Here is a 55,827-nt window from a genome sequence, read left to right as displayed (position 1 = left end):
GAAAAACAGGGCGTTGGGGCATGGGGCACCTTTTGGTACAGGCACGGAATGCATCAACGCGGTACATATTCTTCAAGATAACCGAAAATCGTTAGCAGGCTGTTAACCATGGATAGTGTTTAATAAGAACAATCTGATGAAATAAACTATCATTGGATGCAATCCCGACGCAGCAAACCTTTGGCTGCAATGGAAGCAACCGTGAGAAAGACGCAAATGCCCGCCGGCCACGCAACAAACCCCGGCGGATCGCGTTAGCCCCCACAAGGGGTAGGGTGAAATCCTTTGCTTCATCCGTCTCGGACACATTCTGGAGAGGCGCATGGCTGACATTGTAAGGATCATGGACCGTCTGGGGCAACGCTCCGGCAAAACCAGCAGTTTCGAAGGCCAAAAGAAAAGCGACGAGGCCCGCATCCTGCTTTTCACCGGCGTTCGCTATATTCGCGAAGAGCCGCGGCTGATCGGCGCGCCGGCACTGACGGGAAAATATACCCCGGAATATCATCCGTCCTGAGAAAATCCGGCGAACCCTTGCATTCGCCAGGCAAACCGTGCCGTTTTGACAGGCCTGCCGGAAAGCTGCCGTCAGAAACAAGAAAGCCGGGCATTCGCCCGGCCTTTCTGAAAACGCGCCTTGCGGCTTATTGTATCACTTGCCACCGCGACGGCGGCGCTGGCCAAGACCCATTTCCTTTGCCAGCCGCGAACGGGCTTCGGCATAGGCCGGGGCAACCATGGGATAATCGGCGGGCAGGTCCCACTTTTCGCGATATTCTTCCGGGCCGAGATTGTGATGGGTCATCAGGTGGCGCTTCAGCGACTTGAAGGATCCGCCGCATTCCAGGCAGATGATCTGTTCGCCCTGAATGGATTTGCGCACGGCCACGGCCGGCTTCTGCTTTTCCGCGACCGGGGCGGAAACAATCGGCGCGGACGTATTGGCAAGCGCTGAATGGACGTCGGAAATGAGATGGGGAATGTCCCCGATCGGCACAACATGATTGCTGACATAGGCGGCGACAATATCCGCCGTGAGTTCCACGAGAAGATCCTGCTCAACCGCTGCGAATGTCGTTTCGTTCATTTCATTCTCCTGTTTGTCTGCCTGCTGCCGGTCAATCGCCATCCACCGTCAACATTGGAGGCCGGATAAAGGCCTCTTGGAAATCCCCCGCGCCATATGACCGAATGCATGTCCAGGCAGGTGTTTTACTTGCCGCGCCGGAACAAAACTGCCAGAGGCCACGCCAAGCGCACTTTTGCGAGCGCTAAATCGCAACCGCCGAGCCATTTTCAAGGTGCTGCACAGGCCTGGATCAGCCTCATGGATACTGCTTCGATGCGTTCGGAACAACTTTTTACATGAATTACTCAGGCAGCAACAAATGTCCAGCAACAATTTATTTGCAATGCGCACGAGGAAAAATGCCATGGCGGGCAAAATATGAATATGATTCTGCTCCCGGATACTTCATCGTGACATTCATTCACGGTTTATTAACTGTATCCTTCTTTTGCCCCTCGGCGGATGCCTGCATTTCATCGAGAACCGAGGCTGCCGCCAGAGGATAGCCAACGGCATGGGCAGCGCGTGCAAGCAGATGCGCAGACAGTGGAGCGGTGAGGAAAAAGAAGAAAATCCCGGCCAATGCCTTGGCAAAAACCGGTAATTCACCCGAATTTATGCCCAGAGCCAGCAGTAAAAGCCCTGATCCTACTGTTCCAGCCTTGGACGCGGCGTGCATTCGCGTAAACAGATCCGGCAATCTGTTGATGCCGATGGCGGCGACCAGCGCGAAGAAAGACCCGGCCAAAATCAGCACAGACGTTAAGATTGCGATGGCCAATTGCATCACTCCGTCTCCTTTCGGGACAAGTCGCGCCATTTGCCGGGCCGCTTCTGCCGCTTTTCCTGCCTGATCTTTTCCACAGCTAATTGTGCCCGTGAAGCGGCCAGCGCGGGTTCTGTTTCGGGACTTTCGCCAATCACCCCGCGTATCAGAATGAAACGGGCAAAAGCCACGGTCGTCAGAAATCCCACCAGCCCAAGCGATATGGCAATGTCGATATAGAGCGTATAGCCGGAGCGGATGACGAACACCGCGATAAAGCCCAGCACGATGCCCACCAGCATGTCCAGCGCCAGCACCCGGTCCGGCAGGGTCGGCCCGCGCATGACGCGGTAGACGGTGGCCAGAAAGGCCAGCGCCAGAAGCACAAGGCCGATATTGGCCGCGCCCTGCACAAGGCTTTGTTCCAGGCTCATGCAAAGGTCTCCCTGATCTTGCGCTCGAAACCTTCGGCAATCTCGCGCCGTGTGGCATCCGGGTCGGAGCAATCCAGTGCGTGAATATAGAGGGTCTTGCGGTCGTCCGAGACATCGACCGACAGCGTGCCGGGGGTGAGCGTGATGAGATTGGCCAGAAGCGCGATCTCGAAATCGCGCGTCACCGTCAGCCGATAGGCCAGGATTCCGGGCCGGATGGCAAGCCTTGGCGACAGGACCAGCGCCGTGACCCGGAAGGCGGATTTCATCAATTCCCATAAAAACAGGCCAAGCAGCGAAAACAACCGTCTGGCCCGCGTCAGATAGGTGACGCCGCCGACCTGTTCGCGCAGCACCCCCACCACCAGCAGCGATAGCAGGAAGCCGAACAGAAGGTTATGCACCGTGGCGCTGCCGCTGAGGGCAACCCAGACAAAGGCCAGCAGCAGATTGACCAGCAACAGCCCCATCAGCGCTCCCCCTGCGGAAAAACCGAGCCGATATAGGCGGCAGGATCGATCAGCCCCGCCGCCGCCGTCTGGGTGAGGCCGATCAGGCTTTCCGGGAACAGCCCGAACCACACAACCGGCAGCGTCAGCATCAGCACCGGCACCATGGCCCCGCGCGAGGGGCGGAAAATGCGCTCGCCCTGCGGACCGTGGCCGGCATCTGCATCTGCCCCCGCGTCTGCGGATGAAATTTCACCCTCGCCGCGCCAATAGGCCAGCAGAAACACCCGCGCAAGCGCGATGGTGGTGACAAAGCCGGATGCGAGAATGGCCGCCGCCAGCCACCATGCGCCAATATCGAGCGCCGCCTTCAGCAGCATGACCTTGGGCCAGAAGCCGGAAAAGGGCGGCAGGCCGCTGGCGGCCAGAAAAAGAATGAGCGAGACCAGCGCGAAAGCAGGCGCTTTCTTGTAAAGCCCGGCAAGGCTGGTGAGCTGGAAGCTGCCGCCAAGCCGCCCCGCCTGACCGATGACGAGATAGAGCGCTGCCATTAACAGGATGGAGTGGAGGGCATAAAACAGTGCAGCGCCCAGCCCCTGTTCCGCCCCGATGGCAATGCCCGCCAGCACAGAACCAATGCCGGAAATGACGATGAAGCCCAGAAGGCGGCGAAGATCGGTTTGCGCAAGCGCCCCCAGCGCGCCCAGAACCATGGTGGCTGCGGCCATGGCGGCCAGAAGCAGGCTCAGCTCCTCCCGCTCCAGCGGCATGAGCATGACGACGACGCGAATGAGGCTATAGGCCCCGACCTTGGTCAAGAGCGCGGCAAACAGGGCCGATACCACGATGCGCGGCGTGTGATAGGAGGCAGGCAACCAGAAATTCACCGGAAAGGCCGCCGCCTTCATGCAGAAGGCCAGCGTGAACAGCGTGGCCAGCGTCAGCACCGGCGCGGTTTCGGCCGCGCCGTTCAGCTTGATGGCAAGGTCTGCCATGTTGAGCGTGCCGAACACGCCATAGAGAAAGCCCACCGTGATGAGAAACAGCGTGGTGGCGATGAGGTTCAGCACCGCATATTTCAGCGCGCCATCGATCTGCTCGCGCTCCGACCCCAGAATGAGCATTCCGAAAGAGGAGATGAGCAGCACCTCGAACCAGACATAAAGGTTGAACACATCGCCGGTGAGGAAGGCGCCCGATGCTGCCCCCATCATCACCAGCAGAAAGGGATAGAAGCCATAGCGCCGCCCGGATGTGTTGATGTCGTCCAGCCCGTAAATACCGCAGGCAAGCCCCACCAGCGAGGCGGCCAGCGCGAAACTTGCCCCGGTGAGATCGGCGGTGAAGGCAATGCCGAAGGGCGGCTTCCAGCTGCCCATCATCACCGTGATCGGGCCGCCCGCCTGAACATGCACGAGAAGCGCCAGATGCAGGAAGGCCATCAGCCCCAGGAGCGGCAGGGCAATGGCGGGGTGGCGGGCCGGGTGGCGGCGCTGCATCATCAGCACCGCGCCGCCGCCAAGGCCAAGCGCCACCGGCAGCACGGGAAGCCAGGCGGCAAGCCCCGCCCCGCCCGCCACATGGGCCTGCGCGAGGAGTTGGGAAAAAGCGGCATCGGAAACGGGTGCGGCCATGCTGTCCTCAATAACCGAGCGGCGGATGCGGCGGGCGCTTCGGCTCGGCCAGTCGCATTTCGTCGGTGTCGTCGGTTTCCAGATCCTGATAGGCGCGGTAGGCCAGCACCAGCAGGAAGGCGAAGAAGGAGAAGGAGATGACGATGGCCGTGAGGATCAGCGCCTGCGGCAGCGGATTGGCCGCCGTGGCGGGCAAGGTGTCGGCTCCGGCCATGATGATCGGCGGGGCTTCGCGCGTCAGACGTCCGGCGGTGAACAGCGCAAGGTTCACCGCATTGCCCAGAATGACCATGCCAAGCAGGATGCGCACCACGTGGCGCGACATGATGAGGTAGAAGGCGGTGGCGGCAAAGAGCCCCACGAGACCGGCAAAAATGCTTTCCATCAGTCCTCGCTCTCCCCCAGCGACAGGGCAATGGAGGTGATGGCCCCGACCACCACCAGATAGACCCCCACATCGAAGCTGATGACGGTGGCGACCGGCACCTCGACACCCAGAATATGCGGCGTGGCCCAAAGCCCGGTCATGAAGGGCACGCCCGCGGCAAGCGACACCATGCCCGACAGCACCGACAGGAGAAGCCCGGCCCCTGCAATGGACAGCGGATGGAAGCGCAAGGCCCGGCTGACGGCCTGCACCCCGAAGGCCATGCCGTAAATGGCGAAGGCGGAAGCGGCGATCAGCCCGCCGATAAAGCCGCCGCCCGGCTCGTTATGGCCGCGCAGCAGCACGAACAGCGAGAAAAACAGCATGAGCGCGGTGATGAACGGCGCAAGCGTGCGGAAAATCAGCGTGTTCATGCGCGGCCCTCCCCGCTCGTCGCCCCTGTTTTTCGGCTGGGCGCCAGCGTATCGGCGGCACCTGCCCGCAGGCGCGGCGCACGGATGCGAATGAGCGCCAGCACGGCAAGACCTGTAATCATCACCACGGCAATCTCGCCCATGGTATCCACGCCCCGGAAATCGACAATGATGACATTCACCACATTGGCCCCGTGCGCTATGACCTTGGAATAGGCGGAGAAGAATTCGGTGAGCTGCGGATCGAAGGCGCCCTGCGTCACCTTCATCAGCATCAGCGCCAGCCCCAGCCCGCAGGCCGCCGCCACCGATGCATCCAGCAGGATTTGCGGCAATGGCCGGTGATCGGCGGGGTGCAGTTTGAGCCGCGTCATCACCAGCGCCAGAATGACGACCGAGAGGGTTTCGATCATGAACTGCGTGAACGACAGATCCGGCGCGCCGAACAGCAGGAAGATCACCGAAACCGCAAAGCCCTGAATGCCGAGCGAGACGATGGCCGCCAGCCGGTTTTCGGCCTTCAGCACGGCAATCAGCCCGGCAACGGCAATCAGCAGGAAGGCGGCTTCGTGCAACGGCATGGCGGTTGGCAGCGATGGCAGCGCGGGCAATTCGTCATAGGCGACCATCGGCACCAGCAGGGCAGCCGCCAGCACGATCAGCGTCAGCGTGACATAGACATCGAGCCGCCCGTTCTGCACCACCCGCGTGATGCGCCATGCCAAAAGCACCAGCCCGTCGATCAGGCCGTCGAAGGCGCGGTCCGGTCCGGGGCCAAGCGCTGCAAGAAGCCGCTGGAGCGCGGCCCGGCAGGCGGCGTGCAGGGCAAACAGCACCAGGCCAAGCGCAATCGTTGCAAGCGAAAGCATGAGCGGGCCGCCGATATGCGGGGCAAGGCCGATGGAAACCGTGACCGGTTTCCCGGCAATCGCGCTGGCCATGGGGGATGAAAAAAGCCCATGAAAGCCGGGGGCGGCAAGTGCAGCCAAAAGGCCGCACAGCGCCAGCAGAAGCGGCCCGAACCACAGGCCGAAGCCGCCCTCATGCGCGGCAGTGGCGGCAGGCGTCTGCGGACCTGTGAAGATCCTGAGGCCCGCCGCAAGCCCGATGACCAGCATCAGCGCATTGCCGATAACCGCCACGGCGCTGAAGGCAACCGAGCGGGCATCCGCGCCGATCAGCGCCGCATAGATTTCCTCCTTGGCGAGAAAACCGAAAAAGGGCGGCAGGCCCGCCATGGAAAGGCCCGCCAGCAAGGCCGCCGCAAAGGTCAGCGGCATGGCGCGGCCAAGGCCGGAAAGGCGGCTCACGTCCCGCGTGCCGGTGGCGTGGTCCACCCCGCCCGCCACCATGAACAGCGCGCCTTTGAACAGGCTGTGGGCAATGAGATAGGTGACGGCGGCGGCAATGGCATGGGGCGTATCGAAACCGGTAAGCAGCACCAGCAGCCCAAGCGATGCCACGGTCGTATAGGCCAGCATCTGCTTGAGATCGGTCTGGCGGGCCGCCATCACCGCCCCCACCAAGAGCGTGAGGCCGCCGAAAAACGGCAGCAGGATTTCCCAGGCGGGCGTTTGTCCCAGAACCGGATTGAGCCGCATCAGCAGATAGACACCCGCCTTGACCATGGTGGCCGAGTGCAGATAGGCCGAAACGGGCGTGGGCGCCTCCATGGCATTGGGCAGCCAGACATGAAAGGGAAACTGCGCCGATTTGGTGAAGGCCCCGCCCAGAACGAGAAACAGCGCCGGCAGGTAAAAGGCGTGGCCGCCAAGGTTCTGGCCGCCCAGCACCAGCAGCGAAAGCTGCGTGACACCGCTCATGTTCCACAGGAAGATCAGCCCCGCCAGCAGCAAAAGCCCGCCGCCGCCGGTGATGACCAGCGCCTGAAAGGCGGCGCGCCGTGCCGCGCGGCGCTCGTGATCGAAACCGATCAGCAGGAAGGAGGCGATGGACGTCAGCTCCCAGTAGATGAACAGCATGAGGAAGCTGTCGGCCGCGACCAGCCCCAGCATGGCCCCCATGAACAGCAGGAGAAAGGCCATGAACCGGCCAATCTTGGCGTGGCCCTGCATGTAGCTTGCCGCATAAAGCAGGATGAGCGTGCCAATGCCGGTGACAAGCAGCGCGAAGGTCAGCGACAGCCCGTCGAAAAACCAGGAAAAGCTGAGATTATAGCTCGGCACCCAGGCATAGCCGCCGGTCACGACCTCCCCCTTTGCCACATCCGGCAGGAAGCGCAGAAAATGCAGGAAGGACAGCAAGGGCAGCAGCGCCAGCATGAACACAAAGCGCCCGCCGCCTCGCCGCGCAACAGAAGGGGCCAGCGCCGCCCCGATGAAGGGCAGGAACAAGGCCAGCATGGTCGTGACGGTGACGTCTTCGGTCATCTCGGCTCCTGTCATCTGCCGGTTACGCCTGGCCTTATCCTCACCGGCCCGGTTGACGGCATTTTCTTCTGCGCAACGGCGCCAACATGCAATGTTCCGGTCTTACGGCAAAGACGGCATGGCCTCAAGTGGCGCGATCTGACAAGGTCTTGAACGGTCATGCCCTTTGAGCCGGCGCCATCTTGAGATGTGTGCGCCATGGCCTATCTTTGGAGGCAAGGATCGGAAGGAACACAGCCATGCGCGAAGATGACACGAAAACCAAAACCATGACGGACGCCGAATGGCGCGAACGGCTGACGCCGGAGCAATATGCCATCCTGCGCCAGCACGCCACCGAGCGCGCCTTTACCGGCCCCTACTGGAACAGTTTCGAGACCGGCCTTTACCGCTGCGCGGGCTGCGATTCGCCGCTTTTTTATTCCGATACCAAGTTTGACGCAGGCTGCGGCTGGCCAAGCTATTTCGAGCCCGTTTCGCCGGATGCCGTGAAGGAATATCGCGACGCTTCGCATGGAATGGTCCGCACCGAAATCCGCTGCGCCCATTGCGACGGGCATCTGGGCCATGTCTTCCCGGATGGACCGCGCCCCACCGGCCTTCGCTACTGCATCAACGGTCATTCCATGGTGTTCGAGCCGCAGGCCGCGAAAGAGGCGTAATAGCCCGGCTTTTTCGTAAGGGTCACGCTTCGGGGAACCCGTCTTCCGGCAGGGCGGCCAGCACCTGCCGCGCCAGCACATGCAGCGGCTGGGCAGAATCGAGCCTGAGAACGGGGCAGACGCAGCGTGACAGCCATGCCTCATGCAGGGCGCGGCTTTTCTGTTCCATTCCGGCGTGGTCGTAAGCCTCCGCCCAGCGCATGAAGGCTTGCGAAATCGTGAACATATCGCCGCCCGGCGCAATGCGCGGGCCAAAGCGCTCCGCCTCCCGGCGGCGCAGGCGCGCCATGCGGGCGGCCGGATCGACCCAGAGAAACACGATGAGATCGAAAAACGGCTCCACCACCTGCCCCCAGCCAATGGCCGAGCCGGAAAACACCCAGCGCCCTTCCGGCGGCAGGTGCTGTTCCAGCAGCACCCGACGCTCGCATACGGGACGCTGATACTGGTAGGGCGGATCGGTGGGCTGCCAGAAAACCTCATCCGAATCCAGATGCGCAACATCCAGCATCCGGGCAAGATGCCGCCCGAGCGTGGTTGTTCCCGATCCGGATGCTCCGGTGATGTGAATGCGCGGCATGGACGATCCGGTCCGGCTTGAAACTCACCCGGAAGGGCGTTCTTCAAGGCGTATCCCTTGTCCGGGCAGAAGGAAAGATGCAAACCCGCGCAAATGCCGGGGCGGACATGCCACCCTATCCGGCATCGCCGTCATGCGGATCGAGGAAATGCAGAAGGTCTGCAACATCCCCCTCCTCGCCGCCTTCCCCGGCAGCGGCATCCGCATTGGCATCGGCAGGCTTTTCCTCTGCCGCAGCCTGCCCCTCATCCTCCTGATGGCCAGCGGCAAGCTCGAAAATGGCCGAAGCCATCAGCCAGGCGGCATCCGCGCTTTCCGGCTCGTCCGGCAAAGGTCCGCCCATCTCCGGTCCTGCGGTTTGCAAGGCCGCCTCACGCGCACGCTTGCGCGGCTGGCGCTGATTGCCCCGCCCCCCATCGCCCGCCAGCGGGGCAGATACCGTTTCTGTTGGCCTGATCGACGCATGGATACGCGCACTCGCATTATCGGAAATGAGCATGAAGCACCTCCGTTTGCGACCCTGTCACCGGAACCACCGCAGCCGCCATGGCTGAAGCCCGTTGATGCGTCAGCCTGCCACCACCAGCTTGCCCCAGGCTGCACTCACCGGCAAATCGCAGCTTTCAATTGGTGAACCCATCGGGCCATTGCTGCAAACTTTCCTATCTATCATTAAAAATAAATCTTGGTATTCACCGTTTTAATACTATTGAATTCCCGCAATTATGACGGGTGGATATTTGCAATATCGTGGCGTCATTGCGCGTTTGCGCTGCAATGTTATTTTGCAACGCGCAAATTTGCTAACAACCTTACAAAACTTAGGAAAATTTAAGTAATTTCACACAAAGTTGTATTTGGAAGAGGGTGATTTTTTTGATTCCGGAAGAGCAGTCCGCTCGTTCAACCTTGTGAAGACGCTCCTTCATGAGGGATGGCGAGCTGCATCCGGGTTTGGAATTCGTCGCCTTCGGGCATGACATCAGCATGGGATCGTTGCATTGCGCCGGACATTGGAGGCGGTGAGCTTCCGGGGCACTGGCGCAGGCGCTACGGCATGACGTCTTGAACCGGAACCGGATCAAGAAACAGTGCAGTAGATTCAATCTATTACAGCGCTCTTGCACGTTTGGGAAAACGCAAGGGCGCCGTAATACGCATCTGCCGCGTTGAAAGGCGTCCATGGACGGATGCGCAAGCGGCGCGACGATCTTGAGGGACGCCATATTTCAGGGACTATCGATGACCATCAAGATCAAACTCGTTTCCGCCCTTTGCGCCATTACGCTGGCCATTGCGGCATTGGTCGCCTTTTCTTTCACGGCCATGAGCAGGATGTCGGAAAGCACCCGCACCATCGTGGACGATCGCGTCGTGCCGCTCAGCCAGCTCAAGCTGGTGGGTGATCTTTACGCGGTGAACATCGTGGACACCACCCACAAGATGCGCGCGGCCACGGTAAGCTACGAGGACGGCGCCCGCCATATCGCCGAAGCGCTGGCAAGGATCGACAAGGAATGGAAAGCCTATACGGCGACCTATCTGACACCGGAGGAAAAATCGCTGTCCGAGGCCTTTGCCCGTGACCGGTTGCGTGCCGATGCCTCCGTACAGGAGCTTCAATCCATCGTTGCCGCCAAAGACAAGGACCGGCTGGTGCAATTCGCCGAGCAGAAGCTCTATCCCGCCATCGACCCGCTGGGCGAGACCATTGCCAAGCTTATCGAGCTGCAATTGCGCGTGGCGGGCGAGGAATATGCCAAGGCCGGGCAGGAAAAGACATTTCTTTCGGCGCTGATGGCAATCATCGGCACCGCGGCGCTTGCCATTCTGGCGGCATCGATCTTCGTGGTGCTGTTCGGCGTCGTCAAGCCGCTCAGGCTGATGAGCGGCGCCATGCGCGACCTTGCCGCAGGCAGGCTGGATATTGCCATTTTCGGCGAGGGCCGCAGGGATGAGATGGGCGAGATGGCCGCTTCCGTTGCGGTGTTTCGCGACAATGGCCGCGAAAAGCTGCGGCTGGAAGCCGAAGCTGCGGCCCGCCGCGCCGAGGCCGAGCGTGAGCGCCAGGCCCGCGAACGCGAGGCGCAAAAGCAGGCCGACGAAATCCGCCAGGCGGTAGATACGCTGGCGGACGGCCTGGACAATCTGGCGCTGGGCAATCTGACCTGTCGCATCGAAACGCACTTTGCTCCGCATCTGGACAAATTGCGGCTGGATTTCAACGCCGCCGTCGGGCGGCTGGAGGAAACGCTGAGCGAGGTGAACCGCAACGCCGCAGCCATCGCCGCCGGTTCCTCGCAGATGAAATCCGGCGCCGACGATCTGGCCCGCCGCAGCGAACGGCAGGCGGCCTCGCTGGAGGAAAGCGCCTCCGCCCTGCACGAGATTACCACGGCGGTGCGCAGTTCCACGGAAAATGCCCGCGCCGCAAGCCAGCTTGCCGCCGCCGTCACCGACAGCGCCGGGCGCTCGGCCAATGTGGTGGAACGCGCCATTGCCTCCGTGCAGGACATTGAACGCTCCTCCGGCCAGATTTCCAGCATTATCGGCGTGATCGACGAGATTGCCTTCCAGACCAACTTGCTGGCCCTCAACGCCGGCGTGGAGGCAGCCCGTGCCGGTGAAGCAGGCAAGGGCTTTGCGGTGGTGGCGCAGGAAGTGCGTGAACTTGCGCAGCGCTCGGCCAATGCCGCCAAGGAAATCAAGACGCTGATCCAGGCCTCCGGCCAGCAGGTGCGCACCGGCGTGGAACTGGTAAGCGCAGCCGGTCAGGCGCTGGAGGAAATCGCCCGCCAGGTCATGGCCGTCAACGAAAAGGTCCAGACCATTGTCACCACCGCCGACGAGCAGGCAAACGGCCTGAAGGAAATCAGCGACGCGGTGCATGTGATGGATCAGGACACCCAGCAGAACGCCTCCATGGTGGAGGAAACCAATGCCGCCAGCCACAGCCTGGCCAGCGAGGCAGACAAGCTGTTTGCCCTCATAGCCCGCTTCCGGCTTGGCCGGGAAAAGCCCGCCCTGCACCGGGCCGCCTGACAGGACTGACCATCGCAACCGCGCCGGTTTTCTCCTACGAAGACCACACATGCATAAGCGGCTTGAAACAGCCATGCACCAAATGCCCGGAGCCGTTTAAAACGGTTCCGGGCATTGTCGTTTCAGGATCCGTCAACGCAAGGCATGATCGCAAAACCCCGGCTGGGCCGCCGCCCCTGTATTCGAGTGCATGAAAAACCAATCACATTTCATTTCAAAGCTCACCAACATCTTCTTATTTGCATTTTTTCACGCTAAAAGCCAATTCATGACACAGGTTGGGAGGCCCGTCATGTTTTTCGCCCGTCATTTCAAACATCTTTATGTGCAGGTTATCATCGGTGCCGTGCTGGGCATTCTGGTCGGCCACTTCTTTCCCGCGCTTGGCGTGGACCTCAAGCCGCTCGCCGATGGCTTCATCAAACTGCTGAAAATGGTGGTTGCTCCGGTGATCTTCACGATCATCGTGATTGGCATTGCCAGAATGTCCGACATGAAGGCGCTGGGGCGGGTCGGTCTCACCACCGTGGTCTATTTCGAAGTGCTGACCACGGCTGCACTGTTCATCGGCCTGATTGTCGCCCACATCGTTCAACCCGGCCAGGGCATGAATATCGATCCCGCGACGCTTCATGCCGATGCGGTGGCGGGCTTTGCCAAAACCGCGCAATCCCAGAGTCTCGTGGATTTTTTCCTGAAGATCATCCCTGACACTTTCATATCCGCCTTCGTAAACGGCGAAATTCTGCCGGTCGTCTTCATTGCCGTGTTGACCGGCTGCGCGCTGGCGCGTGCTGGCCGCAACAGCGAGGAACTTACCCGCGTGATCGAGGAAGTGTCCGATCTGTTTTTCAAGATCGTCGGCTTTCTGATGTATCTGGCCCCCCTCGGGGCGTTCGGCGCCATGGCCTTCACCATTGGAAAATTCGGCGCCGCCAGCCTGCTGCCCTACCTGAAGCTGATGATCGCCTTCTACATAACCTGCGGACTGTTCATCTTCCTGGTTCTGGGGGCTGTGTCTCGCTATGCCGGTGTCAGCATCTGGCGGCTGATCGTCTTTCTCAAGGACGAGATCGTGATCGTGCTGGGAGCAGGCAGTGCAGAACCGGCGCTGCCACGTCTTTTGCTGAAGCTCGAACAGATGGGCTGCGACAAGACCATCGTGGGACTGGTTGCCCCCACCGGCTATGCCTTCAATATCGACGGGGTCTGCATCTACCTGACCATGGCGATCCTCTTCCTGTCGCAGGCGCTCAATATCGAGCTGACGCTCACCCAGCAAATCGTGATCCTTCTGATTGGCTCCTTCACCTCCAAGGGAATGAGCGGCGTTCCGGGAGGCGGCTTCGTTGCCCTGGCGGCAACGCTTGCCAGCGTCGGCACCATTCCCCTTCCCGCAATCGGGCTTTTGATCGGCGTAGACCGCTTCATGGGCGAGGCGCGCGCCGTCACCTCTTTCATCGGCAATGCCGTGGCAACTGTTTTTGTCGCGCACCGGGAAGGCAAACTGGATCGCGAGCAGGCCCGTGCCGTGCTTTCGGGCGAGATACAGGTAAGCATCGCGCCCCGTCCGATCACCGCACCATGCGCTTTGGAAAATGTGCAAAGGACGCTGTAAAGCTTCAATTTTACCCGTTCATTCATGCCCTTAACCTTTTCCGGTTCAAGACATCGTTCAAAGCCGAAACATCCACGACGAGAACAGCATGACCCAATTTGCCTATGTCGGATGCAGAACCACCCGCGCGCGAAACGCGCGCGGGGAAGGCATCAGCGTTTACAAAATCGATCCCCGAACAGCAGGCTGGTCCCTCATCCAGGTGTTGCGGACGGAAGAAAATCCGTCCTTTCTTGCCCTGCATCCCACCCTGGACATTCTCTATTCCGTGCATGGCGACCTTGATCTCGTAACCTCCTATTCCATCTTGCCCGATGGCCGGATCGCACCAGCCGGAAGACAATCGACCCGCGGCAGAAACCCGGTCCATCTTGCGCTGGACCCGACCGGCCGTTGGCTCGTCGTCGCCAATTACCGGACTGACAGCGTGGTAAGCCTGCCTGCCGACGATGGCGGAGCGCTTGGCGCGGTTGCCGATCTGTGTGAAATGAAGGGCACTCTTGGCCCGCACAAAGTGGAGCAGAATTACGGCCGCCCGCATCACGCGCCGTTCTCGCCCTCAGGCAAATGGGTGGTCGTGCCGGAAAAGGGCAATGACCGGATTACGGTCTTGCGGCTTGATGCGGCTTCGGGCCGCCTCGGCATCGTCCATCACGTAAGCTGCCGGGAAAATGCCGGGCCGCGGCATATCGCGTTTCACCCGACGCTGCCGAAAGCCTACGTGATAAACGAACTCGACTCCACCGTGACCACTTATGACTTCGACGATCAGGCCGGAACACTGACAGGCATAGACGTGGTATCAGCGCTTCCCAGGTGTTTTTGCGGCAACAGCCGAGCCTCGGAAATCGAAATCAGTGCGGACGGCAGGCACCTCTATACCTCGAACCGTGGCCATAACTCGATCACGACCTTCTCAATCGATGGCGATGGACAATTGACCCCAGGCCATTTTACCCCTTCCCAAGGCGAAACACCGCGCTTTTTCGCCATCGCACCTGACCAGCGCCACCTATATGTGGCAAATGAAGACAGCGACACGATCGTGCCGTTCCAGCGGCATGGCGACGGATCCCTGACGCCGGCAGCAGACGTCATCAGGGTCGGTAGCCCGACATCGATGGTTTTCCGGGACGCAACGCGAACGGCGTCGGCCTGAGCGGCCCCTTCGCGGGCCGCTTGCCACTTTTACCTGCATGACTTCAGCACACACACCTCCCCTTGTGTAAAGGTGAGTTAACCGCGCTTCTTCACGGCAAAATAAATATTCACGTTTATTAGTGTAGTCGAACTTATCTAGCCCGGCGATGGCCGTGCAGGGTCCGGCAGAGGTGGCACGCCTTTTCTGCAACCGGCACATCGTCTGGCGGCAACCACGGGGACTGGGGCATGGGTGTTACGACGGTTACGTCATCGAAGCAGGTTTGGGATTCACTCGTCAGCGGTTACAAATGGACCGACTCGACGCTGACCTTTGCCTTCACATCGTCAGCAAGCGATTACGGCTCGAGCTATAGCAGCCTGAACGAGCAGAATAACGGCTATGGAAGCCTGAACGCCACGCAAAAGGCCGTGGTGCAGACGGTGCTGAACGAGGTTTCCTCTTTCACCAATCTGAGTTTTTCGGAAAGCACCGGCTCGGACGTATCTTCCGCGACGATGAAATTCGGCAAGACGATGGCCACCTCCACCGCGCACGCCTATTACCCCGGCTCCTACGAGGCGGCGGGCGATGCCTGGTTCCGCAATGACGGCACCTATGACAATCCGGTTCTGGGCAATTATGCCTATAATGAGGGTTTCTATCACGAAATCGGCCATGCGCTGGGGCTGGCGCACGGCCACGAGGTGCGCAGCGGCTTTACCAAGCTTGCATCCAAATATGACAGCAACGAATATTCGGTGATGACCTATCGCGACTATGTGGGCGATTCCACCACCGATGGCAGCGAGAACGAAACCTGGGGCAATGCCCAGTCCTACATGATGTTCGATATTGCCGCGCTGCAATATCTCTATGGCGCCAACTATTCCTCCAGCGGCGAGGTTTTCAGCGGCGATACGGTCTACACTTTCTCCTCCACCACGGGCGAGATGTTCATCAATGACGAGGGCACGGGCACACCGGGCGGCAACCGGATTTTCCGCACCATCTGGGACGGCAACGGCACCGACACTTACGATCTTTCCAATTACACCACGGATATGAAGATCGATCTTCGCCCCGGCGAATGGTCTACCTTCAGCCAGGACCAGCTGGCCGATCTGGATGGCGGCAGCCGCAGCACCAATCTGGCGCGTGGCAACCTTGCCAATGCCATGCTTTACAACAACGATACCCGCTCGCTGATCGAAAACGCCGTGGGCGGCTCCGGCCATGACACGATCACCGGCAACCAGGGCGCCAATGAATTGTGGGGGGGCGCGGGCAATGACAAGCTCTATGGCGGCCTCGACAACGACATTCTGCATGGTGGCGACGGCAACGACCTGCTCTATGGCGAGGCCGGAAACGACACGCTTTACGGCGATGCGGGCAATGACACGCTTTCCGGCGGGCTTGGCAACGACGCCCTTTATGGTGGCGCGGGCGATGACAGCTTTGCCGTGGAAGCAGGCACCGACACCTATGATGGCGGCGATGGCAACGACACCATGTCCTTTGCGCTGTCCACCAAGGCGCTGACGCTCAACCTTGCCGATGCCACGGCCAACAAGAACGATGCGGCGGGCGAAACCTACACCAATATCGAAACCTTCATCGGCACCAAGCTGGCCGACACCATGACCGGCGACGACAACGCCAATATTTTCAACGGTGCGGCGGGCAACGACATCCTCACCGGCGCAGGCGGCAGCGATACGATGTACGGCGGCATTGGCAATGACACGCTCTCGGGCGGCGCCGGCACCGACACGCTCTATGGCGGCCTGGGAACAGACAAGCTTTACGGCGGCACGGATGCCGATACCTTCGTCTTCACCCTTGTCAGCGAAAGCACCAGTGCAGCGCGCGATTACATCTATGATTTCTCGGTCAGCGAAGGCGACCTGATCGACCTTTCGGCCATTGACGCCAATACCAAGATCACGTCGGACCAGGCCTTCAGCTGGGTTTCCACCACTGCCTTTTCCGGCACGGCGGGCGAGCTGCGCGTGGATTATGGTTCAAGCTTCACCTCCGTCAGCGCCGACCTGAACGGCGACAAGAAAATCGATTTCGCCTTCAACCTCAACAAGGGCTTCACGCTGACGGCAGACAGCTTCATTCTGTGACGAAATTGCAACTCATACGGGCCGCGGCGATTAAATAATCGTTTGCGGCCCGCTATCATGTAAAGCCCGTTTACAGAGCGGTCGTTCGGCGCTTTGTGAAGGGATAAGGCATTTCCGGCGAAAGCCTATGCGGTTTAGGGCAATTGATCGATTAATTGTGGCCGCACGGGGCTGACCCTCACAGCGGCCAAAGGGGTATTTCATGGGTGTTACGACAGTTTCCTCATCCGGGCAGGTTTGGGATGCGCTGGTGAGCGGTTACAAATGGACCGATGCCACCATTTCCTTCGCTTTTACCACCTCGGCCAGCCAGTATGGATCGAATTACAGCGACAGCTATGAGCCGACCACCGGCTATGGCAGCCTGAACGCCACGCAAAAAGCCGTGGTGCAGACGGTGCTGAACGAGATCTCCTCCTTCACCACCCTGAATTTTTCGCAAAGCACCGGCACCTCGGTCTCTTCTGCCAGCATCAAGTTCGGCAAGACGCTGGCCACCTCCACGGCGCACGCCTATTATCCCGGCACCTATGAGGCCGGAGGCGATGTGTGGTTCCGCAATGACGGCACCTATGATACGCCGGTTCTGGGCAATTATGCCTATAATGAGGGCTTCTACCACGAAATCGGCCATGCGCTGGGGCTGGCCCACGGGCATGAGGTGCGTTCGGGCTTCGTTTCGCTGGCCAGCCAGTATGACAGCAACGAATATACGGTGATGACCTATCGCGATTATGTGGGCGATTCCACCACCGACGGCAGCGAGAACGAGGAATGGGGCAATGCCCAGTCCTACATGATGTATGATATTGCCGCCTTCCAATATCTCTATGGCGCCAATTACGCCAGCAGCGGCGAGGTTTTCAGCGGCAATACCGTCTATACATTTTCCACCACCACGGGGGAAATGTTCATCAATGGCGTGGGAACCGGCACGCCGGGCGGCAACCGCATTTTCCGCACTGTCTGGGATGGCAACGGCATCGATACCTATAATGTCTCCAATTACACCACCGACATGGTGCTGGACCTGCGGCCGGGGCAATGGTCCACCTTCAGCAAGGATCAGCTTGCCGATCTGGACGACGGCAGCCGCAGCAGCAATCTGGCGCGTGGCAACCTTGCCAATGCCATGCTTTACAACAACGATACCCGCTCGCTGATTGAAAACGGCATCGCCGGATCCGGCAATGACCGGGTGATCGGCAATCAGGGCGGCAACGAGCTTTGGGGCGGCGCGGGCAATGACCGGATTTCCGGCCTGACCGGCAATGACAAGCTACATGGCGGGCTGGGCAATGACACGGTGTCCGGCGACGAGGGCAATGATACGATTTATGGCGACGAAGGCAATGACACGCTGAACGGCGGGGCCGGTAACGACACGGTGGTTGGCGGTGCAGGCAATGACAAGCTTTACGGCAATGCCGGCAATGACAGCTTTGTCGTCGAAGGCGGGGTGGACAGCTATGACGGCGGCGACGGAAGCGACACCATGTCTTTTGCGGCAGCCAAGCGCGGTGTCATCCTGAACCTCACCACACCCTCGGCCAACGCCAATGATGCGGTTGGGGAAACCTTTGTGAACATCGAAACCTTTACCGGCACCGGCTATGCAGACAGCATGACCGGCGATGCCAATGCCAATATTTTCAACGGCGGGGCGGGCAATGACACGCTGAAAGGCATGGCTGGAAACGACACGCTGAATGGCGGCGCGGGCAACGATCTTATCACCGGCGGTGCCGGTGCCGACAAGCTATACGGCTATACCGGCGCGGATCGCTTCATCTTTACCGCCGTGAGCGACAGCACCAATTCCGCCCGCGACTATATCTATGATTTCTCCGTCAGCGAAAGCGACCGGATCGACCTCTCGGCCATCGATGCCAATACACTCGTCTCCAGCAATCAGGCCTTCAGCTGGATTTCCACCTCGGCCTTTACCGGCACTGCCTCGCAGCTTCGCGTCGATTACGGCTCTTCCTATACAACGGTGAGCGCCGACGTGAACGGCGACAAGCAGATCGACATAGCCTTCAACCTCAACAAGGGCTTCACGCTCACGGCAGACAGCTTCATTCTCTAGAGCATTTTCAGGAAAAGTGGAAGCCGGTTTTCTGTCTGAAAATGCGTAAAAACAAATAGTTAGAGCGGCTCAATGTTTCCGTGAAACAATGAACCGCTCTAGGTCGTGTGTTGCAGGCGCCAGCGGCTGGGGCTCATGGCGGTAACGCGCAGAAATTCGCGGTTGAAATTGGACTTGGTCATGAAGCCTGCTTCGAAGGCAATGTGGGTTATGGGCAGTTGCGTGGTTTGCAACAGGCGGCAGGCCTCTTGCACGCGGTGATTGTTGACATATTGCGACACGCTCATGCCATGGGCACGGTTGACGGCATTGGAAACGGCGCGCGCAGGCAGGCCAAGCCGCCGGGAAAGTCGCGCAAGGTTGAGGTCGGGATCGCGAAAGAGCTGTTTTTCCACCATCAGCTCTTCCAGCCGGGCCGCGATGGCGGCATCTTCCCCGGTTGCGGCCCTTGCCGTACTATCCTCCACCTCCGTCTGGCCCTGTGGCACGGAGGCTTCCGGCTGCGGAATGGCATCCATCCGCGAGGCCGCATAGCCGAGCGCAAACAGCACCAGCGTCGAGAAACCGGATACGATTGCCGGCGCCATGCGGCCAGTGCCGAAGGCAAGATCAAGGCTGATGGCAATATCGCTGAGAGCCGAGCCGATCAGCGTCAGCGCGCTGATCTGCATGGAGCGCCAGGAGCGCAGCGCGCCATCCAGCCGTGAGGCTGTCAGCCCGTCCGGCCCGAGGCGAGACTTCCACAACAGCGCCAGACCGTAACCGGCAAAGCCCAGGATCAGGGCCGCATCCACCGGCCCGCCTGCAACCATCATCACGACAACACAGACCGGCAGCGCCAGATGTGGCAGGCCAGCGCGCCACGGCGCCGCGGCAGCCTGCCCTCCCGGCTGCGCCTCTTTTTGTGAAAGCGTGGAAAAGGCAAGCCAGGATAAGGGCGGCACAAAAGATGCAAGGCTTGCCATGAGCGGCATGACGGCGCTGATGCCATAGCCCCAGCGCAGGCCCACCAAAAGCACCTGCACGACCATAAGGCCAAGCAAAACAAGAAATGGCAAGGCGGGACGGCGCTCATCCTCCAGCCGCACCATGCGCAGCAGGAAGGTCATGAGCAGGAAGGACACGAAAAAAGGAACGGGGAGAAAAATCATGGTGAAATCGGGCTTTTCCAACCTCTGTCTTCAAAAAGGCCACGCGGCAAGCTTGTGCAATGACGGCCCATTGTGACCTGAAACCCGTTCCAAGGCGACCTGAAACAGGTTCAAGGTCGCCGCAAAGGCAGGTTTTGCAGATCGTCTTCAAGTCTTTTCCAGCCCATGACGGAGATTTTCATGAAAAAGCGCACCCTGTTTCTGGCGGCCCTTACCGGTTTCATCGTCCTTGCCACATTGGACCGGGCGGTTGCCTTTCGCTCCAGCGCAACAGCGCTTGCCGAGGTAAACGACCTTGCCGGCATTACGAGCATCAGCATTGCCGGCGAGGCAAGCCATATCAGCCTTGCCACCGCGCCGGGTCAGCCTTTCACGGCCAGTCTCTCCGAAAGGCGGGATGGCTGGGGTGCCGTCTGGCGCTCGGCCTGGTCGCAAGGAAGCTGCGCCAGCGGGGCCAGCCTGCGGCGTGACGGCAATGAACTGATCGTGGACACGGGCCATCGCCCGGCGATGGACTGGTCGGATTGCACGCTGGAGCTTACGGCCAACCTGCCGCCGGAGGTCTCTGTGCTGGTGCGCCAGAAGGCAGCCAGGATCGACATGGCGGGTGATTTTGACCAGGCCGACATCGATGCGGCGGCGGGCGACGTATCCTTCACCGGCCATGCGAGGGAGCTTGCGCTTTCGGGAGCAGCCATGCGGGCAAAGGCTGTCTATTCCAGCGTGCGCAACGACGAGACCATTCGGTTGAGCGGCAGAATGATGGATGCGACGCTGCGCTTCCTCACCCCCACGCCTGTCAGCTACGCCGTGGAAGCTACCGCCTCCTTCATCGACAGCCGCCTTCCCAATGTGCCGGGCGCAAAGCCCGCCATCTCCATCAAGGGCGACATGGTGCGGGCAAGGATCGAATAGGCCGCACCTCCTGCCCGGTCAATCCGGCAGCTTCGGCTTGGGCGCGGCCTGCGGCGTAAGTTCCTGAAAAATCGCCATGCCGATCAGCGACAGTGGCACGGCCAGCATGGCGCCTGCCGCGCCCCAGACCCAGGTCCAGAAAATGATGGCGAAGAACACGGCGAAGGCGTTGATTTCCAGCCTTCGCCCCATCACCGCAGGCGTCACCAGATTTTCCACCAGCGTATGCACCGTGAAAAAGGCGGCGGCTGGAAGCAGGCCCACCACGCTGCCATGGGTCATCAAACCGCCAATGGCCAGCGCGATCGTCATGGCGGTCACGCCAAGAAAAGGAACGAAACTGGACAGGAAGGCGAAAAACGCCCAGAGAATCGGCAATTGCAGCCCGCCCAGCCAGGCAATCAGCAGCATGGCAAGCCCCACACCGGCATAGATCAGCGAGGCGGTGGCGAAATAGAAGCCCAGTGCCGTTTCAATGGCATGGATGGTGCGAATGGCGGAAAGGCGTCTGGCGCGATCGCGAAAGGCAATGATCAGCGTTTTGCGAATGGTCTGGCGGCTGGCCAGAAACAGCGCAAGTGCCGCAAAGAAAATCAGCGTCTGGATGATGGCTGGCGTGACGCGCAGCGCAACGGCGGAAAGTATGCTGCCGCCATTGTCGATGATCTTGTCCATGCCGCCATTGGATGAAAAGCGGAACAGATGAAAACGCTGCAAAAGCGGCGTGGCGCGGTCGAGAAGCCCTTCGGCAATGCCGGGAAGATCGCCGGCCAGTTGCGAAAGCGGCGTGGCCAATGCACTGGCCGTGGCAAACATAACCACGCCAAAAGCCGTGGTGAGAAAAAGCGCGCTGACCATCGGCGGAATGCCGATGGCATTCAGCCGGTCTGCGGCAAGGCCCAGAATAAGGCCCACCACCACAGCCAGCGTCACCGGCATGAGAATATCGCCCGCCTCATGCAGGCCCGCAATGGCAAGGATAGTGAAAATGCCGATGACGGACCAGGCCTGCGCCAGTTCCAGCGCCGTTTTGCGCCGTCGCCTGCCCTGCCCCGGTTCGCGGTTTCGCTCATTGTGCAAAATGCGGCGCGCGACCGTGTCGTCCATGATGAATTCGCCCCCTGATGTCACCCGTTGCCCGGCCAGGCCAAGGGCATCGCTGCCCTCAAAACGTGCAGGCAGGAAGCATGTTCCATAAGCAGAGGCTTGAATGCTCATTTGCCTTTCCGATGGAGACGGGTCTTGACGGCGCGCGGATTTCAGCGTTTCACCGGGGCAGAAATTCCTGGATATTGCCCATGCCCTGGTCCCGCCTGTTCCGCCGCTTTTTGCGCTGCCATTTGCTGGCACTCGCCGCCCTCGTGCCGCCTTGTGCAAACCCGGCAATGGCGCGCCCCGCCGGATTGCTGGAGCCTTCCCTGCATGTGGCACCCGGGGCCAAGGCGGCCCCGCAGGTTGCAGTGACGCTGGATGCCTGCATGGGCCAGACCGATCAGCGCATTCTCGACACGCTGCTTGCCGAAAATATCAAGGCGACGATTTTCGTCACCGCCCGCTGGATCCGCAGCAATCCGCAGGCGGTTTCGGTTTTGAAAAGCCGGCCGGACCTGTTCGAGGTGGAAAATCATGGCGAAAACCATGTTCCTCCAATCGATCGGCCGCTTTCGGTCTATGGCATTGCTGCGGCCGGGTCGCCCGAGGCCGTGGCGCGGGAGGTGAGCGGCGGGGCAGAGGCCATCATCGCGGCAGGCTTTCCCGCGCCGCGCTGGTTTCGCGGCGCAACCGCCCTTTACACCCCCTCCTCCATGGCCCAGATCCGGGCCATGGGTTTCGAGATCGCCGGATTTTCCATCAATGGCGATTCCGGCTCGCTGCTGGGGGCGAATGCCGCCGAAAAGCAGTTCGAGCACGCCCGCGACGGCGATGTGCTGATTGCCCATATCAACCAGCCCACCCACGCAGCAGGCGAAGGCGTGGCTGCCGGATTGAAGGCGCTGAAGGCGCGCGGGCTTCGCTTCGTGCTGCTGAAGGAGGCGCCTTTGCCCCGTTCGCCAGCGCCTGAGGCCCCCGGCTCCGTTTCCGCCCTGCATCCCAAGGCCGTCTCCTATTGATCGGGATCAACGCATCCGCGTGATGGCGCGGCGACAATGGCGCAAAGGCAAAAGCCAGGAGAAGCGTCATGTTTAAAAAGATCATCGTGCCTGTGGATTGCGGCCAAATGGGCAAGGGCGAAAAAAGCCTGCGGCAGGCGGCAAGCCTCAAGAACCCGGATGGCGAAATCATCTTGCTGACGGTGGTGGAGAAAATTCCCGCCTACCTCACCATCGATGTGCCCTATGAACTGAACGCGACGGCCGGTGACGAGGCACGCCGGATCGTTTCACATCTTGCCAGCCGCACCGGCATCGAGGCGAAAGTAGAACTGCGCTTTGGTGCCGCCGCCCATGAAATTCTGGAATGCGCCCGCGATCACGCCGCCGATCTCATCATCATCGCCTCGCATGTGCCGGATTTTTCCAACTATCTGATTGGCGCAACCGCTGACCGCGTCGTGCGCCATGCGCGCTGCTCTGTTCTGGTCAGCCGGGAAGAGGCGTAGGGCATTCTCAGGAAAAGTGCGCAAAACCGGAGGCCACTTTTGCTGGAAATGCTTCTGCTTTGCTTGCGCATTTCCGGACGCAAAACCGGAGGCCACTTTTGCTGGAAATGCTTTATTTCAACAGCGCCGCGATGGTGCCGCCCATCAGCAGAATGAAGGCGATGATCCACGAGAGCATGGCGCCTGCGCCACGCTTTTTGGCATCGGCATAATATTCGGCGGCGTGAAACACCCGCGCGCCCGTCCAGCACAGGCCCAGCAGGCCCGCCAGTTGATCGGACAGATAGAAGCCGAACAACCACAAGGACGGTAAAAAGAAGATCAACTGCTCGGCCGTGTTCTGCTGCACGCGGAAAATGCGCTCGAAATTTTCGTCGCCGGTGGTTTTCGGAGCCTTTACGCCAAATTGCTGGCGCGCCCGCGCCACCTTCACGAAAAACCAGTTATAGGCGATCAGTGCCATGAAAGTGGCAAGCACGGTAAAGCGCATCACGAAACTCCGCAGGGTCTTGCAGGCACAAAAGTTTCACGCGCGCCGTGCCGCAGGAAGCTTGCCGCAACGGGGTAAACTTTATCTGAAGACTCGAGATCCTCCCCGGTGAAATCGCCGGGAGCAATTTCCGTTCATGTCATGCTAATCTTGGATGCCTATGGTGGAGCGAAAGACAGCAGGGCGGAGCGCGGCATGAGCGAAGATTTCCGTTTCGGGCGGCATTACGATGTGCATGAACTGGTGGCCGATGGCATCGTGCACGGGGTGGGCGTGGTGCTGGCACTGATTGGCGTGACGGCGCTGATTTTCTACGCCACGGTTTTTACCAGCTACGGTGAAATTGCCGCCGCCTGGATTTACGGTCTCGGGCTCGTCACTGCCCTTGCCGCATCCTTTACCTATAATATGTGGCCGCGCTCGCGCACCAAGGCCTATTTGCGCCGTCTGGACCATTCGGCGATTTTCCTGCTGATTGCCGCCACCTACACACCCTTTCTGCAACGCGGTGCCGATGAATGGGGCCTGTTGGCGCTTCTCCTCGGCATCTGGGCGATTGCCGCAGGCGGCATCTTCATCAAATGGCGCTTTCCGGGCCGCTATGACCGCCTGTGCATTCTGCTTTACCTGGCCATGGGCTGGAGCGGCATGATTGCCGCCGGGCCGATTTCAGAGCGGTTGCCGCCAATGGCCATGGCGCTCATCGTCATTGGCGGTGTGCTTTATTCCACCGGCGTCATTTTTCATGTGTGGCAAAGGCTGCGGTTTCAAAATGCCATCTGGCACGGTTTCGTGGTGGTGGCCGCCGCCGTGCATTATTCCGCCGTGCTGATTTCGCTGGGGGCGTGACGGCAGGGCGTTTCCTGCGCCCGGCAAGATGGTGTAAGACTACAGCGCCGTGCGTTTTATCAAACGCCACAGTACACGACGCTGCGGTTTTGCGTGTGGTTTACCCCCCTCTGTCCTGCCGGACATTTCCCCCTCAAGGGGGGAGATCGGCAAGATCAAGGCCCTGCCTACGTTCTTGAGAAAGGTCGTAATCACACCTATTCTTTGAAGAATGGCGCTTTGTCCGTATTGCAATCTCCCCCCTTGAGGGGGAGATGCCTGGCAAGGCAGAGGGGGGTAGGCCATGCCTCAGCGTCGTGTACTGTGATCAAACGCACGAAGGACACTGTAACACTTTAAATCTGCTGCATAATTTTCACCTTAAACCGATTCCGGTTTAAGGAATTATGCAGTAGTCTCGACCCAGACAGGACCCTTACGCCCCATGACCCCGGAAGAACCAGCGCCACTTGTCATTCGCGATGCGACCGAAGCCGATCTTGCCGCCATTCGCGACATTTACAACCATGCGGTGGAACACACGACCGCCATCTGGAACGAGGTGCTGATCGATCTCGACAATCGCCGCGCCTGGATGGAGCTTCGCCACGCCCGCGGCTTTCCCGTGCTGGTGGCCGAGCGCGAGGGGCGCGTGGCGGGCTATGCCTCCTATGGCGACTGGCGGGCCTTTGACGGCTATCGCCACACGGTGGAACATTCCGTCTATGTGGAAAAGAACCAGCGCGGCGCAGGCATTGGCAAGGCGCTGATGCGCGCGCTGATCGAAAGAGCCCGCGGCGCCAACATGCATGTGATGATCGCCGCCATCGAGGCAGGCAATGCCGCCTCGATCCGGCTGCATGAAAGCCTGGGCTTTCGCCTCGTGGGCATTCACGAACAGGTTGGCATGAAATTCGGCCGCTGGCTGGACCTCGCGGCCATGGAACTGCGGCTTTAGAGCGTCGTGCGGTAAATATGATGCTCCAGGGTGTGTGGGGATTCGACGTTGGGTGAGGCGAAAACGGTGATTTGCGAGAACCGGAGCGGAGTGTACTTAATGTACATGAGCACCGGGAGCGCAGCAAATTGCCGTTTGCAGCCCGCCCAACGTTGAATAACCACACACCCTAAGCTGTTCACGCTGGCGGATGTACGCACAGCGCCGTCAGCCGCGTGACGATGGGCCGCACGATCAGCACCGCCAGAAACGCCATGGGCATGGCCGTTTGCCATGAATTCCAGGTGCGGTGCATGAGATCATAGGTCAGCCCGCCGGAAACGGCGGCAATGCCCGCACACATGATGAGCGCCATGATATTGGCGGTGAAAAAGGCCGAAACCAGCGGGCCGGTGCGGTGATGCAGCTTGTAGCGGCGGCGGGCCGCATCGCGCTCTTGAATGTTCATGTCGAATACCTCTTTGCCTGGGGTCTCGAAAACTGACGAAAACAAGGGGACGGCTGCATCGGAACCGTCCTTCCGATCCGGCCGCTTTTGATATGCTGCCTGCCGGGGCGCAATTTGGGTAGAAGAGCACCACCAATTTCAGTATAAAGGAAAAGTTACGAATAACAGGGTGTTTCGTTAGCCATGAGCAATTTGCGCGGCATAGACAGTTTCATCCGCGCCGTGGAAGGCGGCAGCATTGCCGCCGCCGCCCGCCAGCTTGGCGTGACGCCCGCCGCCGCCAGCCAGAATATCGCGCGGCTGGAGGAAGAGCTGGGCGCCAGGCTTTTGCTGCGCACCACGCGGCGGCTGGCCCTGACGGAAGCGGGCAAGATCTATTTCGAGCGGGTCAGGCAGGTCATGGCCGATCTGGACATGGCGCAGGCAGCACTCAACGCGCTCAATGAACGGCCACAGGGGCGGCTTCGCGTCGCGGTGTCGGCTGCCGTGGGAAGGCATGTGATTGCGCCGCTCATTCCCGGCTTTTCGGCGGCCTATCCGGATGTGTCGGTTGAACTCATTCTCAGCGACGAAAAGCCCGACCATATCCGCGACGAGATCGACGTGAGCATCCGCCTTTTCCGGCCAAGTGGCGGCGGACTGATAACCCGGCGGCTGGGGGCCGTGCCCATCCTGATCTGTGCTGCGCCCGACTATCTGGAAAAGCGCGGCATTCCGCAGGAGCCGGAAGACCTGAAACACCATGATTGCCTGCTGTTTCGCAGCCCCTTCGACGGGCGGCTTCTGCCCTGGGGCTTTTTGCGAAACGGATTGCGTTTCGAGCCGGACCTGCATGTCAGCGTGATCTGCAACGACATCGATGCGCTGGCGCGCATGACGGTGGGCGGTGCGGGCATTTCCCGGCTGGGCGCTTTTGCCGCGCGCGATCTGGTGACGAGCGGCAGGCTGGTGGCGCTTTTTACCGGCCAGGGCGGCACCGAGGCCGATCCCGAACCGCTGGATTTCCACATCTGCGTGCAGGACCGGCAGACCATTCTGCCCAAGACCCGCCTGTTCATCGATCACATCGTGGCGGGTTGGCGGGCGCTGCCGCAGTGGACCCCGGCCGCACCCTGACGGGCGGGACTATTCGTAAAGGTAATATTTCTTCCAGCTCTCCTTCGGCACGACATCGCCCAGCTGATAGTTGAAGCTTTTTACATCGAGACTGCCATTGCTGGTCACGCAATCATATTTCAGCCGGTACCATTGCCCTTTCGAGCGCACCACCGCGCCGGGGGCGCGCAGATGCGCGCCATCGCCCATGGTCTTGCCAAAGGTATAGGCAATGACCTTATCCGGCTCGATGCCGTGGCGATCCTTGTTGATGCGGTTCATCGCTTCCATGTCGCAGCGTTGCTCCAGCCGTTCGGAGGGCGAAAGCGCCTTGAGCTGGCGGGTTGTGGCCGCATCCAGCGCAAAGGCGGAAGACGCAAAAACAAGCCCCGAACCAACGGCTAAAATCAACAAACGCATTGAGAATTTTCCCTTCGAACTTCGATTCGCGGAACCATATTCTCTCAGCAACTGTGAATCCACCCACCACGGCCAGCTTCCCGCTTTTGTGATAGGCAGGGGTTTTTGCTTGAATGGCGGGCGGCCTGTGGCTATCTCTTGGCCATCCGATGTCCGTTTTCATGAGCGCTCCCTTGTCTTCAAAATCTCCCTTCACCGGCCTGCCCACCCCCGCCACGGCCCGGAAGAGCCCCGTGAGCGATACCCGCCACGGCGTGACCCGCACCGACGATTACGCCTGGCTGCGGGCCGCAAACTGGCAGCAGATGTTCAAGGATACCTCCATTCTCGACCCGGAAATCCGGGCGCTGCTGGAGGCGGAAAACGCCTATATGGAAGCAGCCATGGCCGATACCGGCGATGTGCAGAAGCAGCTTTTTGCCGAAATGAAAGGCCGCATCAAGGAAGACGACAGTTCCGTACCGGTCAAGGACGGCCCCTTTGCCTATGGCAGCGCCTTTGTGACGGGGGGCGAACAGCCGCGCTATTTCCGCATTCCGCGCGACGGCGACGTGAAGGACGAAGGTCTGCGCGACATTTTGCTGGATGGCGACAAGGAAGCGGCGGGCAAGGACTATTTCCGCCTGTCCGGCATCGACAATTGCGGCGATCACAGCCTGGGCATCTGGGGCTATGACGACAAGGGCTCGGAATATTTCACGCTGCGCATCCGCGATCTCGCCAGCAAGCAGGACCTGCCGGACGTGCTGGAAAACACCGCTGGCGGCGGCGTCTGGGCGCCGGATGGCAAGAGCTTTTTCTATACGCTTCAGGATGAGAACCATCGCCCCTCCAAGGTCTTCCATCACATCATCGGCCAGCCGCAATCCGCCGACCGGCTGGTTTACGAGGAAAAGGATCCCGGATTTTTCATGGGCGTCGGCGGCTCGCTGCTGGACGACGTGATCTATATCGACATTCACGACCACGAGACCTCGGAATACCGGCTGATTTCCACGAAGGATGTCACGGCAGAGCCCGTGGTGGTGGCCGCCCGCGAGGAGGGCGTGGAATATTCCATGACGGAGGGCGGCGACGTCTTCTATATCCTCACCAATGACGGCGACGCCAAGGATTTCAAGATCATGCAGGCGCCCTTCGCCGCGCCGGGCAAGGAAAACTGGACGGAAGTGGTGCCGCATGAGCCGGGCCGCCTCATTCTCTCCCACATGGCCTATGCCCGCCATCTGGTGTGGCTGGAGCGGCGCGAGGGCCTGCCGGTCATCATGATCCGCGACCGGCAAAGCGGTGAGGAACACGCCATTTCCTTCAAGGAAGAGGCCTATTCGCTGGGGCTTCAGGGCGCAGGCGAATATGACACGGATGTCATTCGCTTCTCCTATTCGTCGATGACCACGCCCAGCCAGCTCTTCGATTACAACATGGCAACGCGCGAGCGCGTGCTTTTGAAGACGCAGGAAGTGCCCTCTGGCCATAACCCGGAGGATTACGTCACCCGCCGCGTTTTCGCCAAAGCCCATGACGGCGAGGATGTGCCGGTGACATTGCTTTACCGCAAGAATGTGGCGCTGGACGGTTCCGCCCCCTGCCTGCTTTACGGCTATGGCGCATATGGCATCACCATTCCGGCGGGCTTCAACACCGCCTGCCTGTCGCTGGTCGATCGCGGCTTTGTCTATGCCATTGCCCATATCCGTGGCGGCAAGGACAAGGGCTTCCACTGGTATGAAGACGGCAAGATGGAAAAGAAGGTCAATACCTTCAAGGATTTCATCGCCGCAGCCGACCATCTGGTGCGCGAAGGTTTCACCTCTCACCGCAATATCATTGCCGAGGGAGGCTCGGCGGGCGGCATGTTGATGGGGGCCGTGGCCAATATGGCGCCGGAAAAATTCGGCGGCATCATCGCCGCCGTGCCCTTCGTGGACGTGCTGAACACCATGCTGGACGATACCCTGCCGCTGACCCCGCCGGAATGGCCCGAATGGGGCAATCCCATCGAGTCGGAAGAGGAATATCGCTGGATTGCCGCCTATAGCCCCTATGACAATGTCGGCGACAAGCCCTACCCGCCCATGCTGGTTCTCTCCGGCCTCACCGATCCGCGCGTGACCTATTGGGAGCCGACGAAATGGGTGGCCAAGCTGCGCGAAAAGGCACCGGATGCCGGCCCCTATCTGCTGAAAACCAACATGGCCGCCGGCCATGGCGGCAAATCCGGCCGCTTCCAGCGGCTGGAGGAAGTGGCCTTCGAATATGCCTTCGCCATCAAGGTGGCGGGCATTATGTAAAGGTTTGGACACTGCGGCCTGCCATGGCAGGCCGCAGGGCGGGATCATTTCCGGCGATCCCCTTTTCAGCCCCGCGGCTCAGGCGGCCGCGTCGATGATGTGGAATTTCTCCCAGGGGCCGACATTGATCTGTGCATTCACATGGCCAGAGCCGCCATCGGTGGACTTGGTGACGTCACGCCCGTCCATGCGGAGATAAAGGCCCGGAAAGGCGCGCGATTCAAAGGCCACCGTGCCATCGGCCTGCGGACGCAGGATGAAATGTTCGTAGCTGCCCGCTGGCTTGTACTGGCCGTTGACGACGCCGCCGCCATTATCCTGTCCATAGGCGACACCTTTGCCGTCGAGACGCAGATAGACATCGGGAAACGCATTGGAGCGGATGGTAACGCTGCCGTCTTCGCGGGCATCGATATGGAAAGCCTCCCATGGACCTGCGCCGAACTGGCAATTGACAGTGCCTAAGCCCTTGCCATCGGGATGGCTGGCGCCCTGCGCCTCCAGGCGAAGAAAGACATTCTTGAAAGCTGCGGACTGAATATTCTTGAGGGCCATGAAAAAATCTCCCGAAATATGAAGCTGCGCCCAATGCGCTGGCGCAACCTATGGGAGATGAAGGGGATTGTGCAATTTTAAATTAAGGTTGCATGAAATTGCAACCAAATCTGGCCGATCCGGCACCGGCCACGGATAACACGGCGACCTGAAATACTCTAAAGCGTGCCGCGATCTTTCGGATTCACTCCTGACGCTTTGCGTCATTGTTTTGTCGCATGTCGTTATCGCAAATCGGCTACACACTTTTGCGCGACAGCGCTTTAGGATCAATAGCTTTGATCGATCCATTTATCTCTTTGAAATTTCGTAATTATTTTTGGATCGTCCATGCTTTTTGCTTGACCATGCCGAACCTTGGGTGTTTCGTGCCGACGCACCACCTGAAGGAGAAACACATGGCAGTCGATACGCGCGCGCCCACCCCCACCTGGACATGGGTTGATGGAGAATGGCTGGAGGGCAATCCGCCTTTGATCGGGCCGGTATCCCATGCCATGTGGCTGGGCTCGACGGTGTTCGACGGCGCGCGCTGGTTCGATGGGCTGACGCCCGATCTCGACCTTCACTGCCAGCGCATCAACCGCTCGGCCATGGCCATCGGGCTCAAGCCCACCATGACGCCGGAGGAAATCGAGAGGCTGGCGCTTGAGGGGGTCTCCCGCTTCGATGGCAAGACGGCGCTTTACATCAAGCCGATGTATTGGGCCGAACATGGCGCGCCGGGTTCGGTGGTCGCCGCCGGTGCGGACAGCACCCGCTTTGCGCTGTGCCTGTTCGAATCTCCCATGCACACCGCAAAGCCGCATAGCCTGACGCTTTCGCCCTTCCGCCGCCCCTCGCCGGAATGCGCCATGACGGAGGCCAAGACCGGCAGCCTCTACCCCAATTCCGGCCGGATGATTCTGGAGGCGCGGGCGCGGGGTTTCGACAATGCCCTGGTGCGCGACCTCACCGGCAACGTGGTGGAAACCGCCTCCTCCAACGTTTTCATGGTCAGGGATGGCGTGGTTTTCACCCCGATTGCCAACCGCACCTTTCTGGCGGGCATTACGCGGGCGCGGGTGATCGGCCTGTTGCGGCAGGCAGGCTTCGACGTGCGCGAGGTGACACTTTCTCCGGAGGATTTTCTGAGCGCCGACGAGGTGTTCACCACCGGCAATTATTCCAAGATCGCGCCCGTCAGCCGCCTCGATGGCCGTGAATACGCCCAAACCACGGTTGCGGCACGCGCGCTTGAGCTTTACATGGAGTTTGCCCGCCGCCCGCGCGCCACGACCTGACGGAGCCTCATGCCGGAAACATCGCCGCCTGAAATTTTCGATTGTCAGAGTTGCGGGGCCTGTTGCGCCTATAGCGAAGACTGGCCGCGCTTTTCGCTGGAAACGGACGAGCAGATCGCGGCCATTCCGGCAAAATTCGTCGCGGCGAACGAATGCGGCATGAAGTTTGAAAACGGCCGCTGCACCGCGCTGACGGGAGAGATCGGCAAGCATGTGGGCTGCGGTGTCTATGCCGTGCGCCCGCAGGTGTGCCGCGACTGTATGCCTGGCGACCCGGAATGCCGGATTGCCCGCGAGGCTCTGGGCTTTCCGGTCAACGATCTTCCCGATGAGGAGATCTGGTGGAATTGAAAAAGCTTATCCCCGCCACCGCATTTGACGAAACAAAACTTTTCGACAGGGAACAAAATTACCCGTCCAAGGCGTTGCCTCCATGGCGCGGGCCTCCTATGTTCCAGCCAACCCGGACCCCGCCGACCCGGACCTTCAGTTTCAACGCATTTCCGCAGGGAAAGCGGCTTACCCTTCCCCGGAGATGTTTCACGCCAAGAGGAGATACCTGATATGGCTTTCGAACTTCCCGAACTCCCCTATGCCTATGATTCGCTGGCGCCCTTCATGTCGGCTGAAACGCTGGAGTTTCACCACGACAAGCATCACATGGCCTATGTTACCAACGGCAACAACCTGCTGAAGGATAGCGGCCTGGAAGGCCTGTCGCTGGAAGAGATCGTCAAGCAGTCCTATGGCAAGAATGCCGGTCTGTTCAACAATGCCGGCCAGCATTACAACCACATCCACTTCTGGAAGTGGATGAAGAAGGACGGCGGCGGCAACAAGCTGCCCGGCAAGTTGCAGGCGGCCATCGACAGCGATCTGGGCGGCTATGACAAGTTCAAGGCCGATTTCGTCGCCGCTGGCACCACGCAGTTCGGCTCCGGATGGGCCTGGCTTTCCGTCAAGAACGGCAAGCTGGAAATCTCCAAGACCCCGAACGGCGAAAACCCGCTGGTTCACGGCGCAAGCCCGATCCTCGGCGTCGATGTCTGGGAACATTCCTACTATATCGACTACCGCAACGCCCGCCCGAAATATCTGGAAGCCTTCGTGGACAGCCTGATCAACTGGGATTACGTGCTGGAAATGTACGAAGCCGCCGCAAAGTAAGCCGGTGCATTTTCAGGAAAAGTGTAGCCACGCTTTTCCGTTCGGAAATGCGCAAAACAAAGACTGGAAAATCCGGCTTCGCGCCGGATTTTTCATATCTCCCCGGCAGAGCGATCATAGGCGGCGCGCGCCTTGGCAATGCGGTCGTGATGCTCGAAGGCCCAGTTGCCCAGCGCCTCCACCGGCTGGCGCAGCGAGTGGCCAAGATCGGTCAATTCGTAATCCACCCGCGGCGGAATGGTCGGATAGACGGTGCGTTTCACCAGCCCGTCACGCTCAAGCCCGCGCAGCGTCAGGGTCAACATACGCTGCGAGACATCGCCGATGCGCCGCTTCAGCTCGTTGAACCGGCACGGGCCTTCCGCAAGAAGCATGACGGTCAAAACGCTCCACTTGTCGCCAATGCGCGTCAACACGCTGTTGACGGTGTGGCAACGGCCGTGAAAATGGCCGGAAACCTCGGCTTTTTCAACGGGTTCAGTCACATTGCTGTAACCGGGTTCCATTCATGTGCCTCCTTGCGCGGTTCAAACGGTTCTCATAAGTGTCCCGGTATCTATTTTATACCATTCAAGGAAGGTCAAGCACCATGAAACTTCTGCATCTCGATTCCAGCGTTCTCGGCCCCTATTCCGTCAGCCGCGATCTCAGCGCCTCCATCGTCAAGAAGCTTTCGGGCGCTGACGTGAGCTATCGCGATCTGGCCGCCAACACCATTCCGCACCTGTCCGGCCTGACGCTGGCCGCCGCCATGGGCAATTACGATGCCTCCAACGATGAAGCCACCAAGGCCGATCTGGCGCTGAGCGGCGAACTCATCGAAGAGTTCCTGGCCTCCGACGTCGTTGTCATCGGCGCGGGCTTCTACAATTTCGGCATTCCGAGCCAGCTCAAGGCCTGGATCGACCGCATCTGCGTGGCTGGCAAGACCTTCAAATACGGCGCCAACGGCCCGGAAGGCCTGTGCGGCGGCAAGCGTGTCATCGTGGCGCTGGCCCGTGGCGGCGTCTACTCCCAAGGTCCGGCAGCGGCCATGGAACATGCCGAAACCTACCTGAAGGGCGTTTTCACCTTCCTCGGCATCACGGATCTGGAATTCGTCATCGCCGAAGGTGTCAGCATGGGCGATGAAGCCAAGGCTTCCGCCGTCAACGGCGCCAAGGCCACTATTGACGGCCTGAAGGCCGCCTGATCGGCTTCACCTTGCAAAGGCTTGAAAATGCGGCGCTTTCGCCGCATTTTCTTATTCCGCGACAAAGCGGCATATTCGCTTACCGCGCAAGCTTCGTCCAGCGCTCGTGGTCCTGCCATGCGCCATTGATGCGCAGGTAAAGCCTTGAATAGCCTTCCTTTTCAAAACCCGCCCGCCGCACCATGGCAAGCGAGCGGTGATTGTCCGGCTGGATATTGGCCTCGATGCGCAGCAGGCGGATGTCCTCGAAGCCGTAGCGGGTGACAAGCTCCAGCGCCTCGCTCATCAATCCCCGCCCCTGAAAGGCGGCCATGCCGTAATAGCCGAGATAGGCGCTGCGGAAATTCAGACCCATGGAAATCTGCGAGAAGGTGAAAACCCCCACCACGCCATCGCTTTCCACCTCGCGCGCCACAAGGGCGGCCTGCGGGCCGGTGAAGATCTGGTCCAGCCACAGATGAAAACCATCCAGCGTGGTGAAGGGCTCGGCATAGGGCGCGTGCCAGTCGCGGCTTGCGATATTGGCCGCCACCAGTTCCGGCCCATCCCGGCGGCAGGCCGGAGAAATCCTTACCCGTGTCATGGTCTTCCTTCATCCTTACGTCATGACAGCGCCGTGCATTTCAGCCACCGCACCAATGGCTCTGTAACGCATTGACTCTGCTGTATATTCTTTACATAAAATCGATTCCGGCCTAAGCTGTTATGCGGTAAATCCGCGTAACGACATGCCCTGCCCCACCGAACTCAGGGAGAGCTATGGAAAATCCGCTGCCTCATCAAGCCTCTCCGGGAAAATCACCGGGGCTCAGGCTCGGTATCATTGCCGATCCGCAATATGCCGACCTGCCGCCGGATGCTGGCATGAACCGCTATTACCACAAGAGCCTGGACAAGATGCGTCAGGCGATTGAGCTGTTCAACAGCCGCAACCTCGATCTCGTCATCCTGCTGGGCGACCTGATCGACCGGGGCGAGCAGCATTTTCAGCCGGCGCTGGACGTGCTGGCCACTTGCCGCCATGAATGCCTGCTTTTGCCGGGAAACCACGATTTTGCCATTGCTCCGCAGTTGCGGCAGGGGGTTTATGCCCGCTTTGCCATGCCCGCCCGCTATTATAGCCGCAGCCTTCAGGGTATTCGACTGCTGGTGACGGATGGCTGCGAGGTTTCCACCTTCGCCACGCAACCGGGCTCTGCGCAGCAGGAAGAGGCTCGCCGCCAGCTGGTCCGGCTTCGGGCCGAGCGCGCCCTCAACGCCCATGACTGGAACGCCGCCATGAGCGAAAGCCAGATTGAATGGCTGAAGCGCCAGCTGGACGAGGCCGGACGAGCCGGTGAAAAGGCGCTGGTTCTCGGTCACTATCCGTTGCACCCCTTCACCGATCATTGCCTGTGGAACGGAAAAGAGGTGGCCTCCATGCTGGCGGCCCATCCCGCGGCGCTCGCGCATTTTTCCGGCCATGACCATCGCGGCGGATATGGACAACTCGGCACCATGCCGTTCATCACCTTTTGCGGCATGGTCGATGGCGAAGCCGAAACAGCCTTTGCCATTGCCACGGTAACGGCGCAGGCCCTCACCATTGAAGGGTTTGGCCGCCAGCCCAGTCTCCAGTTGCCGCAAAATGGCGCGCCTGCCAATTTCATGACTGAATAACTCTTCTTTATCAGGCACTTGCCGCCTTTACATCACCATAATGTGACCGGCATAAGGGAGGAAATGCGCAAAGCGGCACTGAGCTTTTCAATCAGGCTGCTATCATGCGGCAAAGGTAAGCGGGCCGGTGGCGGGACAAACCCTGTGGCTTGCGGTGTTGCCACGACAGGATTTCGCCGGAAAGGTCCGGCGAGGAAAAGGGAGAGCGGATATGAAGATGAAACTGGGCGCCATCGCGCTTGTGGGCCTCTGTCTTGGCGTCGGCATGGCTGGCATGGCTGGCGCTGCCGACGAGCCGCAGGTGGTGCGGGCCGGGCTGATGAAGAAGGCAGGCGGCGCGCTGGGCGCAATGGCGGCCATCGCCAAGGGCGAAAAGCCCTATGACGCGGCAACGGTGAAAACCTCGCTCACCACCTTGCAGGATGTTGCCAAGGCTTTCCCGGAACAATTCCCCAAAGGTTCGGAAACCGGCTTCAACACCGAAGCCAGCCCGAAGATCTGGGAAAACATGGATGACTTCAAGGCCCATGCCAAGAAGCTGGAAACCGCAGCCGCCACGCAGCTTGCCACCCTGCCCGCCGATCAGGCTGGCGTTGGCGCGGCGGTAAAGGCCATTGGCGGCACCTGTGGCGAATGCCACCAGATCTATCGCCTGAAGCGCTGAGCGGAGAGGTGCCAGAGGCATGACCGCTTCGGCCAGTCCGAAGCGGTCAGACGCCATGAGTGATGGTTTCGGGACAGGCACTACTACATAATTCCTTAAATCGGAATCGATCCAAGGTAAAAATTATGCAGCAGATTGAGGGTCTTGCCCCGAAACATTCGTGACCGCTGCGCAAGGGGCGTGAGCGGTTAAAGTATTGTCCGGAAAAAATGCCAGGAAAGCTTCATGGGCAAGACGGCAGGATTTGCAGCATTGGCCATTATCGCGGCGGGACTGGCGGCAACGGCTGGCGCCTTCTGGCTTGCGCCGCAACGCCAGCCCGCTTCGGTCTGGGACAATACCGGCCCGGCCGATCTTGCCAATGGCAAGCGGATTTTCTTTGCGGGCGGCTGTTCAAGCTGCCATGCCGCTCCCGGTGCAACGGGCAACGACCGCCTGCTGTTGGGCGGCGGCGTGACGCTGAAAACCGGCTTCGGCACCTTCCACGCGCCCAATATCTCACCCGGCCCGCAAGGAATTGGCGGCTGGTCGCTGGCGGAGTTCGGCGATGCGCTGACCCGCGGCATTGGCCGTCAGGGCGAAAACCTATACCCCTCCCTGCCCTACACCTCCTATGCACGGATGAAGCCGCAAGACGTGGCTGATCTGTTCGCCTTCATCAAGACGCTGCCGGAAAGCGCGCAGGATACGCTCCCGCATGAGCTCGGCTTTCCTTTCAACCAGCGCCTGCTTTTGACCGGCTGGAAAATCCTGTTTTTCTCCGAAAAACCCCGCGTGCAGCTTGCCGCCGCCAGCCCCGAGCTGCTCCAGGGGCAATATCTGGTGGAAGGCCCCGGCCATTGCGGCGAATGCCACACGCCCCGCAACCTGCTGGGCGGCTTCAAGTCCTCCGCATGGCTGGCAGGCGGCCCCGCGCCCGAAGGCGATGGCAAGATCCCCAACATCACCCCCGCCTCGCCGGAGATCGGCAAATGGTCGGCGGAAGAGATCGCCTCCTATCTGGAAACCGGCTTCACGCCCGAATTCGACAGCGTTGGCGGTTCCATGGTCGAAGTGCAGAAAAATATGGCCGAACTGCCCGCCAGCGACCGCGCCGCCATTGCCGCCTATCTCAAGGCCATCCCCGGACATTAAAGCATGTCGCGCAAAACTGTGCAGCGGTTTTGCGATAACGACATGCCACAAAACAATGACTTAAAGCGGCAGGAGCGAATCTGAAAGATCGCGACACGCTTTAATGCTGCACCGGCGGATTGCGCGACCACTCTTGCAAGGTGGTCTTGATCAGCACCAGCGCCGCATCGCGGGCCTGCTGGCGTTCGCGCGGGTCGATAATGCCGCTCAGGCGGTTTTCGAAGCTGCGGATGGTTTCCCGCAGCCAGCCATGCAAGGCCGGGTCGGGGTGGTTTTCAAGCAGGGCGCGAATGGTGCTTTCCATGCGCCTTTGTTCTGTCATCGTCATGACGGTCCTCCTGACCGTGGAATTTCGGGATTGCCAAACCGGGCAATATCATTTTGTCGAAAACAGGGGCTTTCAACAGGCTATGAACGGTGGCTTGCGCCAGCCATTTCAGATACAAGCCCCTGATTGTGGGGATAATTTCAGGCAAGAGCCTGCAAGAAGCGCATTCCCGTGACCGGGCGGGGAATGAATTCCAGCTGCTCGTAGAAGCGGTGTGCGGCGAAATTGCCCGTGGCGGCGCTGACGGACAGGTAATCACAACCGGCCTGACGGGCCACGTCGCGGGCCCGTGAAATCAGGTGCTGGCCAATGCCATTGCCCCGTTGGCCGTCGCGCACGAAAAGCTGATGCAATTCCATGCCGCGACGCCCCTCATCGGCCCGGTAGAGCGGCATGAGAATGGCATAGCCCAAAAGCCCCTCGCCGCCATCGGCCACCAGCGCGCTGATCCACGGCGTTGGACCGAAGAGATCGCGGCGCAGCTTTTCCACCGTCATCGTTGCGGCGTCGCCGTGATGGGCGGCCAGAAGGCCGATCATGTCGTTCAATTCCGCCAGATCTTCACGGCGCGCATGGCGGATGGAAACCACCATCGGGCGCGGAAGGGTCAAATCGCTGTCTTCGGTCATTGTCGAGGTCCCTTGGGCTTTCATTCGGGGCTGTTCGCCATCCGGTTATTGTTTTGCCGCTGTCAGGGAGAACTCGGTTTTTTCAACAACAAGGCCGCCTGACGGCGGCCTGTTGACATGGTGATCTGTCGGGCCGCCTGTTAAAGGAAGGCCCAAAAATACGAGCAGGAAATCATGGTGCGCGTGTCGATCATGCTGGAGGTATGAGCCCCATGACCTGCAATGTCAAGCACCGAATTGACAGCGGGCAGGATGCAAATCCCAAAAAAAATCCATTGCGCCGCAAGGCGTGAACCTGCCGAGACCGCTGTTCCTCATAACCATCATGGCCCATCAGCAAAATCGCAAGACCGCGCAAAACGGCATATCGCCGCAAAGACCCCGCGCAAATCCGGCGCATTTGCAGGAAAACAACACGAACGCGAAAAGCCGGCCAGAGACGCTCTGTCCGGCTTTTCATTTTTGCGAAAAAACGAAGATAAGATATTAAAATTGATGGAAAAATTTCCAAAATCGTGAACTTGACATAACAACTCATGTAAACCTATGGCGTGTGCATTCAATTGTCGGGGACTTTCGAATGCAGCTTTATCACCTTTCAAAAACCCTTCGTATCGCCGCTGGTGCGGCCGTTTTCGCACTGGCCTTTTCCTCGTCCGCCATGGCCGAGCAAAAGACCTTCAAGGATGTTATCGGTCGCGAGGTCAAGGCCGACCTGCCGTCCAAGCGCGTGCTGCTGGGCTTTTATTTCGAAGACTACATGGCCGTTGGCGGCGAGGCATCCTTCGACAAGGTGGTTGGTCTTTCGCGCGAGGCCTGGGAGGGCTGGCGTCCGACCAGCTGGACGAAATATGTCGCCCATCGCCCGTCGCTGAACAGCCTGCCGGATGTGGGCGAGGTTGAAGCCCAGACCTTCTCCGTGGAAAAAGTGCTGGAACTCAAGCCCGACATGGTGGTGCTGGCCGACTGGCAATACAAGGGCCTTGGTCTTGATGCAGAGCGCATCGAAGAGGCCGGAATTGCCATTGCCGTGGTGGATTTCAACGCCCAGACGCTGGAGCGCCACCTCGATAGCGCCCGCGTTCTCGGCCTGATCACCGGGCAGGAAGGCCGCGCGGCCACGATTTCGGCCGAATACAAGGCCGCAGCCGACCAGATCGCAAAGCGCATCGCGGATGCAAAAAAGCCGCAGCCGAAGATCTATGTCGAATTCGGCAACAAGGGACCGGCCGAATACAGCTTCACCTATGGCAAGAACATGTGGGGCGCCATGGCCACCGCATCGGGTGGCGACAACATCGCCGCGCCCTTCGTGGAATGGTGGGGACCGATCAACCCGGAACAGGTGCTGGCCTCCAGGCCCGATGTCGTGGTCATCGCCGGCACCGAATCCCGCAAGAACCCCACCAGCATGTTGATGGGCGAAGGCATCGCCCGCAAGGAAGCCGTGGAGCGACTGAAGGGCTTCACCACCCGCGCGGGCTGGAGCCAGCTTCCCGCCGTTCAGAATGGCCGCGTCTACGGCGTCTATCAGGGCGCTTCGCGGTCGCTGGCCGACTATCCGATGATGCAATTCTTCGCCAAGGTGCTTTACCCGGAACTGTTTGCCGACCTGAACCCGGAACAGGCCTATAAGGACTTCTACAAGAAGTATCTGCCGGTGACGCCGGAAGGCACCTTCACCGTTTCCCTGTCGGACAAGACCGACGGCTGAACCGATGACCGGCGCCTCCATCGTCGCGTCCGCAATTGCAAGCCAGCGCCGCCGTGAAAGGCGGCGCTGGCGTCTGCTGTTTGCCACCGCGCTCTTCTGTTGTGTCACGCTGATCTTCGACATCGGCACCGGCCCCTCCATGCTTTCGCCGGATCGGGTGCTGTCTGCCCTGTTGCGGCTTGACGGCGCCGATCCGATGACGCTTGCCATCGTCAACGATCTGCGCCTGCCCATGGCGCTGATGGCGCTGGTGGTGGGGGCGGCGCTGGGGGCTGGCGGCGCCGAAATCCAGACCCTGCTGAACAATCCCATGGCCAGCCCCTACACGCTGGGCCTTGCCGCTGCCGCGGGCCTTGGCGCGGCCTTCAGCATTTTCACCGGCGGTTTTGGCCTGCATCCGGCCATAGCCGTACCGCTGGGGGCGTTTTTCTTCTCCATGCTGGCCTCGGCCTTTCTGTTCATTCTGGCCGCCTATGCCAATATCACCTCCACCATGCTGGTGCTGGCAGGCATTGCGCTGCTGTTTCTTTTCCAGTCGCTGCTGTCGCTGCTGCAATTCATCGCCTCGCCGGAAGTGGGCCAGCAAATCCTGTTCTGGCTGTTCGGCAGCCTCACCAAAACCACGTGGACCAGCCTTTGGGTGACGCTCGGCGTCACGGTTTTCTGCATCGTGCTGTTGTTTCGCGATGCCTGGAAGCTCACCGCGCTGCGGCTTGGCGAGGCCCGCGCCCAGAGCCTTGGGGTCAACCTCACGCGGCTTCGGCTCACCACGCTGATCCTGACCGGGCTCATGACCTCCACCGCCATCAGCTTTGTCGGCATCATCGGCTTTGTCGGGCTTGTCGCGCCGCATGTGGCGCGCCTGCTGGTGGGCGAGGACCAGCGCTTCTTCCTGCCCATGTCCATGGTGGCGGGGGCGGCCTTCCTGTCCATGGCCTCGGTGATGTCCAAGGTCGTCATTCCCGGCGCGCTCTTTCCCGTCGGCATCGTCACCGCCATGGTGGGCGTGCCGTTTTTCTTCTGGATCATGCTGTCACGACGCCGATGAACGCCCTTACGCTCGACAAGATCACGCTCTTTCGCGGCAGCCATTGCGTTGTCCGCGACCTGTCGCTTTCGCTGGAACCCGGCAAGGTGCATGTCATTCTCGGCCCGAACGGGGCGGGAAAATCCTCGCTGCTCCGGGCGGTTTTCGGCGAATTCCGTGTGCAGTCCGGCACCATCTCGCGTGGGGGGCAAAGCCTTTCGCCAGCCCATCTCAGGCAATGGCGCAGCCAGATCGGCTATATGCCGCAGGATACCGCGCTCGATGCCTCGCTGACGGCGCTGGAAGTGGTGCTGCTGGGGCGCATGGACGAGTTGTCTTTCCATATCGATGACGAAACGCTGCGCCTGGCGGCGCAAACCATGCAGGCAGTGGGCGTCGGCCATCTGGCCAGCCACGACATTCTGTCGCTCAGCGGCGGCCAGCGCCAGCTCACGCTGTTTGCCCAGGTGCTGTTGCGCGATCCCGACATCCTGCTTCTGGACGAGCCGGTGAGCGCACTGGACATGCATCACCAGCAGACCCTGCTGGATATGGTGCATCGGGAAACCCGCGCCCGCAACCGTATCAGCATTCTGGTTCTGCACGATCTGAGCCTTGCCGCGCAATATGCCGACCAATTGATCCTGATCGGCGACGGTGCGCTGAAGGCCGCAGGCAGCCCGGCCGAGGTTCTGGATGCGCAACTGATCAGCCGCACCTATGGCGTCGAGGTGGAAATTCTTTACGACAGCGCGGGCGCGCCCGTGGTGCGGCCAAAACGCGCCGCCCGCCCGGAAAACCCCGCTCCACAGGACGCCAGACCGAATACCGTTTTGCAGGAAACGCCCTGGAGGAAAGAGACAGAATGAAAGCGCTGAAATCCACCCTTGCCGCCCTTGCCCTCATTGCCTTGCCCGCACTTGCCATAGGGGCCGATCACGAAATCCGCATGATGAATTTTGGCAAGGATGGCGGCATGGTCTTCGAACCGCCCTTCGTGAAGGCCGAAGTCGGCGATACCGTCACCTTCATTCCCGCCAATAGCAGCCATAATGTGCGCTCCTATGCGCTGCCCGCCGAGGTGGCCGCATGGAACACGCCGATGGACCAGAAAACCACGATCACGCTGGAAAAGCCGGGTGTCTACCTCTACTACTGCCCGCCGCATCTGATGATGGGCATGGTCGGCGTCATTCAGGCAGGCGCCCCGGTCAATCTTGACGAGGTGCGCCAGAAGGCCGAAAAATTGCGGCCGAAACTGGTGATGAAGGCAGACCGCCTCGAACGTTACCTGGGACAGGTCAGCCCGTGATGGCAAGTCCCCGGAAATGCCCGGTTGCTCCGGGCTTTCCACAGTATACGACGCTACGGTTTTGCGTGTGGCTTACCCCCCCTCTGTCCTGCCGGACATCTCCCCCTCAAGGGGGGAGATCGGCAAGATCAAGGCCCTGCCTACATTCCTGAAAAAGGCCGTCATCGCAAATACTCGTTGAAGGATGGCGCTTTGTCGACATGGCAATCTCCCCCCTTGAGGGGGAGATGCCTGGCAAGGCAGAGGGGGGTAGGCCAACCCGACATACCTCAGCGTCGTGTACTGTGCGGGCTTTCCATGCGCATTCTAGAAGCTTTTGTTTTTACGCATTTTCGGACGGAAAACCGGTTTCCACTTTTCCTGAAAATGCTTTAACGCTCGGCAGAAATGGCGTAGCGGTGCTGCGTGGCGCGTTCAAGCCCTTTCAGAAAGCTGAAATTGCGGCGCTGGCTCCGGTGGATGGCGGCAAGGTCGGTATCGATGCGCACAGCCTTGAAGCCAGCCTCGATCAGCAGGGCAGCGACGGCCTCTGCCCTTGCGCCATCGCAGAAATGCACGCGGGAGAGAATGCTTTCATGCGTTTGCGCCAGCGAGGCCGAGGGGCCGTTTTGCGGGCGCGTGTCGGACATGCCAAGCTTCTGCAACAGCGCCGAAACACGCCTGGAGAGCCGGGCCACCAGCCCCGGATTGACAAAATCGCCATCGACGATCAGCACCTTGCCGCCGGGCTTGAGAACCCGGTGCCATTCGCGGAAGGCGGCCAGCGGATCGACCAGGGTCCACACGAGGTGGCGATTGGTAATCACGTCATAACTGGCATCGGCTTCCAGCGTGTTTTCCGCATCGCCCATGAAAAAGCGGATCGTCCTTCCGCGCGCGTCCGCCTTGGCGCGGGCGCGCTCCAGCATGGGCTCGGCCCAGTCCATGCCGGTCACGGCAAAGCCCAGATCATCGAGAAGATGCGAAACCACGGCCGTACCACAGGCAAGATCGAGCGCACGGCGTCCACGCCCCTCGCCAAGATGACGGCGAAGTAATGCCTGCCAGGCGGCACGCTCCTCTTCGGAGAATATTTCATGGCCGGGCTGACTGTCGAAGGTTTCGGCCCGCAACGACCAGTATGCCTTGATCTCTTCTCGCAGATCATAGTTGCAACCCGTTGCAATATTCGACATTTCTAAGAAGCCTCCGGCGAAATACTGGAATCCTTCTAAAAGAAAAATCTTGACGATCCAAGTCATAAAATCATAAGCCTCAACAAAACTTAACATTTGGAGGCAAGTTTGCTGAACATTCGTGGGGTGGCCACCGCCGCCATGGCGTCGCTCGTTCTTTTTTCCGGCGTGGCGCTGGCAGGCGAGAAGGTAAAGGTCAAGGACATCACCGGCCGCGAGGTCGAGGTCAGCGTGCCGGTGGAACGGGTGATTCTGGGCGAAGGCCGCCAGATCTACTTCACCGCCGCCCTCGATACGGATGCGCCCTTCAAGCGCGTCGTCGGCTGGCGCGACGATTTCCAGAAGGCCGATCTCGACGGCTATAACATCTACCTGAAAAAATATCCGGAAATGGCCAGAATTCCGACCTTCGGCGGTATGAAGGACGGGACTTTCGACATCGAACAGGCGGTGACGCTGAAGCCCGATGTCATCATCATGAACATCGACGCCAAGTCCGCCACGGAAGAAAGCGGCTATATCGAGAAGCTTTCCAAGGTTGGCATTCCGCTGGTCTATGTGGATTTCCGCGAGAAATCGCTGGCCAATACCGATCCGTCCATGCGCCTGATCGGCAAGCTGTTCGGCAAGGAAGAAAAGGCCGAGGAATTCGTGAAATTCCATGACGAGCAGATCAAGCTGGTCACGGACCGTCTGGCCGCTGCTAAGGATCTCAAGAAGCCGGTGGTGTTCATCGAACGCGCCGGGGGCTATAGCGACGATTGCTGCATGTCCTTCGGCGACGAGAATTTCGGCAAGATGGTCGAGGTCGCGGGCGGCATCAACATGGCCAAGGGCATTATTCCCGGCACCTTCGGCACCGTCAATCCGGAGCAGATCATTGCCTCCAACCCCGATCAGGTCATCGTCACCGGCGCCAACTGGGAGCTTTACGTGCCCGGCGGCAAGTGGGTGGGCGTTGGCCCCGGCGCAGACAAGGCCGTTGCAGCCAAAAAACTGGCCGCGCTGACCGAACGCCCCGCCTTCACCGGCATCAAGGCGGTAAAAGATGGCAATGTCCACGCCATCTGGCACCAGTTCTACAACAATCCCTACCAGTTCGTCGCCATCCAGCAGATTGCCAAATGGCTGCATCCCGAACTGTTCACGGACCTCGATCCGGAATCCACCTTCAAGGAACTGCACACCCGCTTCCTGCCGGTGGATTACCACAGCGGCTACTTCGTTTCGCTGAAGGCAGAGAAGTAAAAAAGCCGGGGCCGGACGCACAAGCGTTCCGGCCCTTTCCGGAGCGCTTTCCGGTCGAATTATGCTTTCATTCTCAAGCTCTGCGGCAAAGAGGGATTTTATCAATGAATTTTCGTGGGATGGCGGGCGCGGTGAGCGCTCTTTTTCTGTTTTTTGCAACACCGGCAGCAAGTGCCGATCTTGTCGATGTGGCGGGGCGCACGGTCCATCTCGATCTGCCCGCCAGGCGGGTCATCGTGGGTGAAGCCCGCCAGATCCATGTGATCGCAGCACTCAAGGGCGAACATACCTTCGATACGGTGGTGGGCTGGCGCGACGACTTCCTCACCAAGGATCCCGACAGCTATGCAGCCTATGTCGAGCGCTTTCCCGACATCGCCAAGCTGCCGCGCTTCGGCTATGTGCCGCAGGGCGATTTCGACCTTGAAACCGCCATCACCCTCCAGCCGGACGTGCTGACGCTCAATCTGGAATCGGCCAAGGTGGCCAAGGAAAGCGGCTTCGAGGCCAAGGCGGCGGCGGCCAATATCCAGATCGTCTATCTCGATTTCCGGCTCGATCCGGACCGCAACACCGAAAAATCCATCCGGCTTCTCGGCGAGATTTTCGGCGCAAAGGACAAGGCGCAGGAGCTGATCGACTATCGCCGTGCCGAAATTGCCCGTGTGACCGACCGCCTCGCCACCGTGAAGGATCTGAAGCGCCCGAAGGTCTTCATCGAGCGTGCGCCGGGCATTTCCGGGGAAAACCAGTGCTGCCGCACCTTTGGCCCCTATAATTTCGGCAGTATGGTAACGCTTGCCGGTGGCCAGAGCATTGCCGAGGGCATTATCAAGACCACCTTCGGCGATCTCAATCCCGAGCAGCTGGTGGTGTCGGATCCTGATCAGGTCATCGTGACCGGCTCCAACTGGGCGGCTGAGTCCGATATTCACAAATTCGTGCCGGTTGGCCGCGGCGCCGATCAGGTTCTGGCCCGCCAGCGGCTTGCCGAGCTGATGACGCGCACGCCCTTCCCCGAACTCAAGGCGGTCAAGACCGGGCAGGTTCACGCCGTCTGGCACCAGTTCTACGGCGCACCTTACGAGTTCATTCCCATCCAGCAATTTGCCAAGTGGTTCCATCCGGAGCTGTTTGCCGATCTCGATCCCGAACAGACCTTCCGGGATTTCCACAGCCGCTTCCTGCCCGTCAGCTACAAGCCCGGCTATTTCGTTTCACTCGACAAGGAACCCAATTGATGGTCGCCACAACCGATAGCCTGCCGGGCGCAGAGCAACATGGACAGGCGCGCGCCGAAGGGCGCGCGCAATACCGCGCGCTGACCACGCGCCGCCTGCTCGTTCTGGGCGGGCTTTTCGTTGCGCTTATGGTCAGCGTGGCGCTGGATATGGGGCTTGGGCCTGCGCGCTATTCGCTGGAACAGGTGATCGCCGCAATCTTCACGCCCGATGCCGTGGGCAACCAGTTGCGCGTCGTCATCTGGGATATAAGGATGCCGGTGGCGCTGATGGCCGTGACCGTCGGCGCCTGTCTTTCGCTGGCGGGCGCGCAAATGCAGACCATTCTGGCAAATCCCCTCGCCAGCCCCTTCACGCTCGGCATTTCCGCCGCCGCCGGTTTCGGTGCGGCGCTGGCGCTGGTGGCCGGTGTGGCCGTTTTCCCCACGGCCATCGAATATATGGTGCCGATCAATGCCTTCCTCATGGCCATGCTGGCCTCGATGTTCATCTATGGCGTTTCTACCTTGCGCGGCGTGACGGTGGAAACCATTGTTCTATTAGGCATTGCGCTGGTCTTCACCTTCAATGCGCTGCTGTCGCTGCTGGAATATCTGGCCTCCGAACAGGCGCTGGCGGCGGTGGTGTTCTGGACCATGGGCAGCCTGACCAAGGCCACATGGCCCAAGGTGGGGGTAACGCTCGGCGTGCTCGTGGTTTGCGTGCCGCTGTTTGCCCGCCGCGCCTGGGCGCTGACGGCGCTGCGCCTTGGCGATGACAAGGCCGCCAGCATGGGCGTGAATGTGCGCGGCCTGCGGCTGGAAACCATGATGCTGGTCAGCCTGCTGGCGGCCATTCCGGTTTCCTTTGTCGGCACCATCGGCTTTGTCGGTCTTGTCGGCCCGCATATCGCCCGCATGGTGGTGGGCGAGGACCAGCGGTTTTTCCTGCCGGGATCGGTAATTTGCGGGGCGCTTTTGCTATCCTCCACCTCCGTCGTGTCGAAAATGCTCATTCCCGGCGCCGTCCTGCCCATCGGGGTCATTACGGCGCTGGTTGGCGTTCCCTTCTTCTTCTCGCTGATCTTCACCAATCGGAGGCGCGCATGGTAAGCCTGAAGCTCGACAAGGTTGGGGCGCGTTACGGCCGCCTGCCGGTCTTCGACGATATTTCCACCGGCTGGCTGAAAGGCGGCGAGCTGACAGCGCTGATCGGCCCGAACGCGGCGGGAAAATCCACGCTTTTCAAACGCATTGCCGGGCTTTTGTCCGGCCCCGGCACGGTGGTTGTGGAAGAGGTGCGCGAAGGCCGCCGCCCCGTATGCTACATGCCGCAGGACACCGGCGCCAATGCCGTGCTGACCGTCTATGAAAGCGTGCTTCTGGCCGCCAAGCAGGGTGGCGGCTGGCGCGTGGCCGATGACGAACTGAAGGAGATCGACCATCTGCTTGAGGCCCTGCGCATCGGCGATCTTGCCTTTCGCGATCTCGGCGCGCTTTCAGGCGGCCAGCGCCAGCTGGTGGCCATTGCCCAGGCGCTGGTGCGCAAGCCGGATGTGCTTTTGATGGACGAGCCCACCTCGGCGCTGGATCTTTTCCGCCAGATCGAAGTGCTGGATTTCATGCACCGCACCGCCGCGGAACAGGGAATGGCGGTGGTGATTGCCCTGCACGACCTGAACCACGCCCTGCGCTATTGCGCCCAGACCATGGTGGTGGCCAATGGCCGTCTGGTGGCCAGCGGCCCGACGCGGGAGGTGATCACCCCTGCCCTGCTCAGCGAGACCTATCGCGTCGCCGCCCGCATCGAGCCTTGCAGCCAGGGCCGCCCGCAGGTGATCGTCGATGGCGCGTTGTAACGCCTTTTCCGGCACAAGGCTCCAGCTCCGCAGCGTCACGCAATCAAGCCGGTTGCCGCCGCGCCGATCAGCGCCAGCCCCAGCAGGATGCGATAGATAACGAAGGGCCAGGTGGAAAAGCGTTCCAGAAAGCGCATCAGGCCCCAGATGGCGATGAGGGAGGAAATGCCGCCCGCCAGAAGGCCGACCGCCAGCAGCGACCAGCCGTGGCCATCGAGCGACAGCTTGTGCAGCTCCCAAAGCTCCTTGATCCCGGCCAGCGCAATGGCCGGGAGCCCGAGCAGAAACGAGATGCGCGCTGCCTCCTCCCGCTTGAAACCGAGAGAAAGGGCCGCCGTCAGCGTTGCGCCGGAGCGCGAAACGCCGGGAATGAGCGCACCGGCCTGCGCAAGCCCGATCAACAGCAGGTCGAGGGGGCGCACGCTTGGCAAGGCGCGGCGGTGACGCGCCAGAATTTCCGTGGCCGCCAGCAAAAGCCCCATAACCAGACAGGCAAGCCCCACAGCCCAGATGCTGCGCAGGGGCGAGCCGCAACTGTTGAGGCTATGTGCAAGCGCAAGCCCGGCGACGACGAGAGGAAGGGTGCTGATGCCGATCCACAGCGTCAACTGGAAGGGAAAGCTTTCGAAATCCCGGTTTTTCAGCGCCGCCAGCGAGCCGCTGGCAAGCCCGCGAATATCCTTCCAGAAATAGGTGACAACCCCAACCAGCGCAGCCATCTGCATGGCTGCCGAAAAGGCCGCACCCGGATCCGGCCAGCCCAGAAGTGCCGGCACGATGCGCATATGCGCGCTGGAAGACACCGGCACCAGTTCGGTAATGCCCTGCACGATGCCGAGAAAGACCGTTTGCCCGTAACCCAGATCGACAAAGCCGGTTGCCGAACCCACCACACATGCGGCATCTGCCATGATGTTTCCCTCTGCTGGCAAGGCGGCTTCCGGCCGCTGCCCTTCGCCATGGCCAATGCTTGCGCCCCGGCATGGCAATTCGCGACAGCAAAACGCCCCTGCCGCAGGCGGCAAGGGCGTAAACGCTGCCTGTTCCATGCGGTTTGATCCGTGGAACATGGCAGGAGGAAGACAAGCTTGTCTTCCTCCCGTTCATTTCAGGGTGGATGTGAAAATCACGCCCGCTCAGGCGGCGTAACGGTTGCCGTAATGGCCTGCCGCGGCATTGGTGCGGAAGCGGCGGATCATCTCGGCCAGCTGTTCGGTTTCATGCGTCAGGCTTTGGGCGGCGGCGGTGGTTTCTTCCACCATCGCGGCGTTTTGCTGCGTCACCTTGTCCATCTGGTCGGCAGCGCCCGTCACTTCCCGCAGGCTGGAGGCCTGTTCGCGGGCCGAATTGGCGATTTCCGTGATCGTCGAACTCATTTCCACGACTTGATCGACGATTTCCTTCAGCGAGGTGCCCGACGCGCTCACAAGGTTCACACCCGTCTGCACCTGGCTGCTGGAGGTGGAAATCAGATCCTTGATTTCCTTGGCCGCCTGGGCCGAACGCTGGGCAAGCTCGCGCACTTCCTGCGCAACCACCGCAAAGCCCTTGCCGGCTTCACCGGCGCGTGCGGCTTCGACACCGGCATTCAGCGCCAGAAGGTTGGTCTGGAAGGCGATCTCGTCGATCACGCCGATGATGTTGCCGATCTTTTCCGACGAACCCTGGATGGCCGTCATGGCTTCGATGGCGCGCGAGACGATCTCGCCACCCTTGGCGGCATTGTCGCGGGCCGCCGCCACTGCGTGCTGCGCACGCCCTGCCCCTTCCGCCGTGCCGTTGACGCCGCGCGACACATCGCCAAGCGCTGCAACGGTTTCTTCCAGAGACGCCGCCTGCTGCTCGGTGCGGCGGGCAAGGTCGTTGGAGGCAGACGAGATTTCGCCAAGGCCCGAGCGGATCGTGCTGACGGCGGTGACGACAGAGCGCATGGCTTCTTCGAGCGAGGCGACCGAGGTATTGAAGGTTTCGCGGATCAGTTCGAATTCCGGCGCAACCTTTTCCTGCATCCGGAAGGTAAGGTCGCCTTCGGCCAGCGCATTGAAGCCCTTCTGGACATGGGTCACGAAAACGCGAAGATCTTCCGCCTTGGCATTTTCAAGCGCATTCTGGCGCTCGCGCTCGCTCTCCACGGTGGCGCGCAGCCGCTCCTGTTCATCGCGGGAGGCCTCGGCACTTGCCAGTTGATGGCGGAACTTCTCAAGTGCGGCGGCAAGGGTGCCGAACTCATCGGTCTTGTCCAGGCCGGAAACCGGGCGCCCATACTGGCCGCCAGCCATGGTGCGCACGGATTCGACCATATCGGTCAGTGGCTTGCGCACGATGGCAGAGGAAAGAAGGTAGATGAGCAGCAGCGCGGCGGCCACTTCGATCAGGCCGCTGATGCTGGCCGACACGACCTCCGATACGACGGGGGCCGTGAAGGTTTCCGCCGGAACGTCGAGAATGGCGGCCCAGGTGCGGTTCATGCCGTTGACGGTGAAGGGATAGACAATGCGCGTTGCGCCGTCGGGAAGACCTTCGATGACCCGCAGCTTGCCATCGGCGATCGCCGCCTTCACCTCGGCGCTGCCCGCCTCGGAATATTCCTTGAGGAGTTGATCCTTGGAGCTGTGGACGAGCCATTTGCCATTATCGGCCACCAGCATCACCCGTCCGGTGTCGAACGGGCGCATGGCGTTCAGCGTGGCGGAAAGATCGTCAAGCTTGATATCGACGCCCGCCAGACCCACGGTCTGCCCCTTGATTTTCACCGGCAGCGACACCGAGGTGATCAGACGGCCCGTGGTCGCGACATAGGGTTCGGTGATCAGGCCCTTGCCGCTTTGCAAGGGGGCTGCGTACCACTGCTCCTTGGGATTGATGATCCAGGTGGAAAAATCCAGCGCGCCGCTATCGGCTTTCGTCCAGTAGGGCGTGAACACGCCTTCCTTGTTAAGCCCTTCCGTGCCGTTAAGCTTGAGCTCGTCGGGAATACCGGGGACCTCGCACATCCAGGCGCCAAAGATGGTGGGATATTGGGTCGGCACGCCCTTGATGAAATTCACGATGTCGGCGCGCGTCCGGCTGCCGCCCTCGATATAGGTGGAAAGCGCCCCCGCCAGACCGGAGCCTGCCGATACGGCGGTGCTCACCTCGACGGCGACCTTGCCCGAGACCGACGCCGCCTTTTCCGTGGCAAGTTGCATGACCTCGTCACGCACCCGGTTGCTGGATTGCCAGCCGGTATAGGCGGAATAGCTGGCGATAAGAACGGTCATGGCAGCGCCCGCCGCCAAGACCAGCTTTCCAGATACGGTACCAACCCCTAGTTTCATGTCGTGATCCCCAATGTCCTGACTTTGCGCCAGAGTGACATGGGTTTCTGACTAAAGTCTAAATGTTGTTCCCTTTCAATTTCGCCTCATAATTGAATAACCCGCTAATATTCATGGGTTTTGACAATTGTTGTCTGACTTGCCGGATTTGCGTTTTCTCAATTTTATTGCAACGCACCCCAAATTGGGACAAGGGGCCGTTCTTCCAGGACGTTGCTCAGCCGGGGAATGAAAAACCGGCAGGTTCTGCGGAAACCTGCCGGTCTATCTTTATGCGGTCGTTTTACACCTGATCCATCAGGGTGGTTCATTGTTTCACGACCACTCCTGCGCGACATGCCGTGGAGCCTTTCACGGAAAGGGCGAAAGGCTCCAGCTGTCTTTTTCGACGCATTTGCGGACGCAGAACCGAATACACCTTTGCTGGAAATGCTCAGGCGGCGTAACGGTTGCCGTAATGGCCTGCCGCGGCATTGGTGCGGAAGCGGCGGATCATCTCGGCCAGCTGTTCGGTTTCATGCGTCAGGCTTTGGGCGGCGGCGGTGGTTTCTTCCACCATCGCGGCGTTTTGCTGCGTCACCTTGTCCATCTGGTCGGCAGCGCCCGTCACTTCCCGCAGGCTGGAGGCCTGTTCGCGGGCCGAATTGGCGATTTCCGTGATCGTCGAACTCATTTCCACGACCTGATCGACGATTTCCTTCAGCGAGGTGCCCGACGCGCTCACAAGGTTCACACCCGTCTGCACCTGGCTGCTGGAGGTGGAAATCAGATCCTTGATTTCCTTGGCCGCCTGGGCCGAACGCTGGGCAAGCTCGCGCACTTCCTGCGCAACCACCGCAAAGCCCTTGCCGGCTTCACCGGCGCGTGCGGCTTCGACACCGGCATTCAGCGCCAGAAGGTTGGTCTGGAAGGCGATCTCGTCGATCACGCCGATGATGTTGCCGATCTTTTCCGACGAACCCTGGATGGCCGTCATGGCTTCGATGGCGCGCGAGACGATCTCGCCACCCTTGGCGGCATTGTCGCGGGCCGCCGCCACTGCGTGCTGCGCACGCCCTGCCCCTTCCGCCGTGCCGTTGACCCCGCGCGACACATCGCCAAGTGCTGCAACGGTTTCTTCCAGAGACGCCGCCTGCTGCTCGGTGCGGCGGGCAAGGTCGTTGGAGGCAGAGGAGATTTCGCCAAGGCCCGAACGGATCGTGCTGACGGCGGTGACGACAGAGCGCATGGCTTCTTCCAGTGCGCTGACCGAATTGTTGAAGTGGTCGCGAATTTCGGCATAGCGGCTATCCACCGCGCCGATGCGAACGGTGAGATCACCCTGCGACAGCGCATCGAGGCCGATGGAGATTTGCTCGAAGGCATGGGCCATGCGCTGGGCCTCCTCGGCCTTTTCGCGTTCCTGGCGCAGGCGCTCGTCTTCGGCGGCAAGGCGGGCCTTCTCGGCTGCCAGTTCGGCGGCCAGCTTGCCCCGGCCGGTTTCCTGGAAGACCAGCAGCGAGCGCGCCATGGCGCCCAGTTCGTGCCGGTGCTCGGTGCCTTCGATCTTCACATTGTCATTGCCATGCGCCAGCTGCTCCATGGTGCCGGCCATACGGCTGACGGCGCTGGAGATGAGGCGGCCGATGACATAGGCAAGGATCAGGCCGATGACGATCAGCACGGCGGAAATGGTGAGCGTGGTGGAGGAAGCAGCGCTTGCGGTTGCCTTGGCGCTTTCGCTGAGCGTGTTCTGGTTGCCCGTTACCTTGGCCTGGAGAGCATCGAAGGCAGAGGCGATCTTCGGCGCCAGCACGTCGAGCTGGGTGGTGCGGATCTCGTTGCTCTTCAGCCAGACATCGCGCACATCGTTCAGGCGGTTGGTATAGTTGCGCATCAGGCGCTGGGCGGCATCGGCGCGGCCAGCCTGCGACTTGTCGGAAGCGGACTGCACAATGGCATCGGCGCGCTTCAGGGCGTCGTTCAGCGAGGCCTGTGCCGTTTCATAGGCGGCCAGATTGCCCGAATGCACGAAACGTTCCGAGTAATAAAGGCTGCGGCTCATGGAATCGATGACCTCACCCGTCATGTGCAAGGCGGCGACATCGCCCTTGCGCCATGCCGAACGCTGAATATCGTTGAGCGCCGTGATGGTCCAGGGGCCGAATTCCGTGACCTTGGAAAGCAGGGCCTCGCGGCGCTTTTGCAAGGCAACGAGCTGGGCAAAGGCCTTGTCATAGGTGGCCACATCCTGACGCACGGCATTGAGGCCCTGTTGCAGTTCGGTTTCGGAAGCCATGCGCGGATCGTCCACGGCAAAGGCTTTCACCGCGGCCTGCAAATCCCCCACCACCTTGTCGGAGGGGTTGGTGCGATAGGCTTCGGCCGCCATGCGGATATTTTGCAGCTGCACATTGTAATTGAAGATCGCAAGGCTCTGGCCCGCCGTATACCGGAAGGTCGAGAACATGCTGGAGAGGCTTTCAAGACCGTTATTGGCCACCAGGGTCAACACGCTCATCAGCACGATGAGCGGAAGAAAACCAAGGGTGATCTGCGTGCGGATGCCCAGTTTTTTCCAGAATGACATGCTTATGCTCCCACTTTCTCAGTCGCAGATCACTGGCTCTTGGCCAGATAGGATTGAACATTGGCCGGAGTGACCAGCTCGAACGGGATCTTGATGAAGGTCGGAACGCTTTCGCCGTTCATCAGCTTCACGGCCGCCTCCACACCTTTGGCACCCTGCTGGGGCGCGTTTTGCAGCACCGTCACGTCAAGATCGCCCGCCACCATCGACGCCAGCGCATCACCCGTGGCGTCGATGCCGCCCACCACCACCTTGTCCATGCCAATGCCGTTGCGCTTCATGGCGCGAATGGCGCCCAGCGCCATTTCATCGTTATTGGCAATCACGGCCTCGAATTTCACGCCGCCATCCAGCCATTCCTGCATCAGGCTATCGGCCTGATCGCGCGACCAGTTGGCCGATTGACGCTCGATCGTGGTGATGCCCTTGCAGGCATCCGTGGCCAGAACGTCATCGATGTCCTTGGTGCGGGTGCGGGCGGCGGGGTGGAAATATTCACCGATCAGCACGACCGCCTTGCCCTTGCCGTTCAGAAGGCGGCAAATCTCCTTGGTTTCCATGGTGCCGCTTTCCACCTCGTCGGAGGCCACCACCGTCTGCTTCGGCGGCAGCTCGGCGGAATTGACCGGCACGTTATTGACGAAAACCACAGGAATGCCGGCATCCGCACCGATCTTCGAGACGGGCGCGCCCTGGTCGCCGTCCGAAAGCACCACCACCAGCGCATCGACCTTGTCGGCAGCCATTTTCTTGATCAGTTCAAGCTGCTTGGAAGGGTCGCCACCGGCATCCTCGACCCGTAGCTTGACATCGGACGCCTTGGACGCCGCCTGTTCAATGCCCTTCAGCAGGCTGCTGAGAAAGTTGTCCTTGGCGTTGGCCATGGCAACACCAATGGTCTTGGCCTCGGCAGTGCCTGCCATCAGTGCCAGTGTGAGCGCAATAGTCGTTACGGTTCGCATGTGCGAATACCCCCAATCCTCGATTGGGACGATTATCTGCACATATTCTTAAAAATACGTGCATAGAAAACACTATATAACACCCTTAATGTTCAGGGGAAAATAAAAGCGCCACACCTAAAATTAGAAAATCTGCCATTAGCAGCTTTAAATGTTGCTGCGCAATGCAACCACAAAGCACTTAGGAACATAAACAACGATTAACAGGAAAATTTGTTTGATTGCGCAGAAAATAATTGGAAAAAGCAACGGTTTGATCTACCATGCCCACAAGTCGCGCACGAAAACACCGGCAGCGCCGGCAAACAGCAAACAGGCCGGGCTGGCACCGGGCGGTCTTGACCATGACGCCTTACCCGGATGGTCATTGAAAATGCACTGAAGCACGTTGCGGCTTGTTAGCCTCCACAGTACACGACGCTAAGGCTTTGCGTGTGGCTTACCCCCCTCTGTCCTGCCGGACATCTCCCCCTCAAAGGCAGGGGAATCGCATATGGGTTTCAAGCTATTGAATGATTGAGGCAAATCGCTTCATCTTCCTCCGACTGATTTGGAGGGTTTGATGAAAGGATTTGCCTCTTTGTTTGGATCTGTTCCTGATCCTCGTGCTGCCAATGTGCGCCATCCGTTGAACAGTATTTTGTTCATTGCGCTTGCGGCGGTGCTGTGTGGTGCAGAGACGTGTCAGGACATGGCTGATTTCGGCGTTTCCAAGCGCAAGCTCTTAAAAGAGATCATACCCCTGCCTTATGGCGTCCCAAGCCATGATGTGTTTTCCAATGTGTTCAGGCATCTCGATCCGCAGGCGT

The 55,827-nt window shown here is 60.3% G+C and carries 56 protein-coding genes; 31 read left to right on the top strand and 25 right to left on the bottom strand.

Going from position 1 to position 55,827, the window contains the following annotated elements; translation table 11 throughout:
- The first annotated feature begins 322 nt into the window (after positions 1–322).
- Positions 323–517: a hypothetical protein gene (locus T424_RS0100285; protein WP_027485942.1), complete on the top strand. Its 195-nt coding sequence runs from the start codon at positions 323–325 to the stop codon at positions 515–517.
- Positions 518–652: 135 nt separating this feature from the next.
- Here the strand turns inward: T424_RS0100285 and T424_RS0100280 are convergent, their stop codons facing one another.
- From T424_RS0100280 to T424_RS0100245, 8 genes are all read right to left on the bottom strand, one after another.
- Entirely contained in the window at positions 653–1,087 is a 435-nt protein-coding gene (locus T424_RS0100280) for a MucR family transcriptional regulator (RefSeq protein ID WP_027485941.1), read from the bottom strand.
- Between the two features lie 403 nt (positions 1,088–1,490).
- Positions 1,491–1,859 carry a monovalent cation/H(+) antiporter subunit G gene (gene mnhG, locus T424_RS19835; protein ID WP_051558699.1) on the bottom strand — a complete coding sequence of 123 codons (369 nt, stop codon included), beginning with the start codon at positions 1,857–1,859 and terminating at the stop codon, positions 1,491–1,493.
- Complete coding sequence (locus tag T424_RS0100270; RefSeq protein WP_027485940.1) at positions 1,856–2,269, bottom strand: cation:proton antiporter; 414 nt, start codon at positions 2,267–2,269, stop codon at positions 1,856–1,858. Before T424_RS0100270 ends, mnhG begins: the two co-directional genes overlap by 4 nt.
- A complete protein-coding gene (locus T424_RS0100265) occupies positions 2,266–2,739 on the bottom strand; it encodes a Na+/H+ antiporter subunit E (protein ID WP_027485939.1) in 474 nt (157 codons plus the stop codon). Before T424_RS0100265 ends, T424_RS0100270 begins: the two co-directional genes overlap by 4 nt.
- Positions 2,739–4,352: a Na+/H+ antiporter subunit D gene (locus tag T424_RS0100260; protein WP_027485938.1), complete on the bottom strand. Its 1,614-nt coding sequence runs from the start codon at positions 4,350–4,352 to the stop codon at positions 2,739–2,741. The genes T424_RS0100265 and T424_RS0100260 overlap by 1 nt, the downstream gene beginning before the upstream one ends.
- Before the next feature lie 7 nt (positions 4,353–4,359).
- The gene (locus T424_RS0100255) at positions 4,360–4,737 is read right to left on the bottom strand and encodes a Na+/H+ antiporter subunit C (protein WP_027485937.1); all 378 of its coding nucleotides are present in this window, start codon (positions 4,735–4,737) and stop codon (positions 4,360–4,362) included.
- Positions 4,737–5,153, bottom strand: a complete 417-nt coding sequence (locus tag T424_RS0100250) for a Na+/H+ antiporter subunit B (protein WP_027485936.1) — start codon at positions 5,151–5,153, stop codon at positions 4,737–4,739. The genes T424_RS0100255 and T424_RS0100250 overlap by 1 nt, the downstream gene beginning before the upstream one ends.
- Positions 5,150–7,543, bottom strand: coding sequence for a putative monovalent cation/H+ antiporter subunit A (locus T424_RS0100245; RefSeq protein WP_027485935.1), 2,394 nt, complete (start codon positions 7,541–7,543; stop codon positions 5,150–5,152). The genes T424_RS0100250 and T424_RS0100245 overlap by 4 nt, the downstream gene beginning before the upstream one ends.
- Positions 7,544–7,782: 239 nt before the next feature.
- On the opposite strand from T424_RS0100245, the gene msrB reads away from it, so the two are divergent.
- The gene (msrB, locus tag T424_RS0100240; protein ID WP_027485934.1) at positions 7,783–8,205 is read left to right on the top strand and encodes a peptide-methionine (R)-S-oxide reductase MsrB; all 423 of its coding nucleotides are present in this window, start codon (positions 7,783–7,785) and stop codon (positions 8,203–8,205) included.
- A gap of 22 nt (positions 8,206–8,227) precedes the next feature.
- Here msrB and T424_RS19830 read toward each other — a convergent pair whose 3' ends face one another.
- Positions 8,228–8,785, bottom strand: a complete 558-nt coding sequence (locus tag T424_RS19830; RefSeq protein ID WP_037066188.1) for a P-loop NTPase family protein — start codon at positions 8,783–8,785, stop codon at positions 8,228–8,230.
- Positions 8,786–8,900: 115 nt separating this feature from the next.
- A complete protein-coding gene (locus T424_RS0100230; RefSeq protein ID WP_027485933.1) occupies positions 8,901–9,284 on the bottom strand; it encodes a hypothetical protein in 384 nt (127 codons plus the stop codon).
- 743 nt (positions 9,285–10,027) lie between these two features.
- Here T424_RS0100230 and T424_RS19825 point away from each other — a divergent pair.
- From T424_RS19825 to T424_RS19820, 5 genes are all read left to right on the top strand, one after another.
- Positions 10,028–11,827, top strand: a complete 1,800-nt coding sequence (locus T424_RS19825; RefSeq protein WP_051558698.1) for a HAMP domain-containing methyl-accepting chemotaxis protein — start codon at positions 10,028–10,030, stop codon at positions 11,825–11,827.
- Between the two features lie 292 nt (positions 11,828–12,119).
- On the top strand, positions 12,120–13,445 hold the full coding sequence (gene dctA, locus T424_RS0100220; protein WP_027485932.1) for a C4-dicarboxylate transporter DctA: 1,326 nt from the start codon (positions 12,120–12,122) through the stop codon (positions 13,443–13,445).
- Positions 13,446–13,533: 88 nt separating this feature from the next.
- A complete protein-coding gene (locus T424_RS0100215; protein ID WP_027485931.1) occupies positions 13,534–14,604 on the top strand; it encodes a lactonase family protein in 1,071 nt (356 codons plus the stop codon).
- Between the two features lie 230 nt (positions 14,605–14,834).
- A complete protein-coding gene (locus T424_RS23115; protein WP_027485930.1) occupies positions 14,835–16,721 on the top strand; it encodes a M10 family metallopeptidase C-terminal domain-containing protein in 1,887 nt (628 codons plus the stop codon).
- Positions 16,722–16,923: 202 nt separating this feature from the next.
- On the top strand, positions 16,924–18,810 hold the full coding sequence (locus tag T424_RS19820) for a M10 family metallopeptidase C-terminal domain-containing protein (protein WP_051558697.1): 1,887 nt from the start codon (positions 16,924–16,926) through the stop codon (positions 18,808–18,810).
- Positions 18,811–18,908: 98 nt separating this feature from the next.
- Here the strand turns inward: T424_RS19820 and T424_RS0100200 are convergent, their stop codons facing one another.
- Positions 18,909–19,961, bottom strand: a complete 1,053-nt coding sequence (locus T424_RS0100200) for a helix-turn-helix domain-containing protein (RefSeq protein WP_051558722.1) — start codon at positions 19,959–19,961, stop codon at positions 18,909–18,911.
- A 180-nt stretch (positions 19,962–20,141) separates the two neighbouring features.
- Here T424_RS0100200 and T424_RS0100195 point away from each other — a divergent pair, with 180 nt between their 5' ends.
- Positions 20,142–20,876 carry a hypothetical protein gene (locus T424_RS0100195; RefSeq protein ID WP_027485928.1) on the top strand — a complete coding sequence of 245 codons (735 nt, stop codon included), beginning with the start codon at positions 20,142–20,144 and terminating at the stop codon, positions 20,874–20,876.
- 18 nt (positions 20,877–20,894) lie between these two features.
- On the opposite strand, the gene T424_RS0100190 is transcribed toward T424_RS0100195, so the two are convergent.
- Positions 20,895–22,094: an AI-2E family transporter gene (locus T424_RS0100190; protein ID WP_245269369.1), complete on the bottom strand. Its 1,200-nt coding sequence runs from the start codon at positions 22,092–22,094 to the stop codon at positions 20,895–20,897.
- An 80-nt stretch (positions 22,095–22,174) separates the two neighbouring features.
- Here T424_RS0100190 and T424_RS19815 point away from each other — a divergent pair, with 80 nt between their 5' ends.
- Entirely contained in the window at positions 22,175–22,987 is an 813-nt protein-coding gene (locus T424_RS19815) for a polysaccharide deacetylase family protein (protein ID WP_084268341.1), read from the top strand.
- A 68-nt stretch (positions 22,988–23,055) separates the two neighbouring features.
- Entirely contained in the window at positions 23,056–23,475 is a 420-nt protein-coding gene (locus tag T424_RS0100180) for a universal stress protein (RefSeq protein WP_027485926.1), read from the top strand.
- 112 nt (positions 23,476–23,587) lie between these two features.
- Here T424_RS0100180 and T424_RS0100175 read toward each other — a convergent pair whose 3' ends face one another.
- Complete coding sequence (locus T424_RS0100175) at positions 23,588–23,965, bottom strand: MAPEG family protein (RefSeq protein WP_027485925.1); 378 nt, start codon at positions 23,963–23,965, stop codon at positions 23,588–23,590.
- A gap of 195 nt (positions 23,966–24,160) precedes the next feature.
- On the opposite strand from T424_RS0100175, the gene trhA reads away from it, so the two are divergent.
- A complete protein-coding gene (trhA, locus tag T424_RS0100170; RefSeq protein WP_027485924.1) occupies positions 24,161–24,814 on the top strand; it encodes a PAQR family membrane homeostasis protein TrhA in 654 nt (217 codons plus the stop codon).
- Positions 24,815–25,238: 424 nt separating this feature from the next.
- Positions 25,239–25,751 (top strand): GNAT family N-acetyltransferase, encoded by a 513-nt coding sequence (locus T424_RS0100165; protein WP_027485923.1) that lies wholly within the window; start codon positions 25,239–25,241, stop codon positions 25,749–25,751.
- A 178-nt stretch (positions 25,752–25,929) separates the two neighbouring features.
- Here the strand turns inward: T424_RS0100165 and T424_RS0100160 are convergent, their stop codons facing one another.
- On the bottom strand, positions 25,930–26,199 hold the full coding sequence (locus T424_RS0100160) for a DUF2798 domain-containing protein (protein WP_027485922.1): 270 nt from the start codon (positions 26,197–26,199) through the stop codon (positions 25,930–25,932).
- 183 nt (positions 26,200–26,382) lie between these two features.
- On the opposite strand from T424_RS0100160, the gene T424_RS0100155 reads away from it, so the two are divergent.
- Positions 26,383–27,315, top strand: coding sequence for a LysR family transcriptional regulator (locus T424_RS0100155; protein ID WP_027485921.1), 933 nt, complete (start codon positions 26,383–26,385; stop codon positions 27,313–27,315).
- Between the two features lie 9 nt (positions 27,316–27,324).
- Here T424_RS0100155 and T424_RS0100150 read toward each other — a convergent pair whose 3' ends face one another.
- On the bottom strand, positions 27,325–27,714 hold the full coding sequence (locus T424_RS0100150) for a DUF930 domain-containing protein (RefSeq protein WP_027485920.1): 390 nt from the start codon (positions 27,712–27,714) through the stop codon (positions 27,325–27,327).
- Between the two features lie 161 nt (positions 27,715–27,875).
- Between T424_RS0100150 and T424_RS0100145 the strand changes: the two genes are divergently transcribed.
- A complete protein-coding gene (locus T424_RS0100145) occupies positions 27,876–30,005 on the top strand; it encodes a S9 family peptidase (RefSeq protein WP_051558721.1) in 2,130 nt (709 codons plus the stop codon).
- A 78-nt stretch (positions 30,006–30,083) separates the two neighbouring features.
- On the opposite strand, the gene T424_RS0100140 is transcribed toward T424_RS0100145, so the two are convergent.
- Positions 30,084–30,560 carry a fascin domain-containing protein gene (locus T424_RS0100140; protein WP_051558696.1) on the bottom strand — a complete coding sequence of 159 codons (477 nt, stop codon included), beginning with the start codon at positions 30,558–30,560 and terminating at the stop codon, positions 30,084–30,086.
- A 398-nt stretch (positions 30,561–30,958) separates the two neighbouring features.
- On the opposite strand from T424_RS0100140, the gene T424_RS0100135 reads away from it, so the two are divergent.
- From T424_RS0100135 to T424_RS0100125, 3 genes are all read left to right on the top strand, one after another.
- Positions 30,959–31,843: a branched-chain amino acid aminotransferase gene (locus T424_RS0100135; protein ID WP_027485917.1), complete on the top strand. Its 885-nt coding sequence runs from the start codon at positions 30,959–30,961 to the stop codon at positions 31,841–31,843.
- Positions 31,844–31,852: 9 nt separating this feature from the next.
- Complete coding sequence (locus T424_RS0100130) at positions 31,853–32,194, top strand: YkgJ family cysteine cluster protein (RefSeq protein WP_027485916.1); 342 nt, start codon at positions 31,853–31,855, stop codon at positions 32,192–32,194.
- 213 nt (positions 32,195–32,407) lie between these two features.
- Entirely contained in the window at positions 32,408–33,010 is a 603-nt protein-coding gene (locus tag T424_RS0100125; RefSeq protein ID WP_027485915.1) for a superoxide dismutase, read from the top strand.
- 92 nt (positions 33,011–33,102) lie between these two features.
- Here T424_RS0100125 and T424_RS0100120 read toward each other — a convergent pair whose 3' ends face one another.
- A complete protein-coding gene (locus T424_RS0100120) occupies positions 33,103–33,516 on the bottom strand; it encodes a winged helix-turn-helix transcriptional regulator (protein ID WP_027485914.1) in 414 nt (137 codons plus the stop codon).
- A gap of 83 nt (positions 33,517–33,599) precedes the next feature.
- Here T424_RS0100120 and T424_RS0100115 point away from each other — a divergent pair, with 83 nt between their 5' ends.
- Positions 33,600–34,202, top strand: a complete 603-nt coding sequence (locus T424_RS0100115; protein WP_027485913.1) for an FMN-dependent NADH-azoreductase — start codon at positions 33,600–33,602, stop codon at positions 34,200–34,202.
- A gap of 79 nt (positions 34,203–34,281) precedes the next feature.
- Here the strand turns inward: T424_RS0100115 and T424_RS0100110 are convergent, their stop codons facing one another.
- Positions 34,282–34,785, bottom strand: coding sequence for a GNAT family N-acetyltransferase (locus T424_RS0100110; protein ID WP_027485912.1), 504 nt, complete (start codon positions 34,783–34,785; stop codon positions 34,282–34,284).
- Positions 34,786–34,961: 176 nt separating this feature from the next.
- Between T424_RS0100110 and T424_RS19810 the strand changes: the two genes are divergently transcribed.
- The 3 genes from T424_RS19810 to T424_RS0100095 all read left to right on the top strand — a co-directional run bounded on the left by T424_RS19810 (position 34,962) and on the right by T424_RS0100095 (position 37,659).
- Positions 34,962–35,861, top strand: a complete 900-nt coding sequence (locus T424_RS19810; RefSeq protein WP_051558695.1) for a metallophosphoesterase — start codon at positions 34,962–34,964, stop codon at positions 35,859–35,861.
- 217 nt (positions 35,862–36,078) lie between these two features.
- Positions 36,079–36,525, top strand: a complete 447-nt coding sequence (locus T424_RS0100100; RefSeq protein ID WP_027485911.1) for a c-type cytochrome — start codon at positions 36,079–36,081, stop codon at positions 36,523–36,525.
- 225 nt (positions 36,526–36,750) lie between these two features.
- The gene (locus tag T424_RS0100095; RefSeq protein ID WP_027485910.1) at positions 36,751–37,659 is read left to right on the top strand and encodes a cytochrome c; all 909 of its coding nucleotides are present in this window, start codon (positions 36,751–36,753) and stop codon (positions 37,657–37,659) included.
- A gap of 100 nt (positions 37,660–37,759) precedes the next feature.
- Here the strand turns inward: T424_RS0100095 and T424_RS0100090 are convergent, their stop codons facing one another.
- Entirely contained in the window at positions 37,760–37,987 is a 228-nt protein-coding gene (locus T424_RS0100090) for a hypothetical protein (RefSeq protein ID WP_245269366.1), read from the bottom strand.
- 140 nt (positions 37,988–38,127) lie between these two features.
- Complete coding sequence (locus tag T424_RS0100085; RefSeq protein WP_027485908.1) at positions 38,128–38,616, bottom strand: GNAT family N-acetyltransferase; 489 nt, start codon at positions 38,614–38,616, stop codon at positions 38,128–38,130.
- A gap of 222 nt (positions 38,617–38,838) precedes the next feature.
- On the opposite strand from T424_RS0100085, the gene T424_RS0100075 reads away from it, so the two are divergent.
- The 5 genes from T424_RS0100075 to T424_RS0100055 all read left to right on the top strand — a co-directional run bounded on the left by T424_RS0100075 (position 38,839) and on the right by T424_RS0100055 (position 42,669).
- On the top strand, positions 38,839–39,135 hold the full coding sequence (locus T424_RS0100075) for a hypothetical protein (RefSeq protein ID WP_154664748.1): 297 nt from the start codon (positions 38,839–38,841) through the stop codon (positions 39,133–39,135).
- Positions 39,136–39,196: 61 nt separating this feature from the next.
- Positions 39,197–40,330 (top strand): ABC transporter substrate-binding protein, encoded by a 1,134-nt coding sequence (locus tag T424_RS0100070; protein ID WP_051558694.1) that lies wholly within the window; start codon positions 39,197–39,199, stop codon positions 40,328–40,330.
- A 4-nt stretch (positions 40,331–40,334) separates the two neighbouring features.
- On the top strand, positions 40,335–41,378 hold the full coding sequence (locus T424_RS0100065) for a FecCD family ABC transporter permease (RefSeq protein WP_027485905.1): 1,044 nt from the start codon (positions 40,335–40,337) through the stop codon (positions 41,376–41,378).
- Entirely contained in the window at positions 41,375–42,226 is an 852-nt protein-coding gene (locus T424_RS19805) for an ABC transporter ATP-binding protein (protein ID WP_084268340.1), read from the top strand. Before T424_RS0100065 ends, T424_RS19805 begins: the two co-directional genes overlap by 4 nt.
- Complete coding sequence (locus T424_RS0100055; protein ID WP_027485904.1) at positions 42,223–42,669, top strand: pseudoazurin; 447 nt, start codon at positions 42,223–42,225, stop codon at positions 42,667–42,669. The genes T424_RS19805 and T424_RS0100055 overlap by 4 nt, the downstream gene beginning before the upstream one ends.
- A 371-nt stretch (positions 42,670–43,040) precedes the next feature.
- On the opposite strand, the gene T424_RS0100050 is transcribed toward T424_RS0100055, so the two are convergent.
- A complete protein-coding gene (locus T424_RS0100050) occupies positions 43,041–43,844 on the bottom strand; it encodes a class I SAM-dependent methyltransferase (protein ID WP_027485903.1) in 804 nt (267 codons plus the stop codon).
- A gap of 141 nt (positions 43,845–43,985) precedes the next feature.
- Between T424_RS0100050 and T424_RS0100045 the strand changes: the two genes are divergently transcribed.
- The 4 genes from T424_RS0100045 to T424_RS0100030 all read left to right on the top strand — a co-directional run bounded on the left by T424_RS0100045 (position 43,986) and on the right by T424_RS0100030 (position 48,170).
- Positions 43,986–45,092: an ABC transporter substrate-binding protein gene (locus T424_RS0100045; protein WP_154664767.1), complete on the top strand. Its 1,107-nt coding sequence runs from the start codon at positions 43,986–43,988 to the stop codon at positions 45,090–45,092.
- Between the two features lie 119 nt (positions 45,093–45,211).
- Positions 45,212–46,333 carry an ABC transporter substrate-binding protein gene (locus tag T424_RS0100040; protein ID WP_245269379.1) on the top strand — a complete coding sequence of 374 codons (1,122 nt, stop codon included), beginning with the start codon at positions 45,212–45,214 and terminating at the stop codon, positions 46,331–46,333.
- Positions 46,333–47,424, top strand: coding sequence for a FecCD family ABC transporter permease (locus T424_RS0100035; protein ID WP_051558692.1), 1,092 nt, complete (start codon positions 46,333–46,335; stop codon positions 47,422–47,424). Before T424_RS0100040 ends, T424_RS0100035 begins: the two co-directional genes overlap by 1 nt.
- Complete coding sequence (locus tag T424_RS0100030; RefSeq protein WP_027485899.1) at positions 47,418–48,170, top strand: ABC transporter ATP-binding protein; 753 nt, start codon at positions 47,418–47,420, stop codon at positions 48,168–48,170. Before T424_RS0100035 ends, T424_RS0100030 begins: the two co-directional genes overlap by 7 nt.
- A gap of 35 nt (positions 48,171–48,205) precedes the next feature.
- Here T424_RS0100030 and T424_RS0100025 read toward each other — a convergent pair whose 3' ends face one another.
- The 4 genes from T424_RS0100025 to T424_RS0100010 form a co-directional block, all read right to left on the bottom strand.
- The gene (locus tag T424_RS0100025; protein ID WP_027485898.1) at positions 48,206–49,081 is read right to left on the bottom strand and encodes an undecaprenyl-diphosphate phosphatase; all 876 of its coding nucleotides are present in this window, start codon (positions 49,079–49,081) and stop codon (positions 48,206–48,208) included.
- 225 nt (positions 49,082–49,306) lie between these two features.
- Positions 49,307–51,487 carry a methyl-accepting chemotaxis protein gene (locus T424_RS19800; protein ID WP_037066185.1) on the bottom strand — a complete coding sequence of 727 codons (2,181 nt, stop codon included), beginning with the start codon at positions 51,485–51,487 and terminating at the stop codon, positions 49,307–49,309.
- Between the two features lie 433 nt (positions 51,488–51,920).
- Positions 51,921–54,056: a methyl-accepting chemotaxis protein gene (locus T424_RS0100015; protein WP_037066183.1), complete on the bottom strand. Its 2,136-nt coding sequence runs from the start codon at positions 54,054–54,056 to the stop codon at positions 51,921–51,923.
- A gap of 29 nt (positions 54,057–54,085) precedes the next feature.
- Positions 54,086–55,018, bottom strand: coding sequence for a substrate-binding domain-containing protein (locus T424_RS0100010; protein ID WP_037066181.1), 933 nt, complete (start codon positions 55,016–55,018; stop codon positions 54,086–54,088).
- 562 nt (positions 55,019–55,580) lie between these two features.
- Here T424_RS0100010 and T424_RS0100005 point away from each other — a divergent pair.
- Positions 55,581–55,827, top strand: a 247-nt coding sequence (locus T424_RS0100005; protein WP_027485895.1) for a transposase family protein, incomplete at its 3' end; no start/stop codon positions are given.

It is taken from the genome of Allorhizobium undicola ORS 992 = ATCC 700741, from assembly GCF_000621665.1.
In the GTDB taxonomy this organism is placed as follows: Bacteria; Pseudomonadota; Alphaproteobacteria; order Rhizobiales; family Rhizobiaceae; genus Allorhizobium; species Allorhizobium undicola.
This window is presented reverse-complemented; position numbering and strand designations above follow the sequence as displayed.

Excerpts from the sequence above, each read along its gene's own strand:
- msrB (WP_027485934.1), top strand. The coding sequence starts at position 7,783 with ATGCGCGAAGATGACACGAAAACCAAAACCATGACGGACGCCGAATGG.
- T424_RS0100160 (WP_027485922.1), bottom strand. The coding sequence starts at position 26,199 with ATGAACATTCAAGAGCGCGATGCGGCCCGCCGCCGCTACAAGCTGCAT.
- T424_RS0100130 (WP_027485916.1), top strand. The coding sequence starts at position 31,853 with ATGCCGGAAACATCGCCGCCTGAAATTTTCGATTGTCAGAGTTGCGGG.
- T424_RS0100045 (WP_154664767.1), top strand. The coding sequence starts at position 43,986 with ATGGCGTCGCTCGTTCTTTTTTCCGGCGTGGCGCTGGCAGGCGAGAAG.
- T424_RS0100150 (WP_027485920.1), bottom strand. The coding sequence starts at position 27,714 with ATGCGTTTGTTGATTTTAGCCGTTGGTTCGGGGCTTGTTTTTGCGTCT.
- T424_RS0100100 (WP_027485911.1), top strand. The coding sequence starts at position 36,079 with ATGAAACTGGGCGCCATCGCGCTTGTGGGCCTCTGTCTTGGCGTCGGC.
- T424_RS0100200 (WP_051558722.1), bottom strand. The coding sequence starts at position 19,961 with ATGATTTTTCTCCCCGTTCCTTTTTTCGTGTCCTTCCTGCTCATGACC.
- T424_RS19825 (WP_051558698.1), top strand. The coding sequence starts at position 10,028 with ATGACCATCAAGATCAAACTCGTTTCCGCCCTTTGCGCCATTACGCTG.
- T424_RS0100025 (WP_027485898.1), bottom strand. The coding sequence starts at position 49,081 with ATGGCAGATGCCGCATGTGTGGTGGGTTCGGCAACCGGCTTTGTCGAT.
- T424_RS19815 (WP_084268341.1), top strand. The coding sequence starts at position 22,175 with ATGCCCTGGTCCCGCCTGTTCCGCCGCTTTTTGCGCTGCCATTTGCTG.
- T424_RS0100190 (WP_245269369.1), bottom strand. The coding sequence starts at position 22,094 with ATGAGCATTCAAGCCTCTGCTTATGGAACATGCTTCCTGCCTGCACGT.
- T424_RS0100085 (WP_027485908.1), bottom strand. The coding sequence starts at position 38,616 with ATGACCGAAGACAGCGATTTGACCCTTCCGCGCCCGATGGTGGTTTCC.
- T424_RS0100110 (WP_027485912.1), bottom strand. The coding sequence starts at position 34,785 with ATGACACGGGTAAGGATTTCTCCGGCCTGCCGCCGGGATGGGCCGGAA.
- T424_RS0100245 (WP_027485935.1), bottom strand. The coding sequence starts at position 7,543 with ATGACCGAAGACGTCACCGTCACGACCATGCTGGCCTTGTTCCTGCCC.
- T424_RS19820 (WP_051558697.1), top strand. The coding sequence starts at position 16,924 with ATGGGTGTTACGACAGTTTCCTCATCCGGGCAGGTTTGGGATGCGCTG.
- T424_RS23115 (WP_027485930.1), top strand. The coding sequence starts at position 14,835 with ATGGGTGTTACGACGGTTACGTCATCGAAGCAGGTTTGGGATTCACTC.
- T424_RS0100065 (WP_027485905.1), top strand. The coding sequence starts at position 40,335 with ATGACCGGCGCCTCCATCGTCGCGTCCGCAATTGCAAGCCAGCGCCGC.
- T424_RS0100285 (WP_027485942.1), top strand. The coding sequence starts at position 323 with ATGGCTGACATTGTAAGGATCATGGACCGTCTGGGGCAACGCTCCGGC.
- T424_RS0100010 (WP_037066181.1), bottom strand. The coding sequence starts at position 55,018 with ATGCGAACCGTAACGACTATTGCGCTCACACTGGCACTGATGGCAGGC.
- T424_RS0100175 (WP_027485925.1), bottom strand. The coding sequence starts at position 23,965 with ATGCGCTTTACCGTGCTTGCCACTTTCATGGCACTGATCGCCTATAAC.
- T424_RS19805 (WP_084268340.1), top strand. The coding sequence starts at position 41,375 with ATGAACGCCCTTACGCTCGACAAGATCACGCTCTTTCGCGGCAGCCAT.
- T424_RS19810 (WP_051558695.1), top strand. The coding sequence starts at position 34,962 with ATGGAAAATCCGCTGCCTCATCAAGCCTCTCCGGGAAAATCACCGGGG.
- T424_RS0100040 (WP_245269379.1), top strand. The coding sequence starts at position 45,212 with ATGGCGGGCGCGGTGAGCGCTCTTTTTCTGTTTTTTGCAACACCGGCA.
- T424_RS0100165 (WP_027485923.1), top strand. The coding sequence starts at position 25,239 with ATGACCCCGGAAGAACCAGCGCCACTTGTCATTCGCGATGCGACCGAA.
- T424_RS19800 (WP_037066185.1), bottom strand. The coding sequence starts at position 51,487 with ATGAAACTAGGGGTTGGTACCGTATCTGGAAAGCTGGTCTTGGCGGCG.
- T424_RS0100180 (WP_027485926.1), top strand. The coding sequence starts at position 23,056 with ATGTTTAAAAAGATCATCGTGCCTGTGGATTGCGGCCAAATGGGCAAG.
- T424_RS0100250 (WP_027485936.1), bottom strand. The coding sequence starts at position 5,153 with ATGAACACGCTGATTTTCCGCACGCTTGCGCCGTTCATCACCGCGCTC.
- T424_RS0100145 (WP_051558721.1), top strand. The coding sequence starts at position 27,876 with ATGAGCGCTCCCTTGTCTTCAAAATCTCCCTTCACCGGCCTGCCCACC.
- T424_RS0100090 (WP_245269366.1), bottom strand. The coding sequence starts at position 37,987 with ATGACGATGACAGAACAAAGGCGCATGGAAAGCACCATTCGCGCCCTG.
- T424_RS0100120 (WP_027485914.1), bottom strand. The coding sequence starts at position 33,516 with ATGGAACCCGGTTACAGCAATGTGACTGAACCCGTTGAAAAAGCCGAG.
- T424_RS0100050 (WP_027485903.1), bottom strand. The coding sequence starts at position 43,844 with ATGTCGAATATTGCAACGGGTTGCAACTATGATCTGCGAGAAGAGATC.
- T424_RS0100035 (WP_051558692.1), top strand. The coding sequence starts at position 46,333 with ATGGTCGCCACAACCGATAGCCTGCCGGGCGCAGAGCAACATGGACAG.
- T424_RS0100280 (WP_027485941.1), bottom strand. The coding sequence starts at position 1,087 with ATGAACGAAACGACATTCGCAGCGGTTGAGCAGGATCTTCTCGTGGAA.
- T424_RS0100055 (WP_027485904.1), top strand. The coding sequence starts at position 42,223 with ATGAAAGCGCTGAAATCCACCCTTGCCGCCCTTGCCCTCATTGCCTTG.
- T424_RS19830 (WP_037066188.1), bottom strand. The coding sequence starts at position 8,785 with ATGCCGCGCATTCACATCACCGGAGCATCCGGATCGGGAACAACCACG.
- T424_RS0100215 (WP_027485931.1), top strand. The coding sequence starts at position 13,534 with ATGACCCAATTTGCCTATGTCGGATGCAGAACCACCCGCGCGCGAAAC.
- T424_RS0100095 (WP_027485910.1), top strand. The coding sequence starts at position 36,751 with ATGGGCAAGACGGCAGGATTTGCAGCATTGGCCATTATCGCGGCGGGA.
- T424_RS0100155 (WP_027485921.1), top strand. The coding sequence starts at position 26,383 with ATGAGCAATTTGCGCGGCATAGACAGTTTCATCCGCGCCGTGGAAGGC.
- T424_RS0100265 (WP_027485939.1), bottom strand. The coding sequence starts at position 2,739 with ATGGGGCTGTTGCTGGTCAATCTGCTGCTGGCCTTTGTCTGGGTTGCC.
- T424_RS0100125 (WP_027485915.1), top strand. The coding sequence starts at position 32,408 with ATGGCTTTCGAACTTCCCGAACTCCCCTATGCCTATGATTCGCTGGCG.
- T424_RS0100070 (WP_051558694.1), top strand. The coding sequence starts at position 39,197 with ATGCAGCTTTATCACCTTTCAAAAACCCTTCGTATCGCCGCTGGTGCG.
- T424_RS0100135 (WP_027485917.1), top strand. The coding sequence starts at position 30,959 with ATGGCAGTCGATACGCGCGCGCCCACCCCCACCTGGACATGGGTTGAT.
- T424_RS0100260 (WP_027485938.1), bottom strand. The coding sequence starts at position 4,352 with ATGGCCGCACCCGTTTCCGATGCCGCTTTTTCCCAACTCCTCGCGCAG.
- T424_RS0100075 (WP_154664748.1), top strand. The coding sequence starts at position 38,839 with ATGTCAAGCACCGAATTGACAGCGGGCAGGATGCAAATCCCAAAAAAA.
- T424_RS0100255 (WP_027485937.1), bottom strand. The coding sequence starts at position 4,737 with ATGGAAAGCATTTTTGCCGGTCTCGTGGGGCTCTTTGCCGCCACCGCC.
- dctA (WP_027485932.1), top strand. The coding sequence starts at position 12,120 with ATGTTTTTCGCCCGTCATTTCAAACATCTTTATGTGCAGGTTATCATC.
- T424_RS0100230 (WP_027485933.1), bottom strand. The coding sequence starts at position 9,284 with ATGCTCATTTCCGATAATGCGAGTGCGCGTATCCATGCGTCGATCAGG.
- T424_RS0100030 (WP_027485899.1), top strand. The coding sequence starts at position 47,418 with ATGGTAAGCCTGAAGCTCGACAAGGTTGGGGCGCGTTACGGCCGCCTG.
- trhA (WP_027485924.1), top strand. The coding sequence starts at position 24,161 with ATGAGCGAAGATTTCCGTTTCGGGCGGCATTACGATGTGCATGAACTG.
- T424_RS0100115 (WP_027485913.1), top strand. The coding sequence starts at position 33,600 with ATGAAACTTCTGCATCTCGATTCCAGCGTTCTCGGCCCCTATTCCGTC.
- T424_RS0100015 (WP_037066183.1), bottom strand. The coding sequence starts at position 54,056 with ATGTCATTCTGGAAAAAACTGGGCATCCGCACGCAGATCACCCTTGGT.
- T424_RS0100195 (WP_027485928.1), top strand. The coding sequence starts at position 20,142 with ATGAAAAAGCGCACCCTGTTTCTGGCGGCCCTTACCGGTTTCATCGTC.
- T424_RS0100270 (WP_027485940.1), bottom strand. The coding sequence starts at position 2,269 with ATGAGCCTGGAACAAAGCCTTGTGCAGGGCGCGGCCAATATCGGCCTT.
- T424_RS0100140 (WP_051558696.1), bottom strand. The coding sequence starts at position 30,560 with ATGGCCCTCAAGAATATTCAGTCCGCAGCTTTCAAGAATGTCTTTCTT.